Below are 57,671 nucleotides of genomic sequence, written 5' to 3'. Positions count from 1 at the left end.
CAACTTCGGCGATCATCAAACAGTTTCAGGATGCGTCCGGTGTTACGTTTACTTCGGATACCGAATTTAATATTACTAAGGAGACCAGTGCTTATTATCAGATTACCGCAATCTATGCGACGAATGAGTCTAGTTCTTCTGCTTCCAAGACAGTAACGGATACTTATCGTTATTATCCGGATAGTGGTAGTGTTACTAAGGAAAATAGTGCAACTGGTAGTTTCGAATAACCAGCATTAAAAAGTGACGATCAGGTAATGACTGATCGTCACTTTTTTGCTTGACTGGATTGTTTAGAAAACGCTGGGTAGCGGTCATAACAGTGATAAAAAAGCAACGCTCACGCACGTTAAAAACGAGCCATTAGCGTTGCTTGAATTAGTTTGAAAAATAGTAGCTTAGGCGAGTGCCCAAGTGTTAATGGCGTGTGCGACCCCGTCTTCAACGTTAGTCTTGGTTTCATAACGGGCAATTTGCTTGGCCTCATCAATGGCGTTACCCATCGCAACACTGTTGGTTGCGTAACGCAGCATACTCAAATCGTTACCTTGATCACCAATCGCCATGACTTCATCAGCAGTTAAGTTCAGATGGTCGGTCAACGTGGCTAGGGCGTTACCCTTGCTAGCGGCGGGATTCATGAATTCTAGGAAATACGCTTCTGAGCGAACAATGGTAAAGCGCTTGGAGAATGACGCTGGTAATTGCTTGATGGCTGCATCCAGTAGTGGGCCGTGATCGATGAACATGCACTTGACGATTGGTAAGTCTGGGCGCATTTCTTCCGGTGTCCGGAACCGAATCGGCATATTGACGAGTGCACTTTCGCCGACCGTATAAGGGCTGATATTTCGATTGGCGGTGTAGATATGGTCTTCACTTTCAACGTGACAATGGATATTGAGTCTTCGGCTGAGCGTTTCAATGTCGATGTAATCGTCATGTGACAGGGTAAGTCCTGTGATGATCTTACCGGTAATTGTCTGAACCATTGAGCCATTAAAAGTAATGACGTAATTATCTTCACCAGCGATTCCAAGTTGCTTTAAAAAGGGCGTGACGCCACTTAATGGCCGTCCCGTACAAATGACGACTTTGATTCCTTGCGCGTTAGCGGCGTTAATCGCTTGAACGGTTGCGGGATTTAGTTCGCTGTGCTCATTGAGTAAGGTGCCGTCCATATCGATGGCGATAAGCTTGACTGACATAATAATAATTCCTCCAAAATTAGTGTGGTACGACCAGACGATCGTTTAAAATATATTGCTGGAATTCTTGGTAAATTGGTTTAAATAAATCGTTTTCGGCGTTTTTGCTGAGCATTTCTTTTGGAAAGAAAAACCGCTGATCGCCAGAGACTTTCCCGGTGATGGCTCGCACTAGGTCACTGACGGTGGATAGTTCTAGTAAGGAACCGTCTTTTTGTTGCAGTTCAATCTGGGTACGCGGCTTCTTCATCTTAGGATCATAGGCGTCGTAAGGAAGATCGTAACTGTCGTTGATGTCAGTGTAGTAGTGCGTATCAAAGCCGGCTTGTTCAATTAATTTTTGTAACGTTGGAATTAGCGGTTGAGTCGTTGCATCGACTCGTGCTGATTTTAAGGGACGCCGGTCTAAGAAACGGGTTGCTAGGTCAGCGAGAATTTGATCACGGCTATCACGCCAATGGCTAAAATAAGTGTTTAAGACGCCATCGTCTAACCGTAAATAATCGTGTAACGTAAAGTTATTATTGAAAAACGGCAATAACATCACTGGTGTGGCTTCAGCGTCGACCGCGTGGCTTTGATAAAGATCGTTAGCCCGTTCCAGTAGGCGATCTAGGATGACTTCCATGGAACGTGATACTGGATGGAAATAGACTTGCATGTACATCTGGAAGCGACTGACAATGTAATCTTCGACCGCGTGCATGCCTTCCATTGCAAATGTAATGCCGCCTTGATACGGCTTCATAACGCGCAAAATACGGGTCAAATCAAAATTGCCGTAATTCGTACCCGTGAAGTACGAATCTCGCAGTAGGTAGTCCATCCGATCGGCATCGATTTGACTAGAAATCATCTGGACGACTTGGGGATTCGGGTACGTTTTTTGAATGACGGCCGCAACTTGGGCCGGGAAGTCAGGTGAGACTTGCTGTAAGACCTGATTGACCTCGGTTTCAGGTGATGTCAAAATCTGAACAGTTAGGGCTTCATGGTCGGTGTGAAAGATGTGCTCGAATGTGTGTGAGTATGGCCCGTGACCGATATCGTGTAACAGGGCGGCGCATAGTGCGACCAATCGCTCGTGATCATCCCAACCACCGTCACCAGGGGCCTGGGTCGGGTAGTTACGTTCGAAGTTATCGCAAATACGGCGTGTAATCTCATAAACACCGAGGCAATGTCCAAAGCGGGAGTGTTCTGCACCGTGGAAGGTCAGCGAGGTCGTACCGAGTTGCTTAATACGGCGCAGTCGTTGAAATTCCGAGGTGTTGATCAAATCGAGAATGACTTGATGTTGGATATAAATGTAATCATGGACCGGGTCACGAAAGACTTTCTCCATGGGTAATAGTTGCTGGCGATAGACCAAATTAATTCCTTCTTTCAGTGATGCAAGCGTTGTTGTCGGCGTTGCATTTGTTGATAGGCTTGATTTAAGTGTGCTTGAAATTCAGGTTCTTCGGTGACTAACGGCAAACTTGTTGTGTCGACCGTCCCATGTTGAGCTAGGATGGCTATAAAACGAGCTTGTGTAGCGGTAGTGTCAGTCGGCGCTGCCAAAGCGTCAGCAACGGTCGTCATGACTTGTGGATCAACATCTGGAAACCGCGCGTCATGGTGACCGGCTAAGCTGACTTGGTAAAAACGCTGAATGAGTTGACTACGGGCCATCTGATCGCCATCAACGCTGACATACAGCATGATGACCAGCGCTTCGGCAGTGCGCCGTTGCGACATTCCAGCAATTTTACGACCGGCAATACTCAAATCATAATCACCAGGACAATAGGAGCGTGTAATCTCACCAGTCGTGATATTTAATTGTGGCCAAACTGCCTGAACGTAGTCGACCATCAATTGATATGCCGCTGTAATTGAATAGCGTTCACGAGTTGCTGGAAGAAATAAGGAGACGTTTAGTACACCAGGGTCAGCAACTACGGCTAGCCCACCTGAATTACGGAGCATGACCTGATAACCGGCAGCGTGTAGATGTGCTAAGCCAGCAGTTAGCCGTGGCAAGCGTTGGTCTAATAGGCCGAGAATGACGGTTGGCTGTAACTGCCAGAAATGAACGATTGGTTGCTGACGAGCCGCCGTTAACCACAGCAGGGCGTTCGTGTACGCAAAACTATCCAGCATCGCTGCCGGTTCGTATTTTTGACTCAAAGTTGCAATTGTCGATTCCGTCAAGAAAGCCACCCCGTTATCCGTTGTTATCGGGCACGAGGGATGTCTCATGATGAAACCGCCACCGTTGTCCGTATCATCACTAATTATACTAGAAAAATGGTACCGTTGCATTGGCTTAGACAAATCAACTTAATCTGTAGCATACCATCATAGGATAATGAAACGTGCAAGTTAGTTGGCTTTTTGTTCGTCAGCAACGTGCGGCCTATTTTGACCTCCGGGGCTGAGGGACAATTGTTGGAACACAGCCGACTCAAAAAGTTTACGCGGGTTCGAACTTTTCCCAGCAGATCTAAGCTGACCGCTTTTAGTCCTATTTTTAGTTATTTTGGCATGAATGGCTTATAATTAAACAGGAAGTTTTACGATGGGCGTGATGGGAGTCGCGCGGTCGTGAACGCTGAAAAGGATATAGCGAGTGTGGTAACACGGTGATCGTAGACGGGCGTTCAGCGTGTGATTTTGAAATATTAGGAGGTCCAAATATGGATGATTTAACAACTGGTGTGCCAGTGGCGATTCATTTAGAGACGCAGGCACGGCAAGATGACGATACGGCGAACTATGCACTGGATGTCGATGGTCAATTGGTTCAGATGGGTGACGCGTTTTATTTACGGTATAAGGAAGTTAACGATGATGCGCCAGAACCGATTCCAGTGACGATTAAGCTGGCAGCTAATGGGGACGTCGTGTTGACGCGGAGTGCGGAGAACCGACTTCGGTTGCACTTTTCCAATGGTAAACGGGTGCGTGCTCATTATCAAACGCCTATGGGGATGCTACCTGTTGAAACGGTGACGCCGATGTTACGAGTACGGCTACGTGAACGGCCATTTTCAGGTGAGGTGAACGTTGATTACGATTTATACGCGGGTGAGCAGCTACTTGGTAACTACAAGTTGCGATTGCAATTCACGGCCTAATTTGGTATTATGTACTATAAACTGTGGAAAGGACGTGCACCAGTTTGGAACTAAAACAATTTGATGGACAAAAAAAGTCCGAATTATCTTTAATCGAGGTTGCTCACGCGATCTTATCACAACATGGTGATGTGATGGCTTTTGCCGACTTGACCAACGCTGTGCAATCATATTTAGGTAAAAGCGACGAAGAAATTCGGGAGCGTTTATCACAATTTTATACCGATCTTAATATCGATGGTAGTTTCATTTCGCTCGGTGACAATATGTGGGGCCTGCGTGCATGGTACCCATTTGAATCCATTGACGAAGCCGTTATTCATACGGACGATGACGAAGATGAGGATCGGCCAAAGCGCAAGAAGCGTAAGAAGGTTAACGCCTTCTTGGCCGATGCCGGGGATGATGACGACGTGATCGATTACGATGACGATGATCCCGAAGATGACGATAACTACGATGACGATGATGATCAGGACGACGATACTGATGATTCAGCAAGCAGCAAGTACGATGAACTTGCGGGTGTTGATGACACAGACGACGATGTTGCTGATGAAACGTTGCCAGACGGTATCGAGGGTCAGTTATCAGAGTTAAATGATGACGATGATGATGACGACTACGATGACGAAGACGACGAATCGAAATAAGCTTTTCAAGATTTTTCCTTGACGAAAAGGGAATCTCCTTGTATTATCTTATTTGGGCTCTCTGGTAGAAATACCTGAGACAAACGATCGTATTAGCTCCCTATTTCTGCTGAAATAGGGAGCTTTCTTTATTTATACCACCCCACGAAATAAATCTTTAAGGAGTTATCACATGACCAAATATATTTTTGTAACTGGTGGCGTTGTGTCATCCATTGGTAAAGGTATCGTCGCTGCTTCGCTAGGGCGTTTATTGAAGAACCGGGGCTTAAAGGTCACGATTCAAAAGTTTGATCCCTATATCAACGTTGATCCTGGTACGATGAGTCCTTATCAACACGGTGAAGTCTTCGTGACCGATGATGGGACCGAAACTGACTTAGACCTTGGACATTATGAACGGTTTATCGACATTAACCTTAATAAATATTCAAATGTTACCACCGGTAAGATTTATTCAGAAGTTCTGCAAAAGGAACGGCGGGGCGATTATTTAGGCGCCACGGTGCAAGTGATTCCGCATATCACGAACGCTATCAAGGAAAAAATCATGCGTGCGGGTACGACGACGGATTCCGATATCGTGATTACTGAAATCGGTGGAACGGTCGGTGATATCGAATCCTTGCCATTTATTGAAGCGCTACGGCAAATGAAGAGCGATTTAGGTTCCGACAATGTCTTCTACATCCATACCACGTTGATCCCATATTTACGGGCAGCTGGTGAAATGAAGACGAAGCCAACGCAACATTCTGTTAAGGAATTGCGGAGTTATGGGATTCAGCCGAACATGTTAGTTGTCCGGACTGAACAACCAATTACGCGGGAAATGCGGAATAAGATTGCGTCCTTCTGTGACGTGGAACCAGAAGCAGTCATTGAATCCTTAGACGTTAAGACGATTTATTCAATTCCGTTGAATGTTCAGAAACAAAACATGGACCAAATCGTCCTTGACCATTTTGATGTACAGGCACCTAAGGCCGACATGAGTGAATGGATTGACTTAGAACATCATGTCCAGAACTTATCACGGACCATCAAGATTGCGCTAGTCGGGAAATACGTCGCTTTACAGGATGCTTATATCTCAGTGACGGAAGCATTGAAGCATGCTGGCTATACGGATGATGCCGACATTGATTTGAAGAAGATTTCTGCTGAAGATGTTACGCCAGAAAATGTCGAAGAACTACTCGGCGATGCTGACGGAATCTTAGTTCCTGGTGGCTTTGGTGATCGGGGAATTGAAGGTAAGATTACGGCTATCAAGTATGCCCGTGAAAACGACGTGCCATTCTTAGGCATCTGCTTGGGAATGCAAATGGCCAGTGTCGAATTTGCACGTAACGTACTTGGATTGAAGGATGCTAACTCTGCTGAAATCGATCCGAAGACGCCGGACAATATTATTGATTTGATGGCCGACCAAGAAGACGTTGAAGACATGGGTGGAACGCAACGTTTAGGCGCTTACCCTTGCAAGCTGAAGCCGGGAACTGTGGCGGCTAAAGCCTACCACAATGAAGAAGTTGTGATGGAACGTCATCGCCACCGTTATGAATTCAATAATAAGTATCGTGAAGCAATGGCTGCTAAGGGCATGGTCTTCTCCGGAACTTCGCCTGACAACCGGCTCGTCGAAGTGATTGAATTACCAAAGAAGCGCTTCTTCGTGGCCTCACAATATCATCCAGAATTCTTATCACGGCCTAACCGTCCAGAAGGGTTATTCAAGGCATTCATCGATGCCGCTAACCAGACTGGTAAAGTGAAGGCATAAATTTAGTACGGTAGAATTAAGAATAAAGCACGCCAGCGAATTGTTGGTGTGCTTTTTTTGTTGGGCGGCCACGGGCTTGATTAGGTCACCGATATTCACAGTGACAACTGGTGTTGCGAAAATACATGGTAACAATAAATGGTTCTCTTGATAATAGAAAAATAAAATGATAATAAAAAACTATTGACAATAAATGGCGGGAGGTCTAGATTATAAGTGTAAATTGAAAGCGCAAACATAATGGGTTAGTAGTTAATCTGATTATTTAGAAAGCCAACGGTTGCTGAAAGTTGGTTGATTGGACTGATGAATCCGCCATTTAGCGTTTGACTTCATTTTTAAGAGGTCGCGGTGAGACGATATACTCGTAGAGCAGTAAATTGGGTGGTACCACGTTGATAAAAAACGTCCCATAGTCTTTTAGGTGAAGACTATGGGGCGTTTTAATTTTAAGGAGGCTTTTCGTATGTTAAATCCAAAGTTTGTTCGTAATAACCCAGAACTTGTTAAGACTAAGCTCCAGACTCGGAAGGTTGATCCGGCTGAGGTTGATGAATACTTACAGTTAGACCAACAAAACCGGGATGCAATTACCAAGGTTGAAGGATTGAAGAAACAGAAAAACCAGTTGACGGAACAAATTGGGCAAAGTGATCCGCAATCGGAAGCGGGCCAAGCCCTCATTCAACAAGTCAAACAGCTGAATGGTGATATTAAGAGTACGGAAGCGGCCCAAACGGAAGTAAACGATCGGCTTCATTACTTAGCGATTCGCTTCCCGAATTTACCTGCCGATGATGTACCAGTCGGTCCTGACGAAGATAGCAATGTTGAGATGCGTAAGCACGGCGATATTCCAACGTTTGATTTTAAACCTAAGGCGCACTGGGAATTGGGCGAAAGCTTAGGAATCTTGGATTTTGACCGGGCAGCAAAAGTCGCGGGCGCGCGCTTTGTTTATTATAAGGATGCGGGTGCACTCTTAGAACGGGCGGTTTACAGCTTTATGCTAGATCTGCACACACAAAAGCAAGGGTACCATGAAATTATTCCGCCATACTTGGTGAACGCTCAGACAATGTATGGAACTGGGCAATTTCCGAAGTTCAAAGAAGACGTCTACACGGTTGAATCTTCAGGAATGACGTTGATCCCGACGGCTGAAGTACCGCTGACCAATTACTATGCGAATGAAATCTTATCTGAAGATCAATTGCCAACGTACTTCACGGCGATGACGCCTTGTTATCGCTCCGAAGCTGGGAGTGCGGGGCGTGATACCCGGGGCTTGATTCGTATGCACCAATTTCACAAAGTCGAGATGGTCAAGTACTGTAAACCTGAGAATTCATACGATGAGCTCGAAAAATTAACGGATAATGCCGAAGAAGTGTTGCGCGAATTAGGGCTTGCATACCATGTTATTAAGCTTTCAACGGGGGATACTGGTTTCTCATCAGCCAAGACCTATGATGTGGAAGTATGGATGCCAGAACAAGGCGTTTATCGGGAAATCAGTTCATGCTCTAACTGCTTGGACTTCCAAGCACGGCGGGCGATGATTCGTTACCGGAAAGCTGATGGGACGGTCGATTACGTCCACACGTTGAATGGTTCTGGACTTGCTGTTGGCCGGACGGTAGCTGCGATTTTGGAAAATTATCAACAAGCCGATGGCACGGTTAAGATTCCTAAGGTGCTCCAACCTTACATGCATGGTATGACAGAGATAAAATAAAATTATTATGAGAATAAATTATTATTCAAATAATTCATTTGAATGTTAAACTTAATATCACTAGGATTGAGATGGATACAGGCTAGGGCTGTTATGGTAATCTCAGTCCTTTTTAATTTGGCGTTAAAAATGCTTAATTTTTATAATCGAAATCACATGAACGGTAATTGTCACCATGATAATATTTTATCATGAAGAAAAGGTTTTCACGGCACTAAAGTGATGTTTATCACAAAGTGGCGTTTTACAACGAGTCGAGACGTTAAATCTAATGGGAGGGTTATTCATGCAGGTTATGTTAGCACATTCTCTGGTGTGACCAGAACAACGTTATAAAAAGGAGATTTAAAAATGACAAATATATTTAAGGGTTGGAGAAAAAATGATACTTTTTGGATGCTGAGTTTGTTCGGAACCGCGATTGGGGCCGGCGTGCTATTCTTACCGATTGGAGTTGGCACGGCAGGTATTCTTGGTATCATCATGATACTTATTTTGGCTTTGCCAACCACATTTTTTGCTCACAGGGGCCTGAGTAGGTTTGTCTTGTCGGCTAAAAATGATGGTGATGACATTACTGATGTTGTTGAACAACATTTTGGCTTTAAGATTGGATTGCTTTTTACCATTATTTATTTCTTCTCCATTTATCCAATCTTATTAGTTTATTCTGTTTCTATTACGAATACTGTATCGAAATTTATTACCGACCAAATGCACATGCAAACACCACCTCGTTGGCTGTTGTCGCTAGTGCTTGTTGGGATCCTCATTGGAATTGCTCGCTTTGGTACCTCTTTGATTACCAAAGTTATGAGTGGCCTGGCCTTTCCATTTATTATTGTAATCGTTCTGTTTTCCTTTTATCTTATTCCACATTGGAACGGCGCAATCCTCTCAACATTTTCCAGTTCCGTATCTGGGGGACATTTGGTTGGCACTTTAGGAAACTTGTGGTTACTTATTCCTGTTATGATCTTTTCGTTTAACCATTCTCCGATTATCTCTTCATTTTCCGTTGCCGAACGTAAAGAATATAGTGGAGAAGGTAAGGACAAAGTCGATAAAAAGATTTCGACAATTCTATTGTCGGCCGAAACGTTGATGGTCATTGTCGCAATGTTCTTTGTTATTAGTTGTACATTGGCGTTGACTCCAGATCAAATCCTTGAAGCTAAAAATGAAAATGTTTCAATCCTTGATTACGTTGCGACTGCTTTCAATAATCCAATTATTAAATATGTTTCTCCCGTAATTGCCTTTATTGCAATTGCTAAGTCCTTTTTAGGACATTATCTAGGAACGAGTGAAGGCTTACGTGGGATTATTCGTAAGATGGAAGAAAAATCTAACAAGACGCTTTCAAGTCGAACTGTTTCGACAATTGTTGATCTTGTTCTGCTACTAAGTGCCTGGATAGTTGCCTGGGTCAATCCTTCCATTATGGGAATGATTGAAACCATCATTGGACCAATCATTGCGTTTATCTTGTTCTTGATGCCAATGTATGCCATTCATAAAAGTCCTAAGTTACAGCAATATGCCGGCAAACACAGCAATGTCTTTGTTGTGGTAATTGGATTAATCGCAGTTAGTGGTATCCTGTTCAATATCATCAAATTGTTTATTTAGTAATCTGACTAAAATACGAGATGAATTCACATTGGTTAATATTATTGAAGCCAATTTTTGTCATAAATCTCGTTGCTAGTGTTATTGACGAGATTCGCATGACGGTGTTGGGGTTCGTGAGGGTCGCGAATCGAATGACCATACTGGAGGCTGGATTAATCACAACGGCGGAATTAATTCAGAAATGAAAGCTTTGATGCAACGGCTTTATGTTTTCTGATCAGTACAACTGTGGTGCTTGCTTGTGCCGTAACTTCAAGATTCATAAAGTTTCGAAACGATGTACTGACGATGAATGCGCAAAGAAGCGCTAGTTGCCCGTACCAAAGCTTAATTTAACGTGATGATTCAAATAGGAGGATGACTAAAATGACGGTGAATTACAAGAGTGTTTTTGATATTATTGGCCCGATTATGATTGGACCTTCCAGTTCCCATACTGCGGGGGCGTGTGCGATTGGTCGAGCAGCGAATAGCATTTTTCAGGAGAAACCGACAGATATTGTCATTCATTACTATGAATCATTTGCGCAAACCCACAAGGGCCACGGAACGGACTATGCGATTATCAGTGGCATTCTTGGTTTTGATCCTGATGATAGCCGGGTTCCATATGCCATTGGTTTGGCCCGAGATCAGGGGATAAATATTACCTTTATCGAAGAGCCTGGTGATAGCCCAATCAACCACCCGAACACTGCCATCATTGACTTAAAAAATGATGATAAGCAAGTGACGGTCGCTGGATGTTCAATCGGGGGTGGAACCATCGAAATTCGTGAAATCAAGATGGATGGTTTTGATGTTAAACCCAAAGGGCCACTTCCTATCTTGTTAGTTCAAGGTGGTGAGAATGACCATCAGCACGTAACCAAACAGTTGGCTGATCTGACTAAAGTAAACGACCAGCAGCAGTACAAGACGGCTCGGGGCAATTTATATGAATATGATTTGGATCGCCGCCTCAAACAGGATGAAATCAAAAAATTAGCGCAGGGACACGCAAATTTAGTTTACTTATAATCAGGGAGGTCAGTTATGATGTACATGAGCGTAGCAGAACTGGTAACAGCGGCCAAGGAGACCAAGAAGCCGATCTACGAATTAATGATTGAACAAGAGATGGAAACATCGCAAACGAGTCGTGAAGAAATCTGGCACACGATGGGCCGGAATCTAGACGTCATGGAAGCAGCTGTTAATAAAGGGGCTGCAGGCGACGGGGTCTATTCAACAACTGGTTTAACTGGTGGTGAAGCTGTTCTCTTGAAAAAGTATCGTCAAAAAGGGCACACTTTATCCGGCGATACGATGATGCAAGCTGTTCAGAACGCAATCTCAACCAATGAAGTTAATGCTTCGATGGGAGTCGTTTGTGCGACACCAACGGCTGGATCGACGGGGACACTACCTGGTGTGATTTTCACGCTGAAGGACCGAATGAACCTCAACCGTGACCAGATGATCCAATTTCTATTTACCGCTGGCGCTTTTGGGATGGTCATAGCTAATAATGCTGGGATTGCTGGTGCGACTGGCGGTTGCCAAGCTGAAGTTGGTAGCGCTTCTGCGATGGGCGCTGCGGCCGCGGTTGAAGTTGCTGGTGGGACGCCTGAACAAAGTGCTGAGGCTTTGGCGATGGCAATCAGTAACTTGATGGGATTAGTGTGTGATCCCGTTGCTGGGTTAGTTGAACTACCGTGTGTTAAACGGAATGCGATTGGGGTCGGTAATGCGTTGATTGCGGCTGACATGGCTTTGGCTGGCTGCACGAACAAGATTCCAGCGGATGAAGTCATTGCAGCGATGGATAAAGTCGGTAAGGGCTTGCCAAAGGCACTTCGGGAAACTGGACTGGGTGGCTTAGCGGCGACGCCAACCGGTATTCGGATGAAGGAAAAGATTTTTGGACGATCGACTAATTCACAAGTTCATGCATAAAAAATGTCGCAGAAAGATGATGAGCTGACTAAAGGCGGTATCATCTTTTTTAATTAGATGTTTATATCGTTACATGTATTAACATTTTATCAGTGTGATAAAATAATATTAAGTCATAACGTTGTAAAAAAATAGTGAGGTGAGTGCCGTTATGCAAAAACCATTAACAGCTGAGCAAGAATACGTGCGCGAGTTTATTCCGTTTGTTGATTTTTTAGCAGATATCTTAGGCCCCAGTAGTGAAGTTGTCCTGAACGACTTGTTGGATTTAAACCACTCCGTTGTGGCAATTCGTAATTCCCACATATCACATCGACAAGTTGGCGATCCTGCAACTGACTTAGCGTTGCGAACGATGAAGGCCGGTAAAACTGAAAAGCGTGATTATCTAGCCAACTACAAGGGTGTTTCGCAAGGGAAGCACTCACTACGATCATCAACTTATTTTTTGCGATTAGATGGTGAAATCGTCGGGATGATTTGTATTAATACGGATGATAGTGCCCTAGACGATCTGCAGGAACAAGTGTTGAAGGTAATGGCGAGTTACAAACATTTGAACTCACCAACGATTCATCAACTCAAAGGAACACCAGCTAACGAGAAGACCCATGACACGCCGGTCGCTCCGGAACATCTAACCACTTCTATCACTGATTTAGCTCGGGAAGTGACCCAGGCTGTCTGTGCTAAGTATGGCGTCTCTGTTGAATATTTAAAGCAAAATGAAAAATTAGAAATCGTTCGTAGCTTATACCACCAAGGTTACTTCCTATTGAAGGATTCAGTTAGTGAAGCCGCCAAAGTGCTCAAAGTCTCTGATCCGAGTGTTTATCGTTATTTGCAGACCGTCAAAGATGAGGATCTCCAGCAGGATTAAACGATGTAATTGTAAGCGATTAACGTCATGAAACCCTGTCAAAATTTAGTTCAGCCATAGTGGCGAAACTGTGAGGAAGCTACTCTGAGTTCCCGGACAGGTAAGAATCATGGTCACCACCGTAAAAATGCGGCAGCCAACACAACAAGTTTGTGTAAGGGCTGCCGCATTTTAAGTTTTAAACTGAGCAATCAAATATCCCGTTGTTCAGTGATGGCCGGTCGCAATTATTGTGGATGTTAGTGCCAGGGTAGCGTGTGTTTTTATGGGATTCGGGTTGGAACGCAGCCGATTTTTATGATAATTTGTTTAGAATGATATTATTGAGGATGACAGCGGGGATTTTCTATGTCTTATCAAAACGGGGGTATTAATGATTTTATTAATTTAGTTATCAACTGATTATCATCATGATAAAACTCATGCAATTCTCATTAGCTGACATCAAGCTAAAAGGCTGATGTAGCAGGGGGTAATTGCTATTATTATCAATTATCAAAGATTATCAAATCGTATCATAGACCGTTGATCATTATATTATATGGTATTATGGTGAATAATAAATGGAGGTGATGCCAATGTTGACACCAAACGAAATTCGACGTCGGTTACGACGCGATTTGGTTACTATTGCCGAAGCTTATCAAATTGGTTTTGAGAGCCGTCTATACACAGAAGCTGAGTATGAAAACTTAAAGCAGACGTTATTGCAGTTGCGTGAACTTAATATGAACCCCCAACATATGGAACAGCTACTTGCGATTAACGGGTAACGGAATGTTACTAAATTAAATAAGGAAGTGATTAGTCATGAATGCTGATAGTCCATCAGGTTCAATTCAGTCCAGAGAGTGCTAATGCCAGTGAAATTTATCACGCGCATTAGCACTCTTCTATTTTTCTAGCGGGCGGTGTGTTAATAATCATTTAGGACTTGAGTAGGATTAAAATAGGTCGCTTAGTTGAATTATTATTCGGTATCACGTCGCTCCCAATCATCGTATGGAGTACATAGTATGACAGTAGTAAAATCGGTGGACAATCGTGGCGTTAATTACGTGACAATGTTAACTGTTGATGTCAGAATGAATTGTACAGCATCGCACGTCTTGGTGGCACCTTAAATTACGCAGATTTAGCTTAATTATCTTACAAAATCGTTCATGAAAGCGTTTGAATTAGTCGAGTTAATGATTTTATTGCGTAAAAAGATTACAGTTTCCTGATATTGGTTGTATTTTTGACGGACATTCTTTATTATGGTTAATGATTGTATGATACAGTGTGACACTTATTTAGCGAGGAAAGTTATGTTATGAAAAAAATGATAATCCATGGCGGAAAACGACTTTCTGGGGAATTAACGATCGGTGGCGCAAAAAATAGTACCGTCGCACTGATTCCTGCTGCGATTCTTGCAGACACTCCGGTCCAATTCGATACGGTTCCGCACATCTTAGACGTTCACAACTTACGGCTCATCTTAGAGTCGATGAACGTCCATTCCACTTTTGAAAACGATGTTCTAACAATTGATCCAACAAATATTGAAGAATCTGAATTACCAAGTCATGCCATTAAAAGCTTGCGGGCTTCTTACTACTTTATGGGGGCCTTACTCGGTCGCTTTAACCGTGCAACGGTGACTTTCCCTGGTGGTGATAATATTGGTCCACGACCAATTGATCAGCATATCAAGGGTTTTAAGGCGCTCGGCGCTAACGTCGTTGAAGAGAATGACTCTGTCTTTATCTCAACGGGCACAGAGGGCCTTCACGGAGCGCGCATCTTTTTAGACGTGGTTTCCGTTGGGGCGACGATCAACATTATTTTGGCTGCCGTCAAAGCTCATGGTACGACCACGATTGAAAATGCGGCTAAAGAGCCTGAAATCATTGATTTAGCGACTTTTTTGAATAATATGGGCGCTAAAATTCGGGGTGCTGGTACCGACGTAATTCGAATCGAAGGCGTTCCGGCACTGCATTCGCGGGCAACCCATACGATTATTCCTGATCGGATTGAGACGGGAACGTATCTATCCCTGGCTGCTTCGATTGGGGACGGTATTTTGCTAAAGAATGTGATCCCTGAACATATGGAGTCATTCACGGCAAAACTAGTCGAAATGGGTGTCGATTTACAGATTAATGAAGATAGTATTTACGTCCCACGGTCCAATGATTTGGACCCAATTCGGGTTAAAACAATGACTTACCCAGGCTTTGCCACTGATTTGCAACAACCAATCACCCCATTATTATTGCGTGCTAACGGTAGTAGCGTGGTGATTGATACGATTTATCCGCAACGCACGCAACACGTTGAACAGTTACGTAAGATGGGGGCGGACATTCGCGTTCAAGATAACTTGATTGTCGTGGGTCATTCTTCCCACTTACAAGGTGCACATGTCGAGGCCGGTGAGATTCGGTCTGGGGCGGCACTAATGATTGCTGGTCTCGCGGCTAGTGGCGTTACGGAAATTAGTCGCGCTGACAATATTCTACGTGGCTATGATCGGGTCATCGATAAATTGCATACACTTGGTGCGGATGTGGAAATTGCAGCCGACGAAGAAGTTCCCGAAAACTAACGATGTACAGCTAAGAAAGAACAGTGGTTATGGAAAAAATTTTAACAATGCACGATCTCGAGCAGAAAACGTTAAAAGAAATTTATAACTATGCTCGTGAGTATAAAATTTCTTATTATTCGCAAATGAATAAAAAGGAACTCTCATTAGCCGTTCTCCGTGAGCAGGATAAAAAGCGGGGCTTTGTACAAATGGAAGGCGTCTTGGAAATTATTAGCCAAGAGGGCTATGGCTTTTTGCGGCCAATTAATTATGGGCCTTCGCAGGAAGATATTTATATTTCTCAGTCGCAGATTCATCGCTTTGGTCTTCGTAACGGAGACTATGTGGCTGGTCAAGCCCGGCCACCGCGACCTAACGAACGGTATTACGGTTTAATGCGGGTAGGGACGGTTAACGGTAAGGATCCTAATGAGGCCAAGCAACGGCCCCATTTTCCAGCGTTAACACCACTTTATCCACAAAAACAAATTAAGTTATCGACAACGGCCGCCGTTTTAGCGACCCGTTTGATTGATACTTTTGTCCCGATTGGCTTCGGTCAACGGGGCTTAATTGTCGCACCTCCTAAAGCCGGTAAGACGACGCTGTTAAAGAATATTGCAAATGGCATCGTCGCCAATTATCCAGACGCTAAGCTGATTATGTTACTGATTGATGAACGGCCCGAAGAAGTGACTGATTTAGAGCGGTCAATCAAGGGAGAAGTGGTGAGTTCGACTTTTGATCAACAACCACAAAATCACGTGCGTGTTGCGGAATTGGTGCTTGAACGTGCGCGGCGCCTAGTTGAAGACAAACAGGATGTGATTATCTTATTGGATTCGATTACCCGGCTTACGCGGGCATATAATTTGGTCATCCCGTCTAGCGGGCGGACGTTGTCTGGTGGGGTCGATCCCACGGCGTTTTACAAGCCCAAGCGATTCTTCGGTTCCGCGCGCAATATCGAGGAAGGTGGTAGCCTAACGATTTTAGGCACCGCGTTAGTCGATACGGGTAGCCGGATGGACGACATGATTTATGAAGAATTCAAAGGAACTGGCAACTCAGAATTACAGCTATCCCGCGAGTTAGCTGAACGGCGGGTCTTCCCGGCGCTAGACTTGAAGCAATCTAGTACGCGTAAAGAGGAATTGTTGGTTAGTCGTAAGAATTTGGAGCCAGTCTGGCAGATTCGGCGATCAATGACTGGCAACGCGTTAGAGTACACCGAACAGCTTTTACAATTTTTAAAACACACGAAGACCAACACTGAGTTTGTTCGTGATCTAGCTAGCTTAAAGTTCACTGGTCAATCAACCCGGCGGTCGCGTCGTTAATACTGGCAGGCAGGCTACTTTGTAGGTTGACGGGAAGCTGTGATTCGTGATAACATGTTTATCGTTGGTTAAAACTATGATAATCTCTGTTTCAGCAAATGATTCAGGGCAAAGGAGCGAAATACAATGCAAAAAGGAATTCATCCAGATTACCATTTAGTTGTGTTCCAAGACTCAACTACTGGTTTTAAGTTCATCTCTGGTTCAACAGCAACTTCAGCAGAAACTGTTGAATGGGAAGATGGTAATACTTACCCATTGATCCGTGTTGAAATTACGTCAGATTCACATCCATTCTACACTGGTAAGCAAAAGTTTACCAAGGCCGATGGTGCGGTCGATCGTTTCAACAAGAAATACGGTCTCAAATAAGCAGACAATTAAACGGCGTTCCGGCTTCGGCGGGGGCGTCTTTTTTGTATGTGCAAATCATCGACGCTCACAAACAAAGCCGCACCAGTTCGAGTAATGAACTGGTGCGGCTTTGTCTCACTTACGATATGATTAGTAGCGCATAATCGCGAGAGCAGCGGTTTCTACGGGCATCCGGTCTGCGGGGATGATTCGGATTTGCCCGTTCATGGCAATCACGACATCGACCAGGTCGTCAATTAAATTATCAGGAGCAGCAATTGGATCAGTTAATTGAACATCGGCCGCTGGTAAGGAGCCGGCGACATTCGCGTCTGCGGCGACAATCAAGGTGTCGATCCGCCCACTTAGTGCTGGCTTGATCATGTCAAAAGGATCGGCCAATGCTAACTGGCGGGACTTAGCCTGATCATAACGTTCTAGTAAAATGTCGGCTAATTGGGTATGCCACATCGTCTGAACGGGTTCTGTGGCTGTTTGCATTGCGCCCACCGTTAAGTTTTTCGGTGACTTATTGATCATGAGGTGTTGTGACAGGTACGGATTCTTGTTGACGGCACGGAAGACTGCCTGGTTATGTGGTAGTCCCATTAAGATCAATGGCCGTCGCGTCTTTTGTGAATGGGCCTGAACGTACTGCGCCACTTGTTGGTAATAATTTCGTTGGTCAATATCGCGTTCTTCGGCCTTCGCATTATGACCATGATAGTTGGCACCGTGAACGGGGCTGGCGTTGAAATTCAGGTCACCGCCACGTTTTTCAGTGCCCAATGCTTCTGTCAGGGTGCGGGGGGCCTCAGCTGGCAAATCAAGTTCGACGAAACTGCCATCACGTTGGGCGTAGAGCGCCATGCTATCTTCATTGAGTGCTAGCAAGTCGAAGTCGAATTGATGCTGGCGGTCGGCTAGTACTGGGCGAATAGCTGGCATGCTATTGACGCTGACATGGTTGTCAGTGGGATATTGTAAGTCGAAAATGTGTAGGTCACGACTGTTAGTGATGATGCCTGTCTGAGGGCCAGTGTGCTGTAACCAGAAGGCGTTGTCATTAATTAATTGCTCTAGTTGCGTCGCGTATGGCGCAAATTCGGTTTTCGGAAAGTGGTGGGCCATCTGGGTTTCAGCTTCATTAACTAATTGTTTGAATTGTAAGCGGCGGCGATTGAGGTCGTTGAGCACAACGGCCGTGTTGAGGTAAATTGCAATGTATGGGCCATCCTCACGTTGTTGCATTAGTTGATTGAGATCGTTTTTTACCATCGTTTCCATAGGTCCAACCTGCTTTCTGTTTTTGATACAATTAGCATAACAAGAATCTGATTACGGACGCAAATATAATGATTATGATAAGCTATAGATAATTCTAACGAACTAAACGAATTCGGGGCTTTATTATGCGAACTAATTAAGGTATATTTACCGTAGAACCTTTGATAAAGGGCGTAAACAAATTAGGAGGCGGGATTAATGAAGTCCAAGCAACATCCCGGGTTAAAGTGGTTAGGTCGGGGCGTTTTTGTCCTGCTGGTGCTAGTATCATTGGCATTAATTTTCAATGAACAGATCAAGAGCTGGTTAGTGAGTTCATACTCGCCGACCGTTACGGCTAAGACGGTTAAGCAGAATACGAAGAAGAAGAGCGATTTTAACTTCTCAAAGGTCAAGTCACTTGACTTTCAGACCGTTGCCAAGGCCCGCATGAATAAGAATGCAATCAACGTGATTGGCTCGATTGCGATTCCGTCCGTTGATTTGTACCTGCCAATTGGTAATGGTGTCAGCAATGAAACGTTAGCATTGGCGGCTGGCACGATGAAAGCTAATCAGAAGATGGGGCAGGGTAACTACGCGTTGGCTGGTCACCATATGATCAAGCATGGCGCACTATTCAGTCCGTTGTACTATAAGAGCAAGGTTGGCCAAATGATTTATGTGAGTGATGCCAAAAAGATTTATGCGTATAAGACGAGTCAGCGAACATTCATTAAAGCAACTGATGTCCAAGTAATTGATGATGTTCCTGGTCAGAAGCTGATTACCCTAATTACCTGTGATAAGACCGGGGCGGGTCGCTTAATGATTCGCGGTAAGTACGAACAGCAATGGTCGTTTAAGTCGGCGCCAACTCAGGTTCAGAAGGCCTTTACAAGTCATTTTAATAACAAATATTAACAATTATTACATTCTAGGGGTATCGATATCTTCTAACGGAATTTCACGGTACAATATAACTTAAGGTCACATGTCTCAGATAAGACATAATTTAGAGGGGGTCTATTGATGATAGCTTTAATTATCGTTGCGGTCGTATTGGTTTTGATCGCAATTTACGTGGTAATTTATAACGGTTTAGTTAAGTCACGGATGTATACGCAGGAAGCGTGGAGCCAAATCGATGTTCAGCTAAAACGGCGGACTGATTTGATTCCTAATCTGGTCAATACGGTCAAAGGTTACGCGAAACATGAAAAGAGTACCTTAGCGGAAGTGATTTCATTACGGAATCAATTAACGCAAGTGCCGAGCGGTGATCACCAACAGGCTATGGCAGTTTCTGATCAATTGACAAATTCGTTGAAGAGCATTTTTGCGTTAGCTGAAAGCTACCCTGATTTGAAGGCGAATCAAGAATTCGGTAAGCTGATGGAAGAGTTGACCAATACAGAAAACAAGATTGCTTATTCACGGCAACTGTTCAACTCTAGCGCTGCCAGCTATAACATGAAGTTACAACAATTCCCGTCAAATATTATTGCTGGCATTCATCACTTCAAGAACGTTGAATTCTTAACTGTTCCTGAAGCAGAAAAAGCAGCACCCACGGTTTCATTTGAAGATTAGAGGTTATGCCCATGTTATTTGAGCAAATTGCCCGCAACAAGCGGCACACGTTATACGTGATGGCCGCTTTTGTCATATTACTTGCAGTGATTGGTTTAGCAGTTGGCTACGTGTTTTTTAATAGTGCGATTGCAGGGTTACTAGTAGCCTTGATTGCAGCGGTATTTTATATGGTATTAATGATTAGTCAGTCGACTGACATTGTCATGAGCATGAATCATGGACGTGAGCTGCATCAAGCTGACGATGATCCAGAGCTCTGGCACATTGTGGAAGACATGGCGTTGGTTGCTAAAGTACCGATGCCACGTGTCTTTATTATTGATGATGAGAGCCCCAATGCGTTTGCGACAGGAAATGACCCTGAGCATGCGGCAGTTGCAGTGACAACTGGTATTCAGGCACGATTAACGCGTGAAGAGATGGAAGGCGTCATTGGTCACGAGATGAGTCATGTGCGTAACTATGATATTCGGTTACAGACCATTGCCTTGGCTCTGACAGCGGCCATCAGTTTGTTAGTCAATTGGGGTATGAACGCCTTTTGGTGGGGCGGTGGCCGGCGCAGTCGGGATAATGATCGTGACGGCAACGGTGCCCAGGTCTTACTAATGATCCTAGCGATTGTTGTCATTATTTTAGCGCCGCTAGCAGCTAGTTTAGTGCAGATGGCGCTATCTCGTAATCGCGAATACTTAGCGGATGCCGGCAGTGTGGAACTGACTCGTAATCCGTTGGGCTTAATCAGTGCCCTTGAAAAAATCGATGACAGCCAACCCATGCAAGCGGCGGATCCTAGTAGCGCGGCCCTCTATATTTCTGATCCGTTTAAGGCGAAGAAATCATGGACGCACTTATTCGATACCCACCCACCGATGGCTGATCGCATCACTCGTTTAAAAAACATGTAATAAAAAAATGCGTTTAGGTTAATAACGGATTATAATGAAAACAAATAGAAAGTTGAAAGAGTGAGACGGTTGCAACGCAAATATATTTACGCCAATTTGGAAAAACTGGATAACCTTGTCTTTGCTTACGGGATCGACCAGAGCGACTTTGTGCATGGTATCAAACGCTTGCCAGCTAACTTGGTCTCGTTAGTCGGTGTTGATGATAACGAGCATGCGGTAAATGCTCACACGGGTCTGAACGTCATTAATGATGAAAATGAAATTCGGCGATATTTGTTACAGAGTCACGCGTTACCCGTTAAGTGGCTTGATTATGATGAAGTTGGCGATTTGGATTTTCTAACCGCGACTGAGATTGCCGAGCTATTGTATCTCGGACATATGGATCGTCCAATTCGATCACCGTTTAATTACAAACTGCGCAACCACTACGTTTTCTTGGAACAACGCAATGGTGGTATCAAAGTGTACTTCTATTATATTTCCGCATTTAGCCATATTTTAAGTGCTGCCATTGTGCGGCACACTTTGGCAGCTTACCGTGGCCGGCGTATGTTTATGCGTTCACTGAGTGTTCCACGAGTACCTGAAGCGATTCTCAAGCAACTCGTTCAATTGATGCCAGATGGTTTGTTCATTTACTTTGATCAGTCAATGGTTCGGCAACGCCAATTATTGGTGCCGGTGCACACGGAGACGACAGGCAATGAAATCGAAGTTTTTGATCCCGCTCGTGGTGGAGAGAATCGGCGAACCCACCATGTCGCGACCCTTACTTTTAACTTGAATTCAGGCGTGTGGGACTTGCAAGTGCAGGACCAGGCTGCGTTCGAAGAACATTTATAGTATTATCATCTTAACGCTTGGCTGATCATTCAGCGGGCGTTTTTAAGTCGTTTGGGGCGGGATTTAGGGGCTAAATTGGTCTAGCCATAGAGTCCCTGGGGTCAAAGTGGTATAATTTTTATGCGCGTAGCTTGAATTGGGCTACGATTCGAGAAAGTGGAACCTTAGTCAGAACTTGGCTGACCGACAAGTGGTCGCCATGAATGGAGAGTTTAATCGATATGAAGATGCAAGTTGCCGAAATTGCTAAGGCCGTTCAAGCGGTCAATGCCGAACAGGCGTGGCCCGATGTTAATGTAACGGGTGTGGCGTTTGATAGCCGAAAGCTCCAAGCAGGGGATCTATTTATTCCGCTGATGGGCGCTAATGATGGTCATCAATATATTCAAAGTGCAATCGAGCACGGGGCCGTTGCTACCTTATGGGCCAGCGACCATGCCGACGACGTTCCAGAAGACTTACCTGTCATTATGGTTGCTGATACATTGACGGCACTACAGCAGCTGGGGCAATACTATTTACAAAAAATTAATCCGAAAGTCGTGGCTGTTACGGGTAGTAATGGTAAAACAACGACGAAGGATATGATTGCGAGTGTTTTGAGCACTCAGTTTAACGTGACAAAGACGCACGCCAACTTTAACAATCAGATTGGTGTGCCAGTGACGTTACTCAGTATGGAACCGAATACAGAAGTGGTCGTCGTTGAAATGGGGATGGACCATTTTGGCGAGTTGGATTTCTTGAGCCGTCTCGTTCAACCAGACGTTGCGGTGATTACCATGATTGGGGAAGCCCACATTGAGTTCTTTGGTACACGGGATCGAATTGCTGATGCCAAAATGGAAATTGTCCACGGCTTAAAAGAAGATGGCACGTTCATTTTTAATGGTGATGAACCACTGCTACAAGAACGTGCTAAGGAAGTCAGTCAGCATCAACGGACGTTTGGGTTGGATGATACGAACACCTTAGCAGGCAGTGATATCACGACTAGTCGGGCTCAAACGCAATTTAAGACGAGTCTGTGGCCGGACAACACGTACACAATTCCGATGATGGGTGCGTACAATGTCAATAATGCATTGGCGGCACTCTTGGTAGCTGATACTTTTCACATTCGACCAGCCGCTGCGCAACAAGCAATCGCCAGTTTTGTGCCGACGGAGAACCGGACGGAATGGTTAACTGGTTACCGTGGAGAAGCCATCTTAAGTGATGTTTATAACTCTAATCCAACGGCAGCTCGACGGGTCCTAGCCGCTTTTGCGGCGGTACCTACTAAGGGTCAGCGAATCGCTGTACTCGGTGATATGCTTGAGTTAGGTGAACAGTCGGATGCACTACACATGAGTTTAGCCAGTGAATTGGATCCAGCCACGATTGCCAGCGTCTATTTGAATGGTGAACATATGCGAGCGTTGGCAGAAGTGCTACAAGAAAAGTACCCAGCCGGTGCGGTCCACTATTATCAAACGGATCAACAGCCTCAATTGATTGCCGACTTAACGGCAACGGTTAGTGCGGATGATCAGGTCTTATTGAAGGGGAGTCACGGGATTCACCTTGAAAAGGTTCTGACGGCGCTGGAAGCTGCTCCTGAAAAATAAAATTTAAGTGATTCGATTAAGCAGGCCCCTCGCAATGACTGGGTAATGGTGACGCTAACATTAGACTGATAATGTTATTTCCCTTCCGGTATTGCTAGGGGCTTTGCTTGCTTATTTAGAATAACCGGTGTATGATAATTCAGTTGTACCATATGAAAGTCAGACCGTTGGCTTACATGACAGCGTCTTACGGGAAACGGATTTTTTCCTAGCTGGCAGTAATCCCATGGTGTCATCCTTAGGAGGAAACATATTTGAAGTTTACAGAACTAGGCTTATCCGATAGCCTACTTAAAGCAGTTAATCGGGCCGGATACGAAGAAGCGACCCCGATTCAAGCCGAAACCATTCCAATGGTTCTAGAAGGCAAAGATGTGATTGGTCAAGCACAAACCGGTACTGGGAAGACCGCCGCGTTTGCATTACCAATCTTACAACGCTTGGATTTTGACAACCATAACATTCAAGCATTAGTTGTTTCACCAACGCGTGAATTAGCAATCCAAACTCAGGAAGAAATCTTCCGCTTAGGTAAAGACGAACGGGCGAAAGTCCAAGTCGTTTACGGTGGTGCTGATATTCGGCGCCAAATCAGAAATCTGAAGCAAAACCCACAAGTAATCGTCGGAACTCCTGGCCGGTTGCTTGACCACATTCGCCGGGGCACGGTCAAGTTAGACCACGTCAAGATGTTAGTTCTTGATGAAGCTGACGAAATGTTAAACATGGGTTTCTTGGAAGATATCGAATCAATTATCAAACAAGTGCCGGATGAACGCCAAACTATGTTGTTCTCCGCAACGATGCCACCTGAAATCAAACGCATTGGTGTGCAGTTCATGAAGGAACCGCATCACGTTAAGATCAAATCAAAAGAAATGACTGCTGATACGGTCGATCAATATTACGTTAAAGCCAAAGAATTTGAAAAGTTCGATATTATGACTCGGTTGTTTGATGTTCAGGCACCTGAACTCACAATCGTGTTTGGTCGAACGAAACGTCGAGTTGACGAATTATCAAAGGGTCTCGAAGCACGTGGTTATAATGCCGCTGGGATTCATGGTGATTTGAGCCAACAACGTCGGACGCAAATCATGCGTCAATTCAAGGCTGGTAAATTGGATATTCTGGTTGCAACCGATGTGGCTGCTCGGGGACTTGATGTTTCTGGTGTGACCCACGTTTACAATTACGATATTCCACAGGATCCGGACAGTTATGTTCACCGGATTGGCCGTACTGGCCGTGCCGGACACAAGGGTGTTTCATTAACTTTTGTAACACCAAACGAAATGGAATATTTGCGGGTCATCGAAAAGTTGACCAAGAAGCGGATGTTACCATTGAAGCCACCAACTGAATCTGAAGCTTTTGCTGGCCAATTAGCTGCTGCAGAAGCGAATGTTGATTCGTTAGTTGCTAAGACTTCGACTGAAAAGTATGCTGATCAAGCTGCTGAATTATTACAAAAATACGATGCTACTGATCTAGTTGCTGCCTTGTTAAATGACTTAACCAAGGACGACGCCTCAGCCGTACCCGTTAAGATTACGCCAGAACGCCCATTACCTCGTCACAAAGGTGGCGGCGGTAACAACCGGCGTGGCGGATATCGTGGCGGTAATCGCAACCGCAATAACAGTCATGGCAATGGTCGTGGCGGTTATTCTCACAATGGTCGCAATCGCGACCGTGATCGTAACGGTGGCCGTGGCGATCGGAAGAGCAATGGTTATAAAGGTCGCAGTCGCGATGATAACCGGAGCAGCAACCGCAACCATGATGAAGGTCGCAAGCAAAGCAGCAAGCGGAGCTATACGATCCGCACCAATGATTAAAGTCAACGCACCAATGATTAAAGTCAACGCACAAATTAAGTTGAATTAAATTAACTTTGCACAAAAGCCGAGCGCATGCTCGGCTTTTTTTATGCCCTACAATGTTAGAATACAAGTAGTCGGCAGATGTTCGTATGAATTATTGTTAAAACGTTCCAATTTAATTGGTTTGTTGTTCGTCAGCACTTGCACGTCTTATTCCGACCTCCGGGGCTGGGTGCCAATTGCTGGAACGCAGCCGACGTCGATTTGAGCTAACGCCCAACCCGCGTCATCTCAAATACGAGTCTTATTCTAAGCCGGAAGCAACCCACTTCCGCCTAAGAATAACTTGGCTACTGAGCATTGTCACCCAGCCCCTCCAGTCTCAAGCCTGTGAGAGGCCACGGGTTGAAGCCGAGCATTGCCTAGCCACCACAGGCTTTAGTGGCACCGAACTTAGCACAATCTATCGTTGCCTATTTTGATACTGGAACTTTAAACAAAGCGTTAAGTGCACTAGCACTTTGTCGAGAGATTAAATCTTACTATTTTGATTCAGAATTAGTGAATTATCTCAATATCACTTTCAGTCTGACAGTTGATTGACAAAATTATGGTTTATGAAAAACAATGACGAATTCACCAAAAGTTGGGGCCGCACATGTCCGCCACTCGAACACTGTCCCGACTGGAAGGCGTTTCGGCCAATGCTCAGCGGTGAAATTCCACTTAGCAAGCGTCCTTTGCTTGGTTAGTGGAAGACCAGTATTTAAGACGTGGTCTTCGGCTTAAATCTGTGTCCACCGCGTTCCAGCAATTGGCCGAAATGCCTGGAGGTCGGTGTTAGGACGCGCTAACAAAACATGTTTACACTCACTCGACTTTTTTCCAGCGGTCTAAGCTGGCCGACTTTGACTTGACGCGTTTGGAACGTTTTAACAATAATTCATGCTGACATGAAAAGATTGCGTGTATGGGCCCTTTTATCGCGGCGGTAGCTGTGGTAAATTGGAAACATCAGCCTAAGTTGACGTGATAATAATGAGATAGAGGGGGTCACAGCGTGATTTATGGTACCGGCATTGATTTAACTGAGCTTAGTCGGATTGAAGCGATTCTAGCGAAGGGGCTGAGATTGCCTGAAAAGATCTTAACACCGGCTGAATTGGCGGTGTTTTCACGTTACCCGGTTAAACGCCAGATCGAGTTTATGGCAGGGCGTTTTTCAGCTAAGGAAGCATATAGTAAGGCATATGGCACGGGAATTGGTGCGGCAGTTGGATTTCAAGATATCGAAATTTTAGACAACGCCCAGGGTAAACCGGAAGTTACGCGCCACCCGTTTGATGGTCCAGCGTGGATTTCAATTTCACACACGGATACGTTAGTAATGACACAAGTTATATTGGAAAGAGGCAATTTGTGATGGTTGTAATTGGGGAGCACCGCCACACACAAGTCACAGTCGACTTGCAGGCAATTAAGACAAATATTAGTAATGAAATGGCGCAAAAGGATGAGTTGACCGAGTTATGGGCAGTCGTTAAAGCGAATGGTTATGGACATGGAATTATCCAAGTTGCTCAGGCCGCCAAAGAAGCCGGGGCGACCGGCTTTTGTGTTGCAATCCTGGATGAGGCCTTAGCGTTGCGGGCCGCTGGCTTTGCGGAACCCATCCTAGTACTTGGAATTACGGAACCGGAATACGCCCCGCTGGTAGCTGAAAAGGATATTTCACTAGCTGTTGGAACGCAAGATTGGCTGACTACGGCCGCAGCAATTTTAGCGGCTAACCAAGTGACGACACCACTTCACGTTCATCTTGCATTAGATACGGGTATGGGACGAATCGGGTTTCAGACGCCCGAAGAATTGGCAACGGCGGTTACGACTTTGCGTCAACCGCAGTCACCATTTGACTTTGAAGGGATTTTTACGCATTTTGCAACGGCTGACCAGGCAGATGATACGTATTTTACTCATCAATTAAATAATTGGAAACACTTGATTGCAGTGGTGGATGAGCTACCACGCTATGTCCACGTGTCCAATTCGGCCACCAGTCTCTGGCATCAAGCTTGCAATGGCAACATGGTGCGCTTTGGGGTTGCACTCTATGGTCTAAATCCTTCTGGTCGCGAACTCAGCGCACCATACCCCTTGCAACCCGCGTTGTCGCTAACGGCACGCTTGACGTTTGTTAAACGCTTGGCTCGGGGCAAATCGGTCAGCTATGGTGCCACGTATACGGCCGCACAGGATGAATGGATTGGCACGGTGCCGATTGGGTATGCGGACGGCTATGAACGCCGATTACAAGGCTTCCATGTACTTGTTGATGGTGAGTTTTGCGAAATCGTCGGACGGGTCTGCATGGACCAGCTGATGGTTCGTCTGCCACATGAAGTACCGGTTGGAGCTAAGGTAACTTTGGTTGGCACGGACGGTGCTCGTACCATTTCGTTGCAAGATATTGCTGACTATTGTGGGACAATTCATTATGAGATTGCTTGTGGGTTAGCACCACGAGTGCCGAGAGTTTATATAGATTAAGTTTTATCAGACGATAGGTTTGCGCCGACTGTCTCGTACAGGCTATGGTTACATGGTTGGTTATTGAGATTAAGCCAATAAAATGAGTGCCGGAGAAATTCTGGCGCTCATTTTTTAGAGTCTCCTATTTTATTGATGAGGGCTGTTAAGTTTATTTCAGTGATTCGATTGATTTATCGGCATCTAATTATAAGTTCGTTTATTTTTAAACATTGATGAAATCATCACTGGGCAGTCTTAATTAATCGGTCTGAAGTATTAGTTTTAACGGTGCTTAGCGATTAGTTCTTTGGATTAAATTGGTAAACGGTTGCTAAAAGTGAATGGTTCATGCTATTATGAGTAGCAAGATGGTTATATTGGGGTACTATCAGATACATTGGGTATCGAATAAAGGGAGATGAGGCGATGGCCGCAGCTGACATTAAGCGTGGTGACATCTTTTATGCAGATTTATCACCAGTCGTAGGCTCCGAACAAGGAGGCATGCGTCCAGTACTAATCGTGCAAAATAATGTCGGTAACCATTACAGTCCCACAGTGATTGTCGCGGCAATCACTGCTAAGGTTCAAAAAGCGAAGATGCCAACACATGTTAACATCAACGCTGCCCATACGGGGATTGAAAAAAATTCGGTTGTGTTGTTGGAGCAGATACGAACGATTGATAAGCAACGGCTTAAAGATCGCGTCACTCATTTGGATGATCAGACGATGCGCCGAGTTGATAATGCGTTACAGATTAGTATTGGGTTAGCTGATCGAACACGACGTCGGCCACAACGCACGTTTCAATCATAGTCAATCGATGGGGATTAATTATTTACATAATTGAACTATTTCGGTGCGATGACCGAGTATGGATAATCAGCGGGTTTCAATTCAGTTAATGACTGGATTGAAACCCGCTTTTAGTTTCTAAATTGGCTACCGGTAAATGTTACAGGGCCTGTTGGAGCATTTAGTGATGAGCTAACATTATTGTGCATTATGATTGTCTTTCTGACGACGATTAGGTAAGCTAGTTGAACCCATTATAACGAGGGACGATTGGCTGTAAATCGTGAATATCGCTGAAAGGATGGGGGCATAATGAGTAAACAGGCTCAGTTCAATAAGCATCGGGTGGCAGGATTGTTAGTCGCGATGGGTGTTGTATATGGTGATATTGGAACCAGTCCGTTATACGTGATGAAGGCCATCATTACCGGTCAAGGTGGGATGCAGGCCGTTGATGAGAAGTTTATGTTGGGGGCCGTCTCGCTAGTTTTTTGGACAATGACGCTGCTCACGACCGTTAAGTACGTTTTGATCGCGTTAAACGCGGATAATCATGGCGAAGGCGGTATCTTTTCACTATTCGCATTGGTGCGTCATCGTGCGCGCTGGTTAGTCATTCCTGCCATGATTGGTGGGGCTGCGTTACTGGCGGATGGGGCGCTAACCCCCGCAGTGACAGTTACGACTGCCATCGAAGGCTTACGCGATGTACCAGCATACGTTCAACTGTTTGGTGCCAGCCAAAATACGATTATACTGATTACGCTTGGAATTATCACCCTATTATTTATGCTGCAACGTTTTGGAACGAACACGATTGGCAAGTTATTTGGCCCCATCATGTTGGGCTGGTTCACGTTTTTGGGAGTCAGTGGCTTCGTTAATCTGGTGCAGGATTGGACGATCCTGCGTGCACTGAATCCCTATTATGCGTGGTTACTCTTGATCAGCCCGGCGAACAAAGTGGGAATCTTGATTCTAGGGAGCGTCTTTCTGGCAACGACCGGTGCTGAGGCCCTATACAGTGACCTTGGGCACGTCGGCAAAACGAATATTCGGTTGAGCTGGCCGTATGTCAAAGTTTGTCTACTACTCAGCTATTTCGGTCAGGCCGCATGGATTTTAGGTCCCGGCCAAGCGATTCAGGGACATGTGAATCCCTTTTTTGCAATGTTACCTGCTAGCCTGACGATGGCGGCAGTGATTTTTGCGACGCTCGCGGCCATTATCGCGTCACAGTCGCTGATCAGTGGGTCGTTTACGTTAGTTAGTGAAGCGATTCGACTGAAACTATTCCCCCGATTACTGACTACTTACCCCGGTAAAGCAGTGGGCCAAATGTATTTACCGGTCGTTAACTGGGGGCTGTGGGGCGTGACGAGTATGCTGGTGATTTTCTTTCAAACTAGTGAAAGAATGGAAGCTGCATACGGGTTAGCCATCACACTGACAATGCTGATGACGACCACTTTGATCTACGCGTTTTTACGGCAAAAGCGCTTACCATTAATCGGTGCGGGACTACTGACCGGTTTCTTCGCGACCATCGAAGTGATTTTCCTGATTGCCAGCGCAGCCAAGTTCTGGCACGGCGGCTACGTAGCGGTCGGACTTGCTTTACTAATTTTCCTAGTGATGGCCGTGTGGTATCGTGGCGAACAAATTGTCCGACAACATAACCACCCGCTTAGTTTACGACAATATCAGGACCAGCTTGCTAAGTTACGCGACGATCAGACGGTGGACAAGTTCCAGACGAACGTCGTCTTCCTAACAAGCCGAATGGATGGCGACCAAGTGGAGCGAAAGGTATTATATTCGATTTTAGACAAGTGGCCGAAACGTGCCGACGTCTACTGGTTTGTTAATGTGACAATCACGGATGAACCGTATACCGCGGAGTATACTGTCGACACGTTAGCAACGGACTATTTGGTAACTGTTAAGTTATACCTGGGCTTTCGTGTCCGCCAAGATATTAACCGCTATTTACGGACGATTGTCCGCGACTTAATGGCTACTGGACGTTTAGCGGCGCAAAAGCAGACATATTCAGTCACTTCTGGCCGCGATGTCGGTGACTTCCGCTTCGTTATCATCGAGGAGAAGTTAGAAAATGGTAGTCGGTTATCCCGCTTGGATCGATTAGTGATCGAGACGAAATTAATGATTAAAAAATACGCGACAACGCCTGCCAAATGGTTCGGCCTAGAATTCTCCGAGGTGACTCTTGAAACCGTTCCAATTCTATTCAATGAGATCCCGGCGTTACCGATCACTGAAAGACAGTAATGCCATGCAGATTTCTGGGGGTCAGAATCAGCCAGCTTAGATTTGCTTGAAAAAGTTCAGCGTAGTGTAAACACGCTCTACGACATCTAATTGTAAGGCGCTTCACGTCGGCTACGTTCCAGCAATTGGCAACTAGCCCCGAAATCCGGAATAGGACGAACAAGTGCTGAAAAATAGAAAACTAACTGTCGGCTTGCTTAACAACTCATCTAATTTTAATTTTTTTATTGAGCAACTGATAACTCAAAACTAATTTCAATAGCTGATACTGGACGCAAAACGTTGATTTGACAGCGATAAAAGAACGACTGAATTCAAATCAAAAATTAGAAACATTAAATTTTGTGTTGACAAGTGTGAACTTAGAACTATAATCTAATTATATTCTAATTATTCAAATGCGGTGATGAGATAAGTAAATCAATCGTGGGTTTTTCAGAGAGCCGGGTCAGGTGCAAGCCGGTATTCCCGCATGGTTGAAAATGGTCTTGGAGCATTCAGTGCCGAATGATTAAGCGCTGACGGTGGTCCCCGATAAACGGACAAAGGTATCTCAATTCAGTGAGATTGACGTACCTGCTGAGGACTATTTTGCGAAAAATAGTCGAATTAAAGGTGGTAACACGAGTCATCGTCCTTCTGTCATAACGACAGTGGGGCGATTTTTTATTATATATTTTTGGGGAGGCTTCGCGTATGCGAAAAAAGGAAATTATTTTTGGGTTATTAAGTTTTATTGCACTGGGAACAGTATTAGCTGGCTGCGGCAGTAGCAGTGCTAGTAGTAAGGATACATCTAAAACCTATAAGTATGGTGAAGTAACGATACCAGCTAAGGACGGTTCTATTTGTAATGCGCCAAATTATATCGCGTATGAGAAGGGGTTCTTTAAGAAAAATGGTATCAAGGCCAAACTAGTAGCGAACCCGCGGGATATCAGTGACCTAGAAGCGGGTTTTGCGAGTGGCAAATATGACGCGCAAAATGGTGATTTTCAATACTTACCTGCGATTCAAAACGGGGCGCAAATCAAAGCTGTTGGTGGAATCCACCAAGGCTGTATCAAGTTGCTGGTTCCGAAAAACTCAAGCATTAAGAGTGTTAAGGACTTAAAAGGCAAGACGATTGGGATTCCGGCTCAGGGTTCAACACCACAATACGTGACGTCCATTGCACTTCAACATGCGGGTATTGATCCGAAGACGGGAGTAACGTGGAAGGTTTACAGCACTGATCTATTGGCAAAGGCGGCTGAAAAGGGGCAGGTCGATGCAATTGGGACGGTCGATCCGTATGCTTACCAAGCACAAAAGGAATCTGGGTTTAAGACCATTATTGATAATAATAACAATAGTGGCAATGCTAAGATGGCTGCAATGGGAATGAAATCAAAGGGTGCTTGCTGTTACTTGTACGTTTCGAGCAAGTTAGTCAAAGAGAATCCAGCGAAGGCTAAGGCCATTGTCCGTTCATACAAACAAGCCGCTGCTTGGATCAATAACCATCCTGAAGAGACAGCAAAGATTGAATTAAATAAGGGGTATGTCTCCAAGACGAAGTTTATCAATGTGAAGAATGTGACCCAGATCTTGAAAGATGAACATTTTGAACTAAATCTTAAGACAGGTAAAGAAGATTTAAGTTATTATATCAAGCAATTGAAGCAAGCAGGATATTTGAAGAAGAATACGAATAACAAGCAATTGTTGAAGCAAGCTTATTGGTATCCAGATTTATCTAAGAACTAAGTTCAAGGAGGTAGAATAGTATGCAAATAACAGCAGTCCAATTGAGTCGAAAAAAAGCTGTGCAGGCAGCTAAGACAACTGGCCGTTATTGGAAGCCCTGGCACTTGACCTGGAACATTGTTAGTTTAGTCGTATTAGCAATTGCGTATTTTGAAAACCAATTGGTTGTATCACAGGAAACCGTTAATAATCAGACGTATCATTGGTTTTTAGGTGGGTACTTTGCTTATTTATTGATTGTTACGCTGATTGGCGCAGTTACAAATGGTCGAATTCGCTGGTATAATGGACATTTTGCCCAGTTGAACGTTTCGTTAGTTGGCTTGCTGATCGTGCAGGATCTTCTGACCGAAAAGTTTGCCGTTCTAGAACAGCCTTTCTTCGTGAGCTTTGCACAAATCTTGGACCAGATGCGCGAAAATGCCGGCTTGCTCTGGGCTTCGACGTTGTCATCATTAGCGCTTTGGTTGATTAGTTTTGTGATTGGGACCATTCTTGGAATCTTACTTGGTTTGGGCATGGGACGCTATCGTGAGTTTAACTACTGGGCATTCCCCTACTTGAAGGTCATCGGGATTATCCCTGCGGCTGCATGGATGCCGCTGACGATGGTCATCTTTCCGACTAGTTACATGGCCGAAGTCTTCTTGATTGCCTTCTCGGTTTGGTTTCCAGTGGCCTTCATGACGATTGGTGGCGTTCAAGGGATTAGCAAGGAATACTTCGAATCAGCAAAGACCTTAGGATTTAGTGAGTGGCAGATTATCCGCAAAATCGTCCTTCCCGGAGCGTTGCCAAGTATCTTTACTGGCGTTTATACGGCAATGGGATTGTCGTTTACAATGCTGGTAATTTCCGAGATGATTGGTGCTAAGGTCGGACTGGGCTGGTTTATCAACTGGGCAAAGGGTACCGGGAATTATACACAAGTCTATGCGGCAATTGTGATTATGGCGATTCTGTTTTCAGTGTTATTTGCGGTGTTTACCAAAGTTCAAGATTACTGCCTACGTTGGCGCGATGGTGCTCACTAGAAAGGAGCTTATAAGATGGGATTACTTGCAGTTCAACATGTTAATCAGCGGCTTCAAGACAATGATGGTCATCAGATCGACGTGCTAGATGATATTGATTTCACCGTCAATCCGGGTGAGTTCGTAGCAATCATTGGGCCGTCTGGTTGTGGTAAGACCACGTTACTACGCCTGATTTCTGGATTAGACCATCCCGCTAGCGGTCAGCTAACGATCGATAATCAGCAGATTAAGCGACCAGATAATTCTCGCGGTTATGTTTTCCAACATGGCAGCCTTTTTCCATGGTCAACAATCAAGGAGAATATTAGTGTCGGCCTGAAAGTGACGCGTGGTCGGCATTATGACCACCAATTGGTCGACCATTATATTGAATTGATGGGGCTAAAAGGCTTTGAAAATGCTTATCCGCATCAGGTTTCTGGTGGGATGGCCCAACGAGCTGCCCTCGCGCGGTCAATTATCATGAACCCGCAGCTCCTACTTTTGGATGAGCCGATGGGGGCTCTTGATGCGTTTACACGTGCGGATATTCAGAATGTCATCGAACAGGTTTGGCAGCAGACACAGACGACGATGATTTTAGTTACTCATGATATCGATGAGGCAGTCTACTTGAGTGACCGAATTATTGTGATGACGCCTCGTCCTGGGAGAATCAAAGAAATTGTGACAAATCCATTACCACATCCACGGTCACGGTTGAGTGTCGATTTTGCTGAATTTCGGCATCGGATTCAAGATAAATTAAACTTTGGCGCTCATGATGGACAGGTTGCTGGGTGATGACTAAAAAATGCTTATCAAGATGATTGGCGAGATACCAGTCTTGATAAGCATTTTTGCTGTGAAAAAACAGGATCGCATGGTGGTGAGCTTGATATGGCCATCCAGGGGACTTCGTTAGTTGGACTAAGTACGAAGAAGCAGGCTTATTCGCTTACCATCGTTGTCGTACTGGCCAATAGGGTCTTAAGCGTATCAATCGCCGTAATCAATGGCTGTCCATGATTCAATGCAGCGATAGCCACGGGATTATCAGGTTGGTCATTAAGCGTGAAACCCACTGCTTTAGTCTTTGCAGGCCAATCAGTCGTGTTAGCGATTGTTGTGACGGTGAGGTGGTTAGCCGCGAACAGTTCCTGGACCGCGGGTTGCGCCACAGTGGCAATATCGGTGATGAGACCATCCACGGTTTGCCAAGTCTCTAAGTGATAACTATCAGCCATGGCGGCATGCCAAGCGGTCGTGAAAGTCGGGCCGATACCAAGAGTCTCACCAGTTGATTTCATCTCAGGACTTAAAACGACTGGTGATTGTGGCAATTTATTGAAAGAGAAGACTGGGGCCTTTATAGCAATTTGTTGTGGAACGGGTGTCAAGAGTCCGGGGACTAGGCCAAGGGTTGCTAAACTTTGACCGAGAATTAGCCGGGTTGCCAATTGTGCCAGTGGCAAGTGAGTAACCTTGCTCATGTAAGGAACTGTTCGACTTGCCCGCGGATTAACGTCGATTACGTAGACATCATCGGTGACGACGAACTGAATGTTCATCATACCGACACAGTGGAGGTGTTGTGCTAATTTGGTGGCAATGGTGACGATCTTATCTTGAACAGCAGGGCTGAGGTGCTGTGGTGGATAGACTGTAATGGAATCGCCAGAATGAACGCCAGCACCTTCAATATGTTCCATGATTCCTGGAATGAAGCACGACGTTCCGTCGGAGAGAACGTCAACTTCACACTCGGTTCCCGCCAAGTATTGGTCCATTAAGATAGGCGCACCATGGCCAGCTGCCACCGCTGATTTAATAACTGGCGTGAGCTCATGATCGTTATGAACGATTGCCATGGCCCGGCCGCCGAGTACAAAGCTTGGCCGTACGAGTAAGGGGTAACCGATTGCGTGAGCTGCTTGACGGGCACCGGATAACTCAGTTACGGTCGTTCCAGCGGCTTGGGCAATCTTTAGTAGACGTAAACAGTCCGCAAAAGATTGCCGGTCTTCGGTCAAATCGGTAGCGGACACACTGGTTCCTAGGACGGTGACTCCTAATTTAGTGAGCTGATGGGCAAGGTTGATCGCAGTTTGGCCCCCAAATTGAACGATGACGCCCGCGGGTTGCTCCAACGCAATGATTGGCATCAAACGTTCGATTGTTAGTGGCTCGAAATAAAGCTTATCCGAGGTAGAAAAGTCGGTGGAGACCGTCTCGGGATTGTTATTGACGATGATTGCATGGTAGCCAGCTTGTTGAATGGCCTTGACACAGTGAACGGTGGTGTAGTCGAATTCGATGCCTTGTCCGATTCGAATGGGGCCTGATCCGAGTACTAAAATACTGTGTCCTAGTGGGTGACTCTCATTAGTTTGTCCAAAAGCAGTGCTGTAAAAATATGGTGTAACACTGGCAAATTCACCAGCACACGTATCGACCATTTTATAAACGAAGGGTAAATCAGCAGTCATGGCAGCAATGGTCGCTACCGAAGTTTGGGCATAATGCGCCATGGTCGCCAGACTCACACCGTACTTTTTCGCCGATAAGAGGTGTTGGGACGTCGGCACTTGCTTGATATTCCGGATGAGTTGGGCGATGTGCTGTAACTTACTCAAGAAAAATGGCGTGATTTGCGTTAGCGTCGCTAATTTTGCTAACGGCCAACCCGCTTGCAGCGCCGCCAATAGATAGAAGAGTCGCTGATCTGTCGGGTGGGTCAATTGGTCGATATATTCAGTCGTGGTGACGTGGTGGTCAGGGGTCAAGGAAGCTTGGATCTTGGGATCGATTTCAAGCGAAGCAATCGCCTTGAGCGTGGCTTCCTCCAAGGTTGACCCAATCGCCATGACCTCCCCCGTGGCTTTCATCTGTGTTCCCAAGTGAGCGTCGGCCGTTGGAAACTTGTCAAACGCAAACCGGGGGATTTTGGCAACCACATAGTCTAAAGCTGGTTCAAAGGCCGCATAGGTTGTCTGCGTGACTGGATTATTGATCTCAGATAAATTTAGACCAATTGCGATATCGGCTGCAATTTTGGCAATTGGATATCCCGTCGCTTTAGAAGCTAGCGCCGATGAACGACTGACCCGCGGGTTCACTTCGATGACGTAGTACTGACGACTATTCGGGTCTTGAGCGAGTTGAACGTTGCACCCACCTCTAATGTCGAGGGCTTCCACAATCGTCAAAGTTGCCGTTCGTAGCTGCTGATATTCAGTGTCAGTCAAAGTCTGAACGGGGGCATACACGATAGAATCGCCAGTGTGAATACCGACCGGATCGAAGTTTTCCATGGAACAGACGATGATCTTGGTACCCTGATTATCACGCATGACTTCGAATTCAATTTCTTTGAAGCCGGCGATACTTTGTTCAATCAGGCACTCGGTGACGGGGGACATGGTCAGCCCCCGCTGTAACGTTTGGGTCAATTCGGCGGCATTATTGGCAATGCCACCACCTGAACCCCCGAGTGTAAAGGCTGGACGAACAATGACCGGATAACCGATTTTTTCAGCAAACGACAATGCACTGGTCACGTGGTGAACAGTGGTACTTGCTGGAATCGGTTGATGGAGCCGCTTCATAAGTGTTTTAAATGCTGCCCGGTCTTCAGCTTGATTGATGGTGGCTAGGGAAGTTCCTAGCAGTTGGATCTTCAACTCATTAAGAACGCCAGCCTGATCTAACGCCATCGCTAGGTTCAATCCGGTTTGTCCACCAAGTGTCGGGAGCAAAGCATCAGGGTGGGTGGCCCGCAGAATTTTAGTGACACTGGTCAAAGTCAGAGGTTCTAAGTAGACTTCGTCGGCGGTGGCCGTGTCAGTCATGATGGTTGCTGGGTTTGAATTGATCAAAATGACATGATATCCGGCCGCTTTAAGGCTTAGACAAGCCTGAGTACCGGCATAGTCGAACTCAGCGGCTTGACCGATTTTGATTGGACCAGAACCGATGACAGCAATCGAATGAATGGCATTGTTTTTAGGCATTAACAACCGCCTCCTTTTGAATTGTTAGTAAGAAATCATCGAAAAATTGCCCAGCTTCCTGGGGTCCCGGGTGTGCTTCGGGATGGAATTGCACCGACATTACGGCCTGGTGCGGTAGGCGCAAGCCTTCAATGCTGCCGTCATTTAATTCAGTGTGCGTGACGATCAGCGGGGTGCCCTTGATCGATGCCGGATCGACGGCGTAATCATGATTTTGCGAAGTCATGATAATACGACCGTCAGCGCAGGCTTGTACCGGATGGTTTAGCCCGTGGTGACCAAAGGAAAGCTGGTAAGTCTGAGCACCATAGGCGAGCGCAATCAACTGATGACCAAGGCAAATGCCAGCCAGCGGATAACGTTGTGCGAGTTGGCGAATGGTCGCTAAGTAAGTGTGATAGTCGGTCGGATCACCGGGACCGTTGGATAACAAAATTCCGTCAGGGTGATACGCGGCCACGGCCTTGAGACTAGCTGTAGGTGGAAGGACAACAATGTCCGCGCCCCGGGCTTGCAATTCAGCGGTGATAGCTGCTTTTTCACCAAAGTTGAGAATCGCGACGCGTGGACGGATGGTGGTCGTCGCTACTGGGAGGGGGGTAGCCGTTAGTACTTGGGGTGCGAATGTGGCGAGTTGCGCTTCAAAATCAGTGATGGGATGATTGCTCAAGATTGCCATCTGGGCTCCCGTTTGGCGAATGTGAATCGTTAGGTCACGAGTATCGACGCCTTCAATGCCGGCTACATGGTGGATTGTCAGAAAACTTGCCAGTGATTGGCGACTAGTATAGTGATCATTAAAAGTGGTCAGCTCGTGAACGATGATGGCTTGTGCGCCAATCGTTGGTGCCTGGGCCACGGTCGGATCGATACCATAATTACCAATTAATGGGTAAGTGAAGGCAATCATTTGATTTAGGTAGGATGGATCAGTCAATGTTTCCTGATAACCCGTCATTCCCGTATTGAAGACGATGCGCCCCGCAACCTCTAGCTGGCAATCCCCAATTGCCGTTCCAATCCACTGTGTGCCGTCCGCTAAAGTTAAGTATTTGTTCATCCCAATCGCACCTTTCTGATAATTTGGTTAAAATTTCATTTTGGTTAATGGGATAAGTAAACATCATTTTATTGTGAATGTCAATTAAAAATACATATTAAGTGCATAAATAACTGAATAAAGCTAAAAATATGCAATTAATAGAATAAAAGTGAATATTTTTTCAATAAAGCTTGCAATTTAAAAGCGATGAGAATATAGTGTGAATCATACTTTTTGCATGAACATGCAGCTAATACACTATTTTTGAATATTTGAGGTGATTATATGCAAGTCGCGCTAGTTGGCGTTACGGGGTACAGTGGCATGGTGTTGTACCGGCTCTTGAAACAACATCCCGAGATCGATCGCATCCAATTATACGGGCACGTGGGAGCAACTACGGTGGCATTAAAGACGGTGGCAGCCATGTACCAGAAAGAAACGGCGGTTATTCGACCATTCGATGCGACGGCAATCATGCGCGATAACGCGATTGTGTTCTTTGCGACATCAGCGGGTATCACGCGACAATTGGCATTACCATTCATCGCTGCTCATTTTCCAGTCATCGATTTATCTGGTGACTTCCGCTTGCATGATCCAGAGCAATATCAGCGGTGGTACCAACGTGATCCAGCACCGGCGACCGCTTTGGCACAGGCGAGCTACGGCTTAGCTGATATGCCGGCGCCCTTGTCCACCTACATTGCGAATCCCGGCTGTTATGCGACTGCTACGTTATTAGGACTAGCGCCACTTGCTCAGCAGCAGTTGGTCGAACCGACTTCGATTGTTGTGGATGCTAAGTCCGGCTTATCTGGTGCTGGCAAACGAGCGACAGCTGCGAGTCATTACGTCGCTGTGAATGATAATTTGAGTTTATATAAGTTGAATCAACATCAACATATCCCTGAAATGATGCAACAGTTACAGCAGTGGTGGTCCGCGATTTCTGCGATTGAATTTACTACCACTTTGATTCCAGCAACGCGTGGGATTATGACGACGATTTATGCCAAAGCGAAGTCAGCATTGACAACGACGCAGGTCTGCGCAGCTTTTACCGCGACCTATCATGAGCAGCCGTTCGTGCAAGTGCTACCAACGGGGATGCCGACGCTCAAGGACGTTGTTGGGTCTAATAACTGTGCGTTAGGCGTTGATTATAATCCGGTCACGAACACCATCGTGGTTGTGAGCGTCATTGACAATTTGATGAAAGGTGCTGCGGGGCAGGCCGTTCAGAATTTTAATCGCTATTTTGATTTCGCGGTTACGGCCGGATTACCGACGTTACCTGTATTTCCCTGATAAGGTGCAATAAGAGAGGAAGTTATGCAGATGCAAGTTTTAACGAATACGAAGTTTGAAACGGTTGCCTTTCAGTGGCCGGCAGGTTTTTACAGTGATGGCATTCATATTGGTCTTCGTCGTCATAAAAAAGATTTTGGTTGGCTATTTTCAAAAGTGCCTGCCAGTGCGGCTGGAACTTATACGACGAATCAGTTTCAGGCAGCACCAACTAAGTTAACTAAACAGATGATCGACCAGGGCCACCAATTACAGGGACTGCTGCTGAACAGTGCAATCGCCAATTCTTGTACTGGCGAGCAGGGGTGGCAGAATGCGCTGCAAGAACAAGCCTGGTTAGCGAATAAACTAAACGTGGCGCCGAACTTGATTGGCGTTGCTTCAACTGGGCTGATTGGTGCTCAGTTACCCATGGATAAAATCAAAAACGGCTTGCCGCAATTGACACCAACGAAGAGTGACGCGGTGACCTACGCCGTGTTAACGACAGACCAGCATCCAAAAACCGTCTGTGTGCAGTGTGAACTCAGCGGCCAGTTAGTTACCTTGACCGGTTTTGCCAAAGGTTCTGGAATGATTCATCCCAAGATGGCAACCATGCTTGGTTTTGTCACCACCGATGCCCAAATAGACGGGCCAGTTTTACAGGACATGCTAAGTACTAACGTTGATCAGACATTCAATCAAATTACTGTTGACGGTGACACGTCTACTAATGACATGGTGGTCACGTTGGCGAATGGTCTGGCAGATAATCCGAGTTTACAAGTGGGTACCACCGACTATGATATTTTTAATCAGGCGTTGCACTATGTCTTAGGCCAACTTGCCAAGCAAATTGCCGCTGACGGTGAGGGTGCGACCAAGTTAGTCGAATGTAATGTGGTCCACGCCGCTACAACGTTTGATGGTCAGCAAATCGCCAAAGCAATTGTTGGCTCTAACCTCGTTAAGGCGGCCATTTTCGGTGAAGACCCGAATTGGGGGCGAATCATTAGCACGATTGGCGCCACTGATGCAGACATCGATGTGGCGACGGTCGATATTGAAATGAACGGCGTTTTACTTGTTCAACAAAGTCTGGCCGTTGACTTTGATATGGCAGCGGTGCAGGCGACCTTACGTGATAACCAGATTATGATCGATGTTGATTTACATCACGGTACAGCAAGTGGTCAGGCTTGGGGTTGTGACTTGACTTACAATTACGTCAAAATTAACGCGAGCTATCATACTTAAACGGAGGTGGTGAAAATGACAAAATTAATTGTAATTAAGATTGGGGGCCAGGCGATTAGCCAATTGAGCACCACTTTCTTTGACCAAATCGCACAGTGGTACCAACAGCATTATCAGATTCTGATCGTACACGGTGGGGGGCCAATGATCAATCGACTGACGACTCAGCTTGCTTTGCCCGTGCATAAGGTGAACGGGTTGCGGGTGACGGATGCGGCGACCTTAGTGCTCACCAAGTTGGCCCTGCTAGGAGATGCGCAACCAGCCTTACTTGCAAAATTAACGCAACATCACCTACCTGTGTTGGGGCTCAATGCGGCGGATAATCAGTTACTAACTGGTGAATTGATTGATTATCGACAGCTAGGGTATGTCGGCCGGCTCACCGCTGTCAATCAAGTGCAATTAATGCAATTGTTGGCTCATCATATCGGTATTTTGGCCCCTTTAGCCTTAACCGAGACGGGACAATGGCTCAATGTCAATGCGGATATGGCAGCGACCGTGCTAGCCCAACAACTACATGCTGAAAAATTGGTTTTGCTAACCGATGTCCCGGGAATTATACATCACGGTAATGTGATGACATCACTATCGCCACAACAAGCTCAGCAATTGATTCGAACAGCTGTGATCACCGCGGGAATGCAACCCAAAGTTCAAGCTGCAATTGCCGCGATTCAGACGGGAGTCAAGCAGGCTATTATTACGAATGCAATCGATCAACCAGGAACCGCAATTATTCAGGAGGTGGCCGTATGACCATGCAACACGTGTTTCCAACCTATCAACGTTTTCCATTTGCCATTACGGATGGTCAGGGCGTTCATCTGACTGATAATCATGGCAAGACGTATTTAGATTTTACGGCGGGAATCGGGGTCTGCAACTTTGGGTATCACCAACCACAAATTCAGGCGGCCGTCACCCAGCAGTTGACGCATATCTGGCATACGTCGAATTTATACGAAAATGAATTACAAGATGCCGTTGCCGGCCTGTTAGCGAATGGTGAAGAGCGACTCGTATACTTTGCAAATTCCGGAACCGAAGCTAATGAAGCTGCATTAAAACTCGCACGGAAGTACACAGGTAAAACCGGCATCTTAGCTTTTCAGCATTCATTTCACGGTCGAACCTATGGCGCTATGTCGATGACGGGCAATCCTCATATTCAGGCTGGCTATGCGCCATTAGTGCCTGGCATCACGTTTGCAACCTATAATGACGACGCGGCTTTGGACAAAATCACACCAGAGTTGGCGGCCGTTATTTTAGAAGTCGTTCAAGGTGAAGGCGGCGTCTTTGCGGGACAAACAGCTTGGTTACAAGCGGTTAATGCGAAATGCCAAGCAACGGGTGTTTTGTTGATTATTGATGAGGTGCAGACGGGAATCGGTCGGACTGGTTACCGGATGGCCTATGAAGGTTACGGCCTGGATCCTGATATCTACACGGTCGCCAAGGGCTTAGCGAATGGCTTGCCAGTGGGGGCAATGGTTGGTCGGCGGCAATTAGCCACTGCCTTTGGTCCTGGCAGCCATGGCTCGACGTTCGCCGGTAATGCTGTTGCTATGGCGGCGGCAAAACGTGTCTTGACCCAATTAACACCGGCGCTGTTAACGACGGTTCGGGCCCATGCCGAACTTGTCTGGCAAGCCCTAGCGACTCAAGTCGAACCGATACCGGTAGTGAAACAAATCACGGGGAAGGGCCTAATGATTGGAATCCACTTAGATGAACAAATCCCGGTTAATCAAGTCATTACCCGGCTACAAGTAGAAGGCTTATTGACGTTATCAGCTGGCGATAATACGTTACGTTTGTTACCCCCAATTGTGATGCAACCGGCCGATTTATTAGCTGGGATTGCCTTGATTGCAAAGGTACTGACAACTTTGACAACGGAGGTCACGACGAATGAATAATCAATTTGAAGGTCGGTCATTCTTGAAGGAAATCGACTATACACCAACAGAATTAGCTTACTTAATTGACTTTGCTAGTCACTTGAAGACCCTTAAAGCACACCATATCCCACACCCTTATTTACAAGGAAAAAATATTGCGTTGCTGTTTGAAAAAACGTCGACACGGACACGTTCTGCGTTTACTGTGGCGGCTAATGATCTGGGCGCGAATCCAGAGTTTTTGGGTAAGGACGACATCCAATTCGGGACGAAGGAGTCAGTTGTTGATACGGCGAAAGTACTGGGGTCCATGTATGATGGTATTGAATTTCGGGGCTTTAAACAAAGCACGGTCGAAGACTTAGCGACCTATAGTGGTGTGCCAGTCTGGAACGGATTGACCGATGAGTGGCACCCGACGCAGATTTTAGCGGATTTTTTAACATTAAAGGAACATTTTGGTCATTTAAAAGGGTTGACGTTAGCGTACGTTGGTGATGGTCGCAATAATATGGCTAATAGTTTACTTGTGGCGGGAGCGATGCTCGGCATCAATATCGCTATCGGGGCCCCGGTAGCGTTACAGCCAGCCCCAGCAGTGGTCGCGTTGGCCCAACAGTATGCGCAGGCAGCTGGGAGCACGATCGTGATTACGGCTGATCCGCAACAAGCCGTTACTCAGGCTGATGCGCTTTATACGGATGTCTGGGTCTCAATGGGCGAGCAGGTCGACTATGGTGAGCGGATCAAGCAACTATTGCCGTTTCAAATTAATACTGCGTTACTCGCAGCTACTGGCAAGTCATCGACGATTGTCATGCATTGCTTACCAGCACTACACGATCTAAAGACGCAGCTGGGAGCCAAATTAGGCGAACAGTACGGAATGACGGCGTTTGAAATTACGGATGATGTCTTCCAGAGTAAGCAGGCGGTCGTCTTTGAAGAGGCCGGCAACCGGATGCCAGCAATTAAGGCGGTAATGGCGGCTACATTAGGTAACTTATTTATTCCTACCAGCATTTTCAATTAGCAAGCTTGCGGGAACTACTAGAGCGTGCTACGATTATATTCGCTTTGTTTCAATCAATACGTGGTTCGTAACCATCCCACGTTAAAAAAACTAGGAGGAATTAAGCGAATGACACAATCAAAAATTCGACCATGGATTATCAACGCCCTAGTCGCTGCAATGTATGTTGTATTATGCCTAGGCCCCGCAGCTTTTAGCTTGGCATCGGGCGCAATTCAATTCCGCGTTTCTGAAGGGTTGAACCACTTAGCCGTGTTCAATCGCAAGTATATTTGGGGAATTGTTGCTGGCGTTATTTTGTTTGACGCTTTTGGTCCCGGTGCGAGTCTCCTCAACGTTCTCTTTGGTGGCGGCCAATCATTATTAGCCCTGCTGGTATTGACGTGGTTGGCCCCTAAGTTGAAGACGGTTTGGCAACGGATGTTACTGAATATCGCGCTATTCACCGTTTCGATGTTTATGATCGCACTGATGATTACCATGATGAGTAGTGGTGTCGCTTTTTGGCCGACATATCTAACAACTGCTTTATCAGAGTTGATTATCATGAGTATCACTGCGCCAATTATGTACAGCTTGGATCGGGTCTTGCACTTTAGTGACCGGATTCAGTAGGGTGTGACTGAATTTAATATTAAGAACGACCGGCGTAGTATGTGAAGATGGTTTTTCGCATATTACGCCGGTCTCTTATTTATTCATTTAATGAAATGTGGTTAATTTGATTTTTGGTTGATTATTTTGAAATGGTCAACGCGTTTTGGATTGTTAACTGCTTGGCAGCAATGATCGTCCTAATTCGAACTGTTTTCAGCAGTCTTAAGCTGGTCGCTTTTGATCTGAAAATTCATCTCATTAAAAAAGCCCCAAGGTAACCTTGGGGCAACTGTGATTATTCAGCTTGTAAATCTTCCACTTCGATGACTTTAAATTGTTTGCGATTCAAGTTGTCGATAATTCGTTTGAGCTTTTCACTGTCGACATTTTCTGGCAAGGTAAAGAGCGTCCGATAACCGAGTGTCCCGTTTTGGACGTCTAAGGTCAGGCAGCCGGCGATTGAAGTATATTTCGTGATAATCTTAGCCATGGCTGCAAGGTCGCCGCGTTCACCAACGGAGACAACTGTTAAAACATAGCTACCAACGTTAACGTTCCAAGATTGTGAGAGCATGTCGAGCAGACGCGTATGAGTGAGAATGCCATAGAAATAGCCGTGTTCATCGAGCACCGCAATGTATGGCAAATCTTTGATGGAGAAGAAGATATTGTAGAAGGCGGAGTCGACTTGAATCGTTTTCGTGGCATTTTTAAGCAGGGTCGTCACGGGAAGCGACATGTCGCCGCCCCGTGACTTGTGCCGATAGATGTGCATCTTATAGATGTTGCCGCGGAAGATATGACCGGTTTCATCTAAGATTGGAATACAGCGGAAGCCTCCAAGACTTTTAAGGCGTCCTCTAAGGTCGCGTCCGCCGTAATGGTGACGAGGCGTTCTTTAGGCTTTACGAGTGTTTTTAATAGCATAGCAGTTGGTCCCCCAGATTTATTAGTTTGTTTTAATAAATAATACCATAAAACGACCGCTTACACGTATCATTATGACATCAAACGACGGCTAAAAGGGATGAAAAAGCCGGCCTGATAACATTCAGACCGGCTTGGTTAAATTAGATTTAAATTAGAAAACAATGACTGGTGTTCCGACTGGCACGGCAGCAAAAACTTTTTTCATGACAGAAGGTGGGGTGTTCACACAACCATGCGAGCCGTGCTTCTTGTACCAAGTACCACCATATTGAGTTTGCCATGAAGAATCGTGAATTCCTTCGCCAGTGTCATCGAACGGCATCCAATAAGAAACTGGTTGGGAATAACTTGAGCCATCGTCATTATCACCTTTAAGGGTCGCGTTCTTTTCCTTATTCCAGATGTACCAAACACCCGTTGTTGTAGCGTGTTTACCGGGCTTTCCAGTAACGATGTCCGTTGAAACTTTGAGCTTTCCATCAACGTAGACGTACATATGCTGATTTTCTTTATCAACTTCGACGTAGGTGTTGCCGATGTCAGTGCCCTTGTTGTTATATCCGGAACCACTGGTGATTGGTGAGCGGGTAAAGTCCTTGCCCTTCAAAATTTCAGTAGCAAGGGCTTTGGCCTCTGCTTCGGTCTTAATGGTCCAGCCATAAAACCCACCGCTGACGGATACGGTCCCACGCGCCGTACTCTTGAACTGACGCGTCGTATGATAGGTATGATACTTATCATTCAATTGCTTCACGTAAGTCAGAACAGCGTTTTGGTCTAAACTCACTTTACCTTGCTTATCGACTTTAATCCAACTGAGAATTAGGTCGTGAGGAATCGTGAATTTATGACCGTTGATATTATAGGTGGCCTTTTCGGTAGCGTATTTCGCTGATTTTGCTTTGGCCGTCTTTAAACTAGCACTCGTGCTGGTAACGGTCGGAGTGACGTAGGCGTCTTTAAGGGTGATATGACTGTCACCATTACTAATTGCTTTGGTGACGACCGTCTTAAGTTTAGCTTGATCTAATTCGGTTCCTTGAACTTCTTTCTTAATCTCAACTTGGTTATGTTGATAAACTAACTTGGCGTTTTCAGTTTTTGTTCGTTTGGTTTGATTGGCAGTCGTGGTGATTTTTTGTAGTAGGGTTTTCAAATCAGTGTGATTGATGGTTAGTTGTCCAACCGCTGAGCTATCATCAGCCTGAGCCGATTGCAATAGTGCAAGGGGCCAACGCCAGTAGTTTTGTTTGGTCACTAATTTGGTTAAATCTTTTTTAGTATTGATTGTAATACCGGCTGATTTGCTGGTAAATGAGTACTTTGTTTGGCCGTTTTCAATAATTCGATAAGTGCGATGTTCTAAAGCGCGATTAACTTTCGGTGCTGCTTGAGCGGCGGTTTTACCACTGACGTCAACACCAGCGACCGACGTATTACTGAGGAACGTTTGTTGATGTTGCCAGATTAAGCTCGTGGCAACATATCCGATGACGAGGAGACCGAGGATACTGCCCCCAATCATAAGTCCACGTTTATGTTTCATAATTAAGTTGGTCCTCCATATATTCGTAATATTCTCACCTTATAACAGAAGTGAGATGAGTGCAAACTTCAAGGCCGGTAATCGTGATAAGAAAGTTTTAAAAATAGCCTTTAGTGCGTGTTGCGCTTTAATGAATCGCTAAGGTACCCTCAAGCAAACAAAAAAACGCCCGTCTGCTATAGACGAGCGTTCATCATACACTTAATCGTATGAAATGATTATTTATTTTCTAATTCAGCTAAACCGTCGTTAAGCACTTTTTTCAAAGTTGCGGCGGAATCTTGCATCTTCTTGAGTTCGTCAGCTGAAAGTGGTGATTCGATGATTTGTTTCAAACCAGTTCCACCAATCACAGCCGGAGTCCCGATATAAATGTCGTTTAAGCCGTATTGGCCGTCCATGTAGGCACCTACTGGTAAAACGGCATTTTCATCACGTAAAATGGCTTTGGAAATCCGCATTAAAGCAGTCCCGATACCGTAGAACGTGGCACCCTTCAAGTTGATGATGTCGTAAGCTTTGTTACGAACACCATCTTCTAACTTGGCTAAATCTTCGTCAGAAACGCCTTGTTCCTTAGCGACATCGCGAACTGGACGTGTCCCGATGGTTGCAGTTGAGTAAGCAGCAAATTCAGAATCACCGTGTTCACCCATGATGTAAGCATCAACGGAACGAGGATCAACATTGAATTGTTTGCCTAACGCAACGCGTAAACGTGAAGAGTCTAAGGAAGTCCCTGAACCAATGACACGATCCTTTGGGAAACCTGAGAATTTCCAAGTAGCGTAAGTTAAGATGTCAACAGGGTTAGCAGCAACTAAGAAGATGCCGTCAAAGCCGGAGTCAACAACTGGTTTGACAATGGATGATAGGATATTTAAATTCTTGTTAACTAAGTCTAAACGTGATTCACCAGGCTTTTGAGGCGCACCGGCTGTAATAACAACTAAGTCAGCGTCCTTACAATCTGAATATTCGCCTGAGTAAATCTTCTTGGGAGCGGTGAATGCTTGGGCGTCTTCAAGATCAAGGGCGTCACCCTTTGTCCGATCTTTAACAACATCGACAATTACAAATTCTTCAGCAATTCCTTGTTGTGCCATGGCAAAAGCGTAACTAGAACCAACAGCGCCGTCGCCGACTAACACAACTTTTTGATGATTTGGCATGCTTGACAAAATAAGTCATCCTCTCGTAGTGAAAATTTAGTTTTTACGGTTAAAGTATACCATGTTTGTGCAAAATAAGTGTTAGATTGAGCATGCTTTTAATACAATTATTAACAATGTCCGCAAAACCCTTTGGCGGGCGTCAATAAGCCCTTTGTGGTATACTTATCGCACTTAATAAACGCTAACTTTTGAACACTTGACTGGCGGGCGCGTCGGTCACGGTGTGAGTAGTGGTGCCAATACGACTTAGGTGGTATCGTTACTCAGAGTTGCCGAATCGGGTCGATTACCGGTTCGGCCTGTTTTGGTATGCAAAGTAATAGGAGAAGATAAAATTATGAAAATGATCGTTGGGTTAGGCAACATTGGGCGGCAATATGCCCAGACACGTCATAATGTTGGTTTTATGATTGTGGACGAATTAGCTAGCAAACTAAACGTTACGTTTCAAACGAGTAAATTTGAAGCACAGGTGGCAACGGCTTTTCAAGACGGTGAGAAGATTTTACTGGTGAAACCCGCCACTTATATGAATGATTCTGGACGAGCGGTGGGACCGTTGATGAGCTATTACAATGTTGATCCTGCTGATTTGCTCGTTATACATGATGATTTAGATTTGCCATTAGGAAAAGTACGCCTCAAACAAAAGGGATCGGCGGGTGGTCATAATGGCATCAAGAGCATTATTAGTCATGTTGGCGATCAGCACTTCAAGCGCGTTAAAGTTGGTATTGACCATCCTCAGAAGATGAGTGTTGTTGATTACGTGTTGGGGAAATTTACGCCAGCCGAAGTGGCGAAGTTTGACGATGCTAAGATTACGGCGCTAGCGGCGGTCGAAGCTTGGTTAGCAAATGATGATTTTGCGGCAGTTATGAATCAATATAACTAGCCCGGGAGGAAACGACAGAATGGATATTGAAACGATTGTTGAGCAAACGCCCGACTTTCAAACAATTTTAGCAGGTATCAGCCCGCGTAGTCGGCAACTAATCACCGGATTGAACGGTTCGGCACGAACGGTTTATTTAAGCGCGCTATTTCACCAATTAACGCATTCATTACTGATCGTGACCGATAACGGTTTTCACGCGAGTCAGCTAGTGGATGATTTAACGAGTCTCTTAGATGAAGACCAAGTTTTTTTATTCCCAGCTGAAGAAATGATTGCGACGGAGGTTGCGACAAGTTCACCAGAGTCACGAGCGCAACGGGTCCAGGCTTTAAACGCCTTATTGCGTGACAGTCCGGCAGTGATCGTGACCTCGGTTGCAGGTGCCCGGCGGTTCTTGCCGCCCGTCGCACAATTTCAAGCAGCCACGTTACCGGTAGCCGTTGGTCAAGATATTGATTTGGAAGACTTGCAGCGGCAACTACACGACATGGGTTACGTTAAGGAAAAGTTAGTCGCACGCCCAGGAGATTTTGCGGTACGGGGCTCAATCGTGGATATTTACCCGTTAGATGCGGACTACCCTTTACGACTGGACTTCTTTGATACTGAAGTTGATACACTGAAGTATTTTGACCCGGGAACGCAACGTTCGGTGGAAAACTTGGATGAGTATACAATTTTGCCAGCTACCGATTTTATCCTGACAACAGCTATGCTGCAGGCCGGGGCACAGCGTCTTAAAACGGCGATTGCGGCTGAAAGTAAGAAACTCAAGCCAGCCGAACGCCAGACTTTGGCCGATAATTTAGCACAACCTTTAGCTGACATGGAAAAAGGAATTATCGGAAACGATTTATTGTTATATGGCGATTATTTATACGACCGGAAAACGAGTATTTTTGACTATGTGGCCGCTGACGGGCTCGTTATCTTCGAAGAATATTCGCGTTTGCTTGATAGTGAGCAGCAGTTATTAACGCAAGAAGCTGACTGGGTTACGGACCAATTGGCACATCACCGGGTGCTGGCAACTGCGAGTTACGGCAATGATATTCGGGATTTGCTCCGGGATGACCAACATGCACAACTCTTGATTTCGCTGTTTCAAAAGGGCATCGGTAACGTCAAACTAGCGCAAGTCACTAACGTGCGCACACGCCCGATGCAGGAATTTTTTGGGCAGCTCCCAGCGTTGAAGACCGAACTGGATCGGTGGCATAAGCTTAAACAGACGGTGGTCTTGATGGTATCAGAGGCTGAGCGTCTGACAAAGGTCAGTGATACGCTTGATGATTTTGAAATTGAAGCGGTCATGACTAAGGCCACTAATTTACAACCGGGTGCGGTTCAAATCGTGCAAGGTAGCTTGCAAAATGGATTTGAGTTTCCGGATGGTAAATTAGTCATCGTAACCGAGCAAGAAATGTTCAAGAAGGTGGCTAAGAAGCGTCCACGTCGTCAGACCTTGGCTAATGCCGAACGGTTGAAGAGTTATACGGATCTCAAACCCGGCGATTACGTCGTGCACGTCAATCACGGGATCGGAAAGTACGTTGGTATGGAGACGCTGGAAGTTGATGGTGTCCATCAAGACTACATTACGATTGCGTATCAAAATAATGCGAAGATCTTTATTCCCGTGACCCAGTTAAACCTAGTTCAAAAGTACGTTTCGTCAGAATCAAAGACGCCACGCATCAATAAGTTGGGTGGTACCGAATGGACGAAAGCGAAGCGCAAAGTCGCGGCGAAAATTGAAGATATCGCGGATGAACTAGTCGACCTGTATGCCAAGCGAGAGGCGGAGAAAGGTTACGCCTTTCCACCGGACGATAGTTATCAAGATGATTTCGATAACGATTTTCCGTACCCAGAGACGCCGGATCAAATTCGTAGTATTAATGAAATCAAGCATGATATGGAACGACCGAAACCGATGGACCGCCTATTGGTCGGCGATGTTGGTTATGGGAAGACGGAAGTCGCGTTGCGGGCCGCGTTTAAGGCGATTGAGGCCGGCAAACAAGTGGCCTTTCTAGTGCCAACGACCATTTTAGCTCAGCAACATTATGAAACGATGCTGAATCGGTTTGAAGGCTACCCGATTAACGTTGGCATGCTGTCACGATTCAGAACAACTAAGGAAATGAAAGAGACGGTCCAACAGTTAAAGAGTGGTGAAATTGACATCGTGGTTGGTACGCACCGCTTACTGTCTAAGGACGTCGCGTTTGCTGATCTGGGCCTGCTCATTATTGATGAGGAACAACGGTTTGGGGTCAAGCATAAGGAACGACTGAAGGCCTTGAAGGCTAGTGTGGATGTCTTGACGTTAACGGCAACGCCGATTCCGCGAACATTACACATGTCGATGCTCGGTGTACGGGACTTATCAGTGATTGAGACGCCGCCAACGAACCGTTATCCGATCCAAACGTACGTCATGGAACAGAATTTTGGCGTCATTAAAGAGGGAATTGAACGAGAAATGCAACGTAATGGGCAGGTTTTTTATTTGCATAACCGGGTTCATGATATTGATAAAGTCGTTGCACAGATCAAAGACTTGGTTCCTGACGCGGCGGTGGCCCATATTGATGGTCAGATGCCTGAGTCACAACTCGAAGGGATTCTCTACGATTTCATTCGGGGTGAGTACGATGTGTTAGTGACAACAACGATCATTGAGACCGGGGTTGATATTCCAAACGTCAACACCTTATTTGTGGAAAATGCTGACCGGATGGGACTGTCACAGCTATACCAGTTGCGTGGCCGGATTGGTCGGAGTAGTCGGGTCGCCTATGCTTACTTTACTTATCAGCAAAATAAAGTTTTGACAGAAGTTGGTGAGAAACGGTTACAGGCCATCAAGGACTTTACGGAACTTGGATCTGGCTTTAAAATCGCGATGCGCGACTTGTCGATTCGGGGTGCTGGTAACTTGTTAGGTAAGCAACAGCACGGCTTTATTGACTCAGTTGGTTATGACCTCTATACCCAGATGTTGTCAGAAGCAGTGGCGAAGAAGCGTGGTCAGGCGGCTAAAGTTAAGACCGATGCCACGGTCGAACTTGGAATCGAAGCCTACTTGCCGACCAGCTATATTGAAGATGAACGGCAAAAGATCGAAATTTATAAACGGATTCGCCAGCTGGAGAATAATGATCAGTACATGGAAGTTCAGGATGATTTAATGGATCGATTTGGTGATTATCCGGTAGAAGTCGCTGGACTATTAGCAGTAGGTAAGCTGAAGTTACTGGCGGATGACGCGCTGATTGAGAAGATTCAGCGTGACGATAGTGAGCTACACCTAACGTTATCCAAACAAGGGACGGCTAAGCTAGATACTAAAGATATTTTTAAGGCCTTGGCAAAAACAAAATTAAAAGCGACAGTTGGAATTGATGATGATAAAATGAAGGTTAAATTAGTCATTCAGCCAAAGATGCAACAGGATGAGTGGCTGGCGCAATTAACACAGTTTGTCGAACAACTGAGTTTGATCTTAGCCGAAGACGATGTCGCTAGTGCGTCTTAGCTCGGTAGTTGTTGTTATGAAGCATGGTTGCACGGGGTGGGTTAAGCGCTATCGAGTGGAACCAATGGCAAATAGCAGGAATTATCGTCTGATGGGGCGTTGTCCTGGCTAGTCAGGGCGCGGCTCAAATGAATTAGTATGAGACACCGAGTTGCTCGGTAGAAGGGATTTGTTATGCCAAAGGATCACTTGAACACCGTGTTCAAAGGTGCGTTAATTTTATCGATATCATCATTAGTCGCTAAGATTTTAAGCGCGGTATACCGGATTCCCTTACAGAACATGGTTGGTAATACGGGATTTTACGTTTATCAGCAGATTTATCCGCTGTACGGCATTGGCATGACCTTTGCATTAAATGGATTTCCAAATTTTATTTCTAAGTTAGTGGCAGAACAGCCAGACGAAACGAGTAAGTCGCTGATTGCACGGCGGGCGTTTCATATCTTATCCGGATTATCGTTGGTCGTCTTTTTCGGCTTGCAGCTTGGTGCAACGTGGATTGCGGCCCACATGGGTGACGTTAATCTAGCACCAATCATTAGTGCCGTGGCTTGGATGTTTGTCTTTATGCCATGGTTAGCAACCGGCCGTGGTTACTATCAAGGAAAATTTTTGATGGGACCGACCGCAGTGTCCCAACTGATCGAACAGGTCGTACGGGTCGCAATTATCATCATGGCTGCATATTTCAGTGTCCGTCTCGGTTGGGATAATTATCGGATGGGAACGTGGGCAATGAGTTCAGCGCCACTAGCTGCAATCTGTTCATCACTGATTTTTACTGCTTTTGGTCTACGCTATTTATTGGCGCCCGCACCCGCACCGACCCACCCGTTACCTAGTTATCGCAAATTAACCAAAAGATTTGTAATTGAAGGTGGGACGCTGTGTCTTGTCGCCGCTGTCGTTATCTTACTGCAATTAGTGGATTCATTTACGGTTATGCGGGGCTTGGTGCATCAAGGTCAGTTACCAGAAGTAGCCAAGGCACTAAAAGGGGTCTACGATCGTGGTCAACCTTTGGTTCAGTTAGGGTTGGTGGTGGCGACGGCCTTTTCAGCAACGTTATTGCCTGCTTTGACGGATGCGTTAGCCAAGCGTCAACCGATTGAATTCAAGCGCCAGACACAGGCGATGGTTCACGTTAGTTTAGCATTATCAATGGCAGCGACGGTCGGTCTAGTTGCGTTGATGCCACAAATCAATCGCTTGTTATTTGGTTCATTAGAAGGAACAACGGCATTGCGAATCTATATTATTAGTATTTTATTTGCAGCGTTGATTACGACGTATACAAGTGTGTTACAGAGTTTGAACGAATATACGGCCATGATCATTGGCATCATTGCTGGATTAGCGACAAAAGTGCTGGCTAATTACATCTTCGTGGTCCACTATGGCATCAACGGTGCCAGTGCGGTGACCGTATTGAGCTTGGCCGTGATGTTTGCGGTCATGTGGTTAGGTTCGCCGGAAGACTTGCAGCAGGTGCTATTAGAGAGTGGTTATTTGATAAAATTGCTCGCATTAAGTGCCGTAATGGGTATCGTGGTGATCCTTAGTTGTCATCAAATCACCGCCTTAGTAGGTCCGATACTAGCGAATACGCGTGGAATGGCTGGAATTATAACGGTGATTGGGGTGCTAATCGGTGTGCTGGTGTTTGTTGCCGGGGCCGTCTATGCCCGATTATTCACGATTCGCGAGTGGTTAGTGTTGCCATATGGAAAGCGGCTAATTAAGGCCGTTGCAAAAGGAAAGGAACATCATTCATGAGTATGCGTTTAGATAAGTTTTTAAAGGTTTCACGAATCATCAAGCGGCGCTCTGTTGCTAAAGAAATCGCCGATAAGGGGCGGATTCAAATTAACGGTAAGGTAGCGAAATCTTCCAGTAATGTTAGCGTTGATGATGAACTAATTATTAGTTTTGGAAATAAGACATTAACAGTCAAAGTGACGCAGTTATTGGAAACAACTAAGAAAAATGATGCCGAGCTGATGTATGACATCATCAGCGAAGACTACAAAACGGATTATCGCCAACCATTTAGTGATTAGGTCGGTGTATCCGTTCATCGAAATGGTCGTAAACGTTGACTTAATCAGCATGATGTCGTTTACACCGGCCGATGAAGTTGTTATAATTTAGGCAACCCAATTTGAAAGGACTGGACCAACATGACGAACGGGTCACGTAACAAAATCAAGCAGTTAGATAATGATTATATTCGTCAAGTTGCCACCGACGAGCATGGGCAAGCCCAGCGTGTTGCACAAGTACGGCGGCGACGGTTTATTTTGATTGTTGCGGTGTTCGGAGCATTGATACTATTCTTTGGTTTTCAGTTGATTAATACGCGGTCCAATCTGCACCAGGTAAACCGTCAAGTTGCGACCAGTCAAGTTAAATTAAAAAAGGTGCAGCAAAAAAATAATCAACTTGAGAGTCAGATCAAACAGTTGAATAATAAGGATTACTTACAAAAGTTATTACGTTCAAAGTATGATTATACGAAGAGTGGCGAAACGGTCTACAGCTTACCAAATGATAATGCTGCCGATGTAACTGCCAACTAATCGGGGTTGTGGTCTGCTTTATATGAGTAGACCACTTTTTATTAATTGCTTAAATGTATAACTCAACGTTTCACAAAGTATGCTATACTAAAACCATTATTTCATAGGAGGAACAACTTTTTTTATGGCAATTGAAGTAGGTACAAAAGTCACTGGTAAGGTATCTGGGATTACTAATTTTGGTGCATTTGTAAACTTGGGTAATAATCAAACGGGGCTAGTACACATCAGTGAGGTTTCCGATGGCTTTGTAAAGGACATTCATGATGTCTTGAGCGTGGGCGACGATGTTACAGTCAAAGTGTTATCCGTTGGTGATGACGGTAAGATTGGCTTGTCAATCCGTAAAGCGGTTGACAAACCTCAAGGTGAACATGAACATCATGGCAACCATCAGGGTGGCAACCGGCCAAACAATCATCAAGGTAACAACCATGGTCATGGTGAACGTCAAAGCAATGGCAATCATCACGATCGGTCAAATAATTTCCATAGTCGTGGGGGAAATGGCGGCGGTCGTTACCAATCACGACAACATGAACCTAAGAAGCAGGACTTTGATTCATTGATGTCTGGCTTCTTAAAAGATAGCGAGGATCGGCTAGCAACCTTAAAGCGTAATACTGAAGGTAAGCGTGGTGGCCGTGGTGGTCGTCGTAGCTAAACTTAGTGACTTGCCATTAATCTAGTTAAATTTTGAAGCACGGTGCGGCTATTTAGAGTCACGACCGTGCTTTTTTTATTGAAAATTGCCGATTGTTCAAGGTCAGTCAGCGAGACACGTTGGAAACGGTGTGAGTTACTGTAAACTTGCTTGGCTAGTTCATCTTATGCTATCCAGTCGGAATAATGTTCAAATAGGTGACAAACGACCAGCCAACTAATCGGCAAGTTTTAACAATAAATAAATCCAATGTATTTATAATGAAGTTAGATGGGAGGTTAAGATGACACCAATTCAAAAGTTCAATCGGCAATTAGCTGCAGCCAAACTGTTATCACCACAGCAAACAGTGGTGGTAGCGGTGTCGACTGGGGTCGATTCAATGGTATTGTTGCATTTGTTGCAACGATTGCCAGCAGCGGAACGGCCACGGGTAGTGGTGGCTCATGTTAATCATCATTTACGCGAACAAAGTCAAATGGAAGCGGACTACTTGCGACAATATTGCCAGCAGCAAAACTTGAAGCTAGTCATGGCCGATTGGCTACCCGCGGCACATCCCAAGAGTGGTATTGAAGCAGCTGGGCGTCAGTTTCGGTACCATGTTTTTGCTAAGGTGATGCGGGAAAATCGTGCAACGGCAGTTTTGACTGCGCACCACGCCAATGATCAAGTCGAAACGTATCTGATGAAGCTTGCGCGTGGTGGCGACATCTCACAATTGACAGGAATCGCAACTAGTCGGCCCTTTGCAACGGGCCGATTAATTCGGCCGTTGTTGACGTGGTCGAAAGATCAGCTACGAAACTATGCTGCCGAGCAGCATGTCGTTTATTTTGAAGACGTTACTAATCAAGATGTGGCCTTGACCCGTAATCGGATTCGGCACCGTGTCGTGCCAGAACTTATGACGGTTAATCCCCAGTTATTAAAGCATGTGGCCGATTACCAGCAACAGTTGACAACGCTGTTGACGGCTAAAAAGCAAATGGTCACGGTACTACTGTCGCAGGTCGTAACGGCCACAGGGGCGTTGGTTGTTGATCAGTGGGGCGCACTCCCGAGCCAGTGGCAGTTAGCCGTTTTTGCGACGTGGCTCGAGCAGCAGACGCAACAACTATTCACCGAGTCGAAGTTACAACCGCTGGTCTCGTGGGGACAACGGACGCGGCCTGCCACGAGTAGATTAACGGTAAACGCGGCCTGGGAGTTGTACCGTAACGCTGGTATCATTGAAGCTTTGCCAATAAAAAAAAGGGGTAAAAAGTTAATGCCCCGTGAAAAAATTATGGTAGACTTAAACCAATGGCAGAAAATTACTGCAACCCAAACGGTGGGAATCTTTACGCGGGTGCCAAATGTTGTCAGTCAGCCATTTTGGTTAACAGAAGCCGATTGGCCGCTAGTGTGGCGGCCGTGGCAAGCTGGTGATCGAATCGTTCTCAAGGGCGGTGGTCATCAGCTGGTACGTCGACTGCTGATTGATCGAAAAGTTCCGGCTGAACGGCGTGAA

The 57,671-nt window shown here is 45.6% G+C and carries 47 protein-coding genes, 1 pseudogene, 1 riboswitch and 1 other annotated feature (2 of these 50 cut by a window edge); of the genes and pseudogenes, 39 read left to right on the top strand and 9 right to left on the bottom strand.

Annotated elements, in window-relative coordinates:
- Positions 1–230, top strand: the 3' end of a protein-coding gene (locus E5260_RS13310) for a hypothetical protein (protein ID WP_024971609.1). The gene continues 757 nt to the left of window position 1, outside the view; 230 of the gene's 987 nt are visible here — the last part of the coding sequence; its start codon lies off the left edge, out of view; its stop codon occupies positions 228–230.
- A gap of 168 nt (positions 231–398) precedes the next feature.
- Here E5260_RS13310 and yidA read toward each other — a convergent pair whose 3' ends face one another.
- From yidA to E5260_RS13295, 3 genes are read right to left on the bottom strand one after another with little or no spacing between them, the layout of a single operon-like run.
- Entirely contained in the window at positions 399–1,208 is an 810-nt protein-coding gene (gene yidA / locus E5260_RS13305) for a sugar-phosphatase (RefSeq protein WP_003642037.1), read from the bottom strand.
- A gap of 19 nt (positions 1,209–1,227) precedes the next feature.
- Positions 1,228–2,580 carry an HD domain-containing protein gene (locus E5260_RS13300; protein ID WP_003642038.1) on the bottom strand — a complete coding sequence of 451 codons (1,353 nt, stop codon included), beginning with the start codon at positions 2,578–2,580 and terminating at the stop codon, positions 1,228–1,230.
- A 14-nt stretch (positions 2,581–2,594) separates the two neighbouring features.
- Positions 2,595–3,527, bottom strand: coding sequence for a lipoate--protein ligase family protein (locus tag E5260_RS13295; RefSeq protein ID WP_024971479.1), 933 nt, complete (start codon positions 3,525–3,527; stop codon positions 2,595–2,597).
- A gap of 362 nt (positions 3,528–3,889) precedes the next feature.
- Between E5260_RS13295 and E5260_RS13290 the strand changes: the two genes are divergently transcribed.
- The 12 genes from E5260_RS13290 to E5260_RS13235 all read left to right on the top strand — a co-directional run bounded on the left by E5260_RS13290 (position 3,890) and on the right by E5260_RS13235 (position 17,250).
- Positions 3,890–4,330 (top strand): YwiB family protein, encoded by a 441-nt coding sequence (locus tag E5260_RS13290; RefSeq protein ID WP_003642040.1) that lies wholly within the window; start codon positions 3,890–3,892, stop codon positions 4,328–4,330.
- A 44-nt stretch (positions 4,331–4,374) separates the two neighbouring features.
- Positions 4,375–4,983 carry a DNA-directed RNA polymerase subunit delta gene (rpoE, locus tag E5260_RS13285; protein WP_003642041.1) on the top strand — a complete coding sequence of 203 codons (609 nt, stop codon included), beginning with the start codon at positions 4,375–4,377 and terminating at the stop codon, positions 4,981–4,983.
- Positions 4,984–5,155: 172 nt separating this feature from the next.
- Positions 5,156–6,769: a CTP synthase gene (locus tag E5260_RS13280; RefSeq protein WP_003642042.1), complete on the top strand. Its 1,614-nt coding sequence runs from the start codon at positions 5,156–5,158 to the stop codon at positions 6,767–6,769.
- A 466-nt stretch (positions 6,770–7,235) separates the two neighbouring features.
- The gene (gene serS / locus E5260_RS13275; RefSeq protein WP_003646511.1) at positions 7,236–8,507 is read left to right on the top strand and encodes a serine--tRNA ligase; all 1,272 of its coding nucleotides are present in this window, start codon (positions 7,236–7,238) and stop codon (positions 8,505–8,507) included.
- Positions 8,508–8,858: 351 nt separating this feature from the next.
- On the top strand, positions 8,859–10,139 hold the full coding sequence (locus E5260_RS13270; RefSeq protein ID WP_003642044.1) for a serine transporter: 1,281 nt from the start codon (positions 8,859–8,861) through the stop codon (positions 10,137–10,139).
- A 369-nt stretch (positions 10,140–10,508) separates the two neighbouring features.
- Positions 10,509–11,162 (top strand): L-serine ammonia-lyase, iron-sulfur-dependent subunit beta, encoded by a 654-nt coding sequence (gene sdaAB / locus E5260_RS13265; RefSeq protein WP_003646512.1) that lies wholly within the window; start codon positions 10,509–10,511, stop codon positions 11,160–11,162.
- Positions 11,163–11,180: 18 nt separating this feature from the next.
- A complete protein-coding gene (sdaAA, locus tag E5260_RS13260; RefSeq protein WP_003646513.1) occupies positions 11,181–12,080 on the top strand; it encodes an L-serine ammonia-lyase, iron-sulfur-dependent, subunit alpha in 900 nt (299 codons plus the stop codon).
- A 151-nt stretch (positions 12,081–12,231) separates the two neighbouring features.
- The gene (locus E5260_RS13255) at positions 12,232–12,960 is read left to right on the top strand and encodes a helix-turn-helix transcriptional regulator (RefSeq protein ID WP_003642048.1); all 729 of its coding nucleotides are present in this window, start codon (positions 12,232–12,234) and stop codon (positions 12,958–12,960) included.
- Positions 12,961–13,538: 578 nt separating this feature from the next.
- A complete protein-coding gene (locus tag E5260_RS13250; RefSeq protein WP_011101039.1) occupies positions 13,539–13,733 on the top strand; it encodes a hypothetical protein in 195 nt (64 codons plus the stop codon).
- 542 nt (positions 13,734–14,275) lie between these two features.
- A complete protein-coding gene (locus tag E5260_RS13245) occupies positions 14,276–15,556 on the top strand; it encodes a UDP-N-acetylglucosamine 1-carboxyvinyltransferase (RefSeq protein ID WP_003642050.1) in 1,281 nt (426 codons plus the stop codon).
- A gap of 29 nt (positions 15,557–15,585) precedes the next feature.
- Positions 15,586–16,878: a transcription termination factor Rho gene (gene rho / locus E5260_RS13240; protein WP_003642051.1), complete on the top strand. Its 1,293-nt coding sequence runs from the start codon at positions 15,586–15,588 to the stop codon at positions 16,876–16,878.
- Positions 16,879–17,004: 126 nt separating this feature from the next.
- Positions 17,005–17,250, top strand: a complete 246-nt coding sequence (locus E5260_RS13235; protein WP_003637671.1) for a type B 50S ribosomal protein L31 — start codon at positions 17,005–17,007, stop codon at positions 17,248–17,250.
- Between the two features lie 132 nt (positions 17,251–17,382).
- On the opposite strand, the gene E5260_RS13230 is transcribed toward E5260_RS13235, so the two are convergent.
- Positions 17,383–18,519, bottom strand: a complete 1,137-nt coding sequence (locus E5260_RS13230; RefSeq protein ID WP_003642052.1) for a baeRF6 domain-containing protein — start codon at positions 18,517–18,519, stop codon at positions 17,383–17,385.
- Positions 18,520–18,717: 198 nt separating this feature from the next.
- On the opposite strand from E5260_RS13230, the gene E5260_RS13225 reads away from it, so the two are divergent.
- The 13 genes from E5260_RS13225 to E5260_RS13165 all read left to right on the top strand — a co-directional run bounded on the left by E5260_RS13225 (position 18,718) and on the right by E5260_RS13165 (position 34,478).
- The gene (locus E5260_RS13225) at positions 18,718–19,422 is read left to right on the top strand and encodes a class A sortase (protein WP_003642053.1); all 705 of its coding nucleotides are present in this window, start codon (positions 18,718–18,720) and stop codon (positions 19,420–19,422) included.
- Positions 19,423–19,530: 108 nt separating this feature from the next.
- Positions 19,531–20,091, top strand: coding sequence for a LemA family protein (locus tag E5260_RS13220; protein WP_003642054.1), 561 nt, complete (start codon positions 19,531–19,533; stop codon positions 20,089–20,091).
- 11 nt (positions 20,092–20,102) lie between these two features.
- A complete protein-coding gene (htpX, locus tag E5260_RS13215) occupies positions 20,103–21,002 on the top strand; it encodes a zinc metalloprotease HtpX (RefSeq protein WP_011101040.1) in 900 nt (299 codons plus the stop codon).
- A 60-nt stretch (positions 21,003–21,062) separates the two neighbouring features.
- The gene (locus tag E5260_RS13210; protein WP_003642056.1) at positions 21,063–21,851 is read left to right on the top strand and encodes a hypothetical protein; all 789 of its coding nucleotides are present in this window, start codon (positions 21,063–21,065) and stop codon (positions 21,849–21,851) included.
- 221 nt (positions 21,852–22,072) lie between these two features.
- Entirely contained in the window at positions 22,073–23,461 is a 1,389-nt protein-coding gene (locus E5260_RS13205) for a UDP-N-acetylmuramoyl-tripeptide--D-alanyl-D-alanine ligase (RefSeq protein ID WP_033615816.1), read from the top strand.
- 254 nt (positions 23,462–23,715) lie between these two features.
- Positions 23,716–25,302, top strand: a complete 1,587-nt coding sequence (locus tag E5260_RS13200) for a DEAD/DEAH box helicase (RefSeq protein WP_003642058.1) — start codon at positions 23,716–23,718, stop codon at positions 25,300–25,302.
- Between the two features lie 1,045 nt (positions 25,303–26,347).
- A complete protein-coding gene (gene acpS, locus E5260_RS13195; RefSeq protein WP_003642061.1) occupies positions 26,348–26,710 on the top strand; it encodes a holo-ACP synthase in 363 nt (120 codons plus the stop codon).
- A complete protein-coding gene (gene alr, locus E5260_RS13190) occupies positions 26,710–27,837 on the top strand; it encodes an alanine racemase (RefSeq protein WP_003642062.1) in 1,128 nt (375 codons plus the stop codon). The genes acpS and alr overlap by 1 nt, the downstream gene beginning before the upstream one ends.
- A gap of 408 nt (positions 27,838–28,245) precedes the next feature.
- A complete protein-coding gene (locus E5260_RS13185; RefSeq protein ID WP_003637688.1) occupies positions 28,246–28,638 on the top strand; it encodes a type II toxin-antitoxin system PemK/MazF family toxin in 393 nt (130 codons plus the stop codon).
- A gap of 291 nt (positions 28,639–28,929) precedes the next feature.
- Positions 28,930–30,909, top strand: coding sequence for a KUP/HAK/KT family potassium transporter (locus E5260_RS13180; RefSeq protein ID WP_003642063.1), 1,980 nt, complete (start codon positions 28,930–28,932; stop codon positions 30,907–30,909).
- A 394-nt stretch (positions 30,910–31,303) separates the two neighbouring features.
- Positions 31,304–31,551: a binding site (T-box leader), on the top strand.
- Between the two features lie 54 nt (positions 31,552–31,605).
- Positions 31,606–32,658, top strand: a complete 1,053-nt coding sequence (locus E5260_RS13175) for an ABC transporter substrate-binding protein (RefSeq protein ID WP_003642064.1) — start codon at positions 31,606–31,608, stop codon at positions 32,656–32,658.
- Between the two features lie 20 nt (positions 32,659–32,678).
- Entirely contained in the window at positions 32,679–33,692 is a 1,014-nt protein-coding gene (locus E5260_RS13170) for an ABC transporter permease (protein ID WP_003642065.1), read from the top strand.
- A gap of 15 nt (positions 33,693–33,707) precedes the next feature.
- On the top strand, positions 33,708–34,478 hold the full coding sequence (locus tag E5260_RS13165) for an ABC transporter ATP-binding protein (RefSeq protein WP_003642066.1): 771 nt from the start codon (positions 33,708–33,710) through the stop codon (positions 34,476–34,478).
- A gap of 146 nt (positions 34,479–34,624) precedes the next feature.
- On the opposite strand, the gene carB is transcribed toward E5260_RS13165, so the two are convergent.
- Positions 34,625–37,687 carry a carbamoyl-phosphate synthase large subunit gene (carB, locus tag E5260_RS13160; protein WP_003642067.1) on the bottom strand — a complete coding sequence of 1,021 codons (3,063 nt, stop codon included), beginning with the start codon at positions 37,685–37,687 and terminating at the stop codon, positions 34,625–34,627.
- The gene (locus tag E5260_RS13155) at positions 37,680–38,747 is read right to left on the bottom strand and encodes a carbamoyl phosphate synthase small subunit (RefSeq protein WP_003642068.1); all 1,068 of its coding nucleotides are present in this window, start codon (positions 38,745–38,747) and stop codon (positions 37,680–37,682) included. The genes carB and E5260_RS13155 overlap by 8 nt, the downstream gene beginning before the upstream one ends.
- A gap of 267 nt (positions 38,748–39,014) precedes the next feature.
- On the opposite strand from E5260_RS13155, the gene argC reads away from it, so the two are divergent.
- The 6 genes from argC (at position 39,015) to E5260_RS13125 (ending at position 44,837) form a co-directional block, all read left to right on the top strand.
- Positions 39,015–40,040 (top strand): N-acetyl-gamma-glutamyl-phosphate reductase, encoded by a 1,026-nt coding sequence (argC, locus tag E5260_RS13150; RefSeq protein WP_003642069.1) that lies wholly within the window; start codon positions 39,015–39,017, stop codon positions 40,038–40,040.
- Positions 40,041–40,070: 30 nt separating this feature from the next.
- Positions 40,071–41,279, top strand: a complete 1,209-nt coding sequence (gene argJ / locus E5260_RS13145; protein WP_072535965.1) for a bifunctional glutamate N-acetyltransferase/amino-acid acetyltransferase ArgJ — start codon at positions 40,071–40,073, stop codon at positions 41,277–41,279.
- A gap of 15 nt (positions 41,280–41,294) precedes the next feature.
- The gene (gene argB / locus E5260_RS13140) at positions 41,295–42,041 is read left to right on the top strand and encodes an acetylglutamate kinase (RefSeq protein WP_003642071.1); all 747 of its coding nucleotides are present in this window, start codon (positions 41,295–41,297) and stop codon (positions 42,039–42,041) included.
- Positions 42,038–43,207 carry an acetylornithine transaminase gene (locus E5260_RS13135; RefSeq protein WP_003642072.1) on the top strand — a complete coding sequence of 390 codons (1,170 nt, stop codon included), beginning with the start codon at positions 42,038–42,040 and terminating at the stop codon, positions 43,205–43,207. The genes argB and E5260_RS13135 overlap by 4 nt, the downstream gene beginning before the upstream one ends.
- On the top strand, positions 43,200–44,222 hold the full coding sequence (argF, locus tag E5260_RS13130; RefSeq protein ID WP_003642073.1) for an ornithine carbamoyltransferase: 1,023 nt from the start codon (positions 43,200–43,202) through the stop codon (positions 44,220–44,222). Before E5260_RS13135 ends, argF begins: the two co-directional genes overlap by 8 nt.
- Positions 44,223–44,276: 54 nt before the next feature.
- A riboswitch (PreQ1 riboswitch) is annotated at positions 44,277–44,322 on the top strand.
- 8 nt (positions 44,323–44,330) lie between these two features.
- The gene (locus E5260_RS13125) at positions 44,331–44,837 is read left to right on the top strand and encodes a QueT transporter family protein (RefSeq protein WP_003642074.1); all 507 of its coding nucleotides are present in this window, start codon (positions 44,331–44,333) and stop codon (positions 44,835–44,837) included.
- A gap of 277 nt (positions 44,838–45,114) precedes the next feature.
- On the opposite strand, the pseudogene cbpA reads toward E5260_RS13125, so the two are convergent.
- The 3 genes and pseudogenes from cbpA to E5260_RS13110 form a co-directional block, all read right to left on the bottom strand.
- Positions 45,115–45,746, bottom strand: a pseudogene (gene cbpA / locus E5260_RS13120) (cyclic di-AMP binding protein CbpA).
- Between the two features lie 154 nt (positions 45,747–45,900).
- Positions 45,901–47,295, bottom strand: coding sequence for a L,D-transpeptidase family protein (locus tag E5260_RS13115; protein WP_003642077.1), 1,395 nt, complete (start codon positions 47,293–47,295; stop codon positions 45,901–45,903).
- Between the two features lie 218 nt (positions 47,296–47,513).
- Complete coding sequence (locus E5260_RS13110) at positions 47,514–48,476, bottom strand: L-lactate dehydrogenase (RefSeq protein WP_003642078.1); 963 nt, start codon at positions 48,474–48,476, stop codon at positions 47,514–47,516.
- Positions 48,477–48,807: 331 nt separating this feature from the next.
- Here E5260_RS13110 and pth point away from each other — a divergent pair, with 331 nt between their 5' ends.
- From pth to tilS, 7 genes are all read left to right on the top strand, one after another.
- Positions 48,808–49,365, top strand: coding sequence for an aminoacyl-tRNA hydrolase (gene pth, locus E5260_RS13105; RefSeq protein ID WP_003642079.1), 558 nt, complete (start codon positions 48,808–48,810; stop codon positions 49,363–49,365).
- A 19-nt stretch (positions 49,366–49,384) separates the two neighbouring features.
- Positions 49,385–52,912 (top strand): transcription-repair coupling factor, encoded by a 3,528-nt coding sequence (mfd, locus tag E5260_RS13100; RefSeq protein ID WP_003642080.1) that lies wholly within the window; start codon positions 49,385–49,387, stop codon positions 52,910–52,912.
- Positions 52,913–53,086: 174 nt separating this feature from the next.
- Positions 53,087–54,691, top strand: a complete 1,605-nt coding sequence (locus E5260_RS13095) for a putative polysaccharide biosynthesis protein (protein ID WP_003642081.1) — start codon at positions 53,087–53,089, stop codon at positions 54,689–54,691.
- Between the two features lie 2 nt (positions 54,692–54,693).
- Positions 54,694–54,975, top strand: coding sequence for an RNA-binding S4 domain-containing protein (locus tag E5260_RS13090; protein ID WP_024272511.1), 282 nt, complete (start codon positions 54,694–54,696; stop codon positions 54,973–54,975).
- A gap of 120 nt (positions 54,976–55,095) precedes the next feature.
- Positions 55,096–55,494, top strand: a complete 399-nt coding sequence (locus tag E5260_RS13085; protein ID WP_003642083.1) for an FtsB family cell division protein — start codon at positions 55,096–55,098, stop codon at positions 55,492–55,494.
- A 124-nt stretch (positions 55,495–55,618) separates the two neighbouring features.
- Positions 55,619–56,158 (top strand): S1 domain-containing RNA-binding protein, encoded by a 540-nt coding sequence (locus E5260_RS13080; RefSeq protein WP_003642084.1) that lies wholly within the window; start codon positions 55,619–55,621, stop codon positions 56,156–56,158.
- A 283-nt stretch (positions 56,159–56,441) separates the two neighbouring features.
- Positions 56,442–57,671, top strand: the 5' portion of a protein-coding gene (gene tilS, locus E5260_RS13075) for a tRNA lysidine(34) synthetase TilS (RefSeq protein WP_003642085.1). Its footprint extends 117 nt past the window's final position; 1,230 of the gene's 1,347 nt are visible here — the first part of the coding sequence; it begins with the start codon at positions 56,442–56,444; its stop codon lies beyond the right edge, outside the window.

Source organism: Lactiplantibacillus plantarum (genome assembly GCF_014131735.1).
Lineage (GTDB): Bacteria > Bacillota > Bacilli > Lactobacillales > Lactobacillaceae > Lactiplantibacillus > Lactiplantibacillus plantarum.
Note: the sequence above shows the minus strand (reverse complement) of the source record. Positions and strands in the feature narration are given on the sequence as shown.

Coding starts and splice junctions, on each gene's coding strand:
- E5260_RS13175 (WP_003642064.1), top strand. CDS start 31,606: ATGCGAAAAAAGGAAATTATTTTTGGGTTATTAAGTTTTATTGCACTG.
- pth (WP_003642079.1), top strand. CDS start 48,808: ATGAAAATGATCGTTGGGTTAGGCAACATTGGGCGGCAATATGCCCAG.
- mfd (WP_003642080.1), top strand. CDS start 49,385: ATGGATATTGAAACGATTGTTGAGCAAACGCCCGACTTTCAAACAATT.
- E5260_RS13280 (WP_003642042.1), top strand. CDS start 5,156: ATGACCAAATATATTTTTGTAACTGGTGGCGTTGTGTCATCCATTGGT.
- sdaAA (WP_003646513.1), top strand. CDS start 11,181: ATGTACATGAGCGTAGCAGAACTGGTAACAGCGGCCAAGGAGACCAAG.
- E5260_RS13080 (WP_003642084.1), top strand. CDS start 55,619: ATGGCAATTGAAGTAGGTACAAAAGTCACTGGTAAGGTATCTGGGATT.
- E5260_RS13270 (WP_003642044.1), top strand. CDS start 8,859: ATGACAAATATATTTAAGGGTTGGAGAAAAAATGATACTTTTTGGATG.
- argJ (WP_072535965.1), top strand. CDS start 40,071: ATGCAAGTTTTAACGAATACGAAGTTTGAAACGGTTGCCTTTCAGTGG.
- serS (WP_003646511.1), top strand. CDS start 7,236: ATGTTAAATCCAAAGTTTGTTCGTAATAACCCAGAACTTGTTAAGACT.
- E5260_RS13245 (WP_003642050.1), top strand. CDS start 14,276: ATGAAAAAAATGATAATCCATGGCGGAAAACGACTTTCTGGGGAATTA.
- E5260_RS13250 (WP_011101039.1), top strand. CDS start 13,539: ATGTTGACACCAAACGAAATTCGACGTCGGTTACGACGCGATTTGGTT.
- E5260_RS13155 (WP_003642068.1), bottom strand. CDS start 38,747: ATGAACAAATACTTAACTTTAGCGGACGGCACACAGTGGATTGGAACG.
- alr (WP_003642062.1), top strand. CDS start 26,710: ATGGTTGTAATTGGGGAGCACCGCCACACACAAGTCACAGTCGACTTG.
- E5260_RS13090 (WP_024272511.1), top strand. CDS start 54,694: ATGCGTTTAGATAAGTTTTTAAAGGTTTCACGAATCATCAAGCGGCGC.
- E5260_RS13220 (WP_003642054.1), top strand. CDS start 19,531: ATGATAGCTTTAATTATCGTTGCGGTCGTATTGGTTTTGATCGCAATT.
- carB (WP_003642067.1), bottom strand. CDS start 37,687: ATGCCTAAAAACAATGCCATTCATTCGATTGCTGTCATCGGTTCTGGT.
- E5260_RS13165 (WP_003642066.1), top strand. CDS start 33,708: ATGGGATTACTTGCAGTTCAACATGTTAATCAGCGGCTTCAAGACAAT.
- argB (WP_003642071.1), top strand. CDS start 41,295: ATGACAAAATTAATTGTAATTAAGATTGGGGGCCAGGCGATTAGCCAA.
- argC (WP_003642069.1), top strand. CDS start 39,015: ATGCAAGTCGCGCTAGTTGGCGTTACGGGGTACAGTGGCATGGTGTTG.
- E5260_RS13125 (WP_003642074.1), top strand. CDS start 44,331: ATGACACAATCAAAAATTCGACCATGGATTATCAACGCCCTAGTCGCT.
- rho (WP_003642051.1), top strand. CDS start 15,586: ATGGAAAAAATTTTAACAATGCACGATCTCGAGCAGAAAACGTTAAAA.
- E5260_RS13255 (WP_003642048.1), top strand. CDS start 12,232: ATGCAAAAACCATTAACAGCTGAGCAAGAATACGTGCGCGAGTTTATT.
- E5260_RS13085 (WP_003642083.1), top strand. CDS start 55,096: ATGACGAACGGGTCACGTAACAAAATCAAGCAGTTAGATAATGATTAT.
- E5260_RS13290 (WP_003642040.1), top strand. CDS start 3,890: ATGGATGATTTAACAACTGGTGTGCCAGTGGCGATTCATTTAGAGACG.
- E5260_RS13135 (WP_003642072.1), top strand. CDS start 42,038: ATGACCATGCAACACGTGTTTCCAACCTATCAACGTTTTCCATTTGCC.
- yidA (WP_003642037.1), bottom strand. CDS start 1,208: ATGTCAGTCAAGCTTATCGCCATCGATATGGACGGCACCTTACTCAAT.
- E5260_RS13095 (WP_003642081.1), top strand. CDS start 53,087: ATGCCAAAGGATCACTTGAACACCGTGTTCAAAGGTGCGTTAATTTTA.
- htpX (WP_011101040.1), top strand. CDS start 20,103: ATGTTATTTGAGCAAATTGCCCGCAACAAGCGGCACACGTTATACGTG.
- E5260_RS13185 (WP_003637688.1), top strand. CDS start 28,246: ATGGCCGCAGCTGACATTAAGCGTGGTGACATCTTTTATGCAGATTTA.
- E5260_RS13230 (WP_003642052.1), bottom strand. CDS start 18,519: ATGGAAACGATGGTAAAAAACGATCTCAATCAACTAATGCAACAACGT.
- E5260_RS13235 (WP_003637671.1), top strand. CDS start 17,005: ATGCAAAAAGGAATTCATCCAGATTACCATTTAGTTGTGTTCCAAGAC.
- E5260_RS13115 (WP_003642077.1), bottom strand. CDS start 47,295: ATGAAACATAAACGTGGACTTATGATTGGGGGCAGTATCCTCGGTCTC.
- E5260_RS13180 (WP_003642063.1), top strand. CDS start 28,930: ATGAGTAAACAGGCTCAGTTCAATAAGCATCGGGTGGCAGGATTGTTA.
- E5260_RS13225 (WP_003642053.1), top strand. CDS start 18,718: ATGAAGTCCAAGCAACATCCCGGGTTAAAGTGGTTAGGTCGGGGCGTT.
- argF (WP_003642073.1), top strand. CDS start 43,200: ATGAATAATCAATTTGAAGGTCGGTCATTCTTGAAGGAAATCGACTAT.
- E5260_RS13170 (WP_003642065.1), top strand. CDS start 32,679: ATGCAAATAACAGCAGTCCAATTGAGTCGAAAAAAAGCTGTGCAGGCA.
- E5260_RS13205 (WP_033615816.1), top strand. CDS start 22,073: ATGAAGATGCAAGTTGCCGAAATTGCTAAGGCCGTTCAAGCGGTCAAT.
- sdaAB (WP_003646512.1), top strand. CDS start 10,509: ATGACGGTGAATTACAAGAGTGTTTTTGATATTATTGGCCCGATTATG.